Source organism: Amnibacterium setariae, assembly GCF_003581425.1.
Classification (GTDB): Bacteria; Actinomycetota; Actinomycetes; order Actinomycetales; family Microbacteriaceae; genus Amnibacterium; species Amnibacterium setariae.
The window spans coordinates 166,046-222,845 of record NZ_QXTG01000001.1 but is presented as its reverse complement, the minus strand read 5'-3'; the positions used below and the strand labels follow the sequence as shown (position 1 = coordinate 222,845).

Genomic DNA, 56,800 nt, shown 5'->3' with positions numbered 1-56,800 from the left:
GTTCTCCGGCGTGACCGGCGCCGTGAAGCTCGCGTCCGGCGCCGAGAGCAACGCGATCGGCACCGACGGCACCCTCCGGGTGCGGGTCACGAACGACCTGCCCGAGCCGGTCGTGCTGACCGTCAGGGCGTCCGCGAGCAACGGCCGCCTGCAGTTCCAGGACGGCTCCTCGACCGTGACCGTGCCGGCCCGCGCGGGCAACGTCGCCAAGATCGCGTACAAGTCGATCACCAACGGCTCCACCGTGGTGACCCTCCGGCTGCAGACCGCCGACGGCGTGCTGCTCGCGCAGGACCAGCGCGACGTCGCCGTCCAGGCCGGGTTCGACGCCGTCGTCGCGGGGATCCTGCTCGGCGCCCTCGCCCTGCTGCTCGCGATCGGCGTCTACCGGAACATCACGCGCCGGCGCTCGCCGCGCTCGGCGGCGACCGCATGAGCAGCGGCGTCGGCAGGGCGAGCGCGCTCCTCGCGTCCGGGACGATCGTGTCCCGGGTCCTCGGCTTCACCCGCACCATCGTGCTGACCGGCGTGCTGAGCGGCCAGACCACCATCGTCGGGAACGCGCTGACGAACGCGACGCAGATGCCGACGAGCCTCTACGCGCTGATCGGAGGCGGTCTCGTGAGCGCGGTGCTCGTGCCGCAGACCATCCGCGCGAGTCGGGGCGCGGACGGCGGCGTCGCCTACGTCAACAAGCTGCTGACCATCGCCATCGTCGCGATCGGACTGCTGACCGTCGTGCTGACGATCGCCGCGCCGCTGCTGATGCACCTCACCATCAGCGACCGCCGCACCTACGAGGTCGCAGTGCCGTTCGCGTTCTGGTCGATGCCGCAGATCTTCTTCCTCGGCATGTACGCCGTCCTCGGCGAGGTCCTGAACGCGCGTCGCCGCTTCGGCGCCTACACCTGGGCTCCGGTCGCGAACAACGTGATCGCGGTGGCGGTGCTGGCGATCTTCCTCGTGCTGTTCGGCAGCGTGTCCAAGTTCCGCAGCACCCCGCTCGATCCGGCGCAGACGGCGGTGCTCGCCGGCGGCACCACCGCGGGCATCGCGGTGCAGGCGCTGGTCCTGGCGCTGGTGTGGAAGCGCGCCGGCCTGTCGTTCCGGCCGGACTTCCACTGGCGGGGCGTCGGTCTGCGGGCGACGGGGCAGGCCGCGGGGTGGACCTTCGGGATGCTCGTCCTGACGCAGGCCGCCGGGTTCCTGCAGGGCTACGTCGCGACCGGCGCCTCGGGGCCGACCACGCCGTCGACGTTCGCACTCGCGAACTCCTGGCTGCTGTTCATGCTGCCGCACTCGATCATCACCGTGTCCTTGGCGACCGTCTTCTATCCCCGGATGAGCGAGCACGCCGCAGAGGGGGACCTGCCTGCGCTGCGGGACGACCTGAGCACGGTGCTGCGCACGGTGCTGCTGGTGATCGGCCTCGCCACCGCCGTCCTGCTCGCGGCGGCGGCGCCGGTGACCGCGATCTTCAGCGGGACGAAGGACCTCAGCACGGCGGCGGAGGCGCACGCCGTGGCTCCTGTGCTCGTCGCGTACGTGCTGGGCCTGATCCCCTTCACCGTCCTGTACGTCGTGCAGCGCTGCTTCTACGCGCTGGCGGACACGCGCACCCCGTTCCGGTTCACGCTCGTCCAGCTGGTCGTGGTCGTGCCGGGCATCCTCGCCTGCACGCTGCTGCCGCACGCGTGGACCGCGGTCGGCATCGCTGCGGTGATCTCGATCGGCGGCACCGTGCAGCTCGTGGTCGCGCTCGCGCTGCTGCGCCGCCGCCTCGGGCCCCTCGGAGACCGCCACCTCGCCGCAGGGCTGCGGCGCATCGCGCTGGCCGGAGTGCCCGCGCTCGCCGCCGGGGTGCTCGTGCTCTGGGCGACCGGCGGCCTGGCGGACGGTTGGTCCGTCTCGTCGACGATCGGCGGCGCGGTCGGCGCCCTGCTCATCGCCGTCGTCTGCGCCGCGGTCTACGCGATCGTCCTGGCCCTCCTGCGGGCCCCCGAGATCCGCATGGCGACGGACCTCGTGCGGTCGCGGCTGCGCCGCTGACCCGATCCTCCCCCGACCGGGGGCGCGACCCCGACGGGCGGAATAGCGCTCCGCCGGTTACCGTTTCACCCCCCGCAGGTCGAGACAGGGAGTGGACATGCGTCAGGTGATCATCATCGGGTCGGGCCCCGCGGGGTACACCGCGGCGATCTACGCCTCCCGCGCCCAGCTGGAGCCGCTGCTCATCGCCAGCTCGGTCGAGGCGGGCGGCGAGCTCATGAACACCACCGACGTCGAGAACTACCCCGGCTTCCCCGAGGGGATCATGGGCCCGGACCTCATGGAGAACATGCGGCTCCAGGCCGAGAAGTTCGGCACCGAGATCGTGCTCGAGGACGTCACCGCGGTGGAGCTCGACGGCGACGTCAAGCGCGTCCACGTCGGCGAGGGCAAGTACCACAAGGTCTACGAGGCCCTGACGGTCGTCGTCGCCAGCGGCTCCGCGTACCGCAAGCTCGGCGTGACCGGCGAGGACCGCCTGTCCGGCCACGGCGTCTCGTGGTGCGCGACCTGCGACGGCTTCTTCTTCCGCGGCAAGGAGATCGCGGTCGTCGGCGGCGGCGACTCGGCGATGGAGGAGGCGACCTTCCTCACGAAGTTCGCCGACAAGGTCCACCTGATCCACCGCGGCGACTCGCTGCGCGCGTCGAAGATCATGCAGGACCGCGCGTTCGAGGACCCGAAGATCGAGTTCCAGTGGAACTCGACGATCGAGGAGATCCAGGGCGGCGACCTCGTGGACGGCGTGACGCTCAAGTCGACGAACGGCGGCGAGGACCGGCACCTGCCCCTCGACGGCGTCTTCATCGCGATCGGCAACGACCCGCGCACGGACCTCGTCAAGGACCAGCTCGAGCTGACCCCCGAGGGCACCATCAAGGTCGAGGGCCGCTCGTCGCGCACCTCGATCCCCGGCGTCTTCGCCGCGGGCGACGTGATCGACCCGACGTACCGGCAGGCGATCACCGCCGCCGCGTCCGGCACGGTCGCGGCCCTCGACGCGGAGCACTACCTGGCCTCCCTCCCCGCGGACCTGCTGAGCCGCGCGAAGGGCGACACCCGGCCGGGCGAGGCGCCGGCTTCCGGCGCGACGTTCACGCCGGACGGCACCCTGGTCGGCCAGGCGTAGAGTGCCCACTCGTTCCTCTTCATCACTAGGAGTGATTGCGCGATGCGCGAAGTGACGGATGCGACGTTCGAGCAGGACGTCCTCAAGTCCGACAAGCCGGTCCTCGTCGACTTCTGGGCCGCGTGGTGCGGTCCGTGCCGCCGGGTCGGTCCGGTGCTCGCCGAGATCGCCGAGGAGCACGCCGACAAGATCGAGATCGTCAAGCTCAACGTCGACGAGAACCCCGAGACGGCGATGAAGTACCAGATCACCTCGATCCCGGCGATGAAGCTCTACTCGAACGGCGAGGTCGTGAAGACGGTCATCGGCGCCAAGCCGAAGCCCGCCATCGAAGCCGACCTCGCCGCCGTCCTGGCCTGACAGCCCCCGATCCGATCGGCCTTCTCGTCGCCCCGCGACGGGCGGGATCCACGGGCGGGGGCCAGCACCCCGGCAGGACGAATCGACTCCAGCAGGACGAGACCAGTCTTGGATCCCTCCTGCCTCCGGTGCATTCGTCCTGCTGGGGCCTCGCGCGCACCGCGTGCGAGGAAGCACTGAGAAGGCACTGACGTGAGCGACCTCCGCCCGACCGGCACCGGAACCGACCTCGACCCGTGGCTCGCCACGTACGCCGAGCGGGCTTCCGGCCTGGCCGCCAGCGAGGTCAGGGCGCTGTTCGCCGTGGCCTCGCGCCCCGAGGTCGTCTCCCTCGCGGGCGGCATGCCCTACGTCCGCGCGATCCCGCGCGAGCTCGTCGCGGGCGCGATCGACCGGATGCTGCTCGCGGACGCGCCCGCCGCGCTCCAGTACGGCTCCGGCCAGGGCCTCCCCCGGCTGCGCGAGCACATCGTCGAGGTGATGGCGGAGGAGGGCATCGCCGCCTCCCCCGACGACGTCGTGACGACGACCGGGTCGCAGCAGGCGATCGACCTCGTCACGAAGCTCTTCATCGACCCGGGCGACGTGATCCTCGCCGAGGGGCCGAGCTACGTGGGCGCCCTCGGCGTCTTCAAGTCGTACCAGGCGCGGGTGGTCCACCTGCCCATGGACGCCGACGGCCTGGTGCCGGAGGTGCTCGAGGCGGCGATCCTCGAGCAGCGCGCCGCGGGACGCACGGTCAAGTTCCTCTACACGATCCCGAACTTCCACAACCCCGCCGGCATCACGCTCTCCGCCGAGCGCCGGCCCCGGGTCGTCGAGATCTGCCGTCGCCTCGGCGTGCTGATCGTCGAGGACAACCCGTACGGGCTGCTCTGGTTCGACGCGCCGCCGCCCCCGCCGCTGCAGACCCTCGATCCGGAGGGCGTCGTCTACCTCGGGTCGTTCTCGAAGACGTTCGCGCCCGGCTTCCGCGTGGGCTGGGCCGTCGCGCCGCACGCGATCCGGGAGAAGCTCGTGCTCGCCGCCGAGTCGGCGATCCTCTCGCCGTCGAGCTTCAACCACCTCCTGATCGCCGAGTACCTGGAGACGGTGGACTGGCGCGCCCAGATCGCCCGGTTCCGCGACGTGTACCGCGAGCGCCGCGACGCCATGCTCGCCGCGCTGCAGACGTACCTGCCGAACCTCACCTGGAACGAGCCGAACGGCGGCTTCTACATCTGGGTGGGCCTGCCGGGCGAGCTGCACTCGAAGCAGATGCTGCCCCGCGCCGTGCGCGAGCTCGTCGCCTACACGCCCGGCACCGGCTTCTACGCCGACGGCTCCGGCGGCCGTGAGATGCGGCTCTCGTTCTGCTACCCGACGCCGGAGGACATCGCGATCGGCATCCAGCGGCTCGCGACCGTGGTGAACGGGGAGCTGGAGCTCGTCCGCGCCTTCGCCGGCACCGGCTCGCTCGCGCCGCGACGGGACGACCGGGCCGTCGGCGCCCCGCCGCCCGACCTGCGCTGAGACCCCGAGGAGAACTCATGGCCGGAACGACCTCCGTGGTGGTGCTCTCGGGCGGCATCTCGCACGAGCGCGACGTGTCCCTGCGGTCCGGGCGGCGCGTGGTCGACGCGCTGTCCCGGCTCGGCTGGCGGGTGAGCACGGCGGAGCCGGACGCGAAGCTGCTGCCGCTCCTCCTCGAGCGCCGCCCGGACGTCGTCTGGCCGGCGCTGCACGGCGCGAGCGGGGAGGACGGCTCCCTGCGGGCGCTGCTCGACGTGTCCGGCCTCCCCTACATCGGCAGCCGCGGCCCCGCGGCCCGGCTGGCCTGGGACAAGCCGACCGCCAAGCGGCTCGTGGAGGTCGCCGGCGGTGCGACGCCCGCCTCGGTCACCCTGACGCGGGAGGTGTTCCGGGAGATCGGCGCCCGCAGCGCGATCGACACGATCCTCGGGTCGATGACCGACGGGCTGGTCGTGAAGCCGGCCCGCGGCGGCTCCGCGCAGGGCGTCACCGTCGTCGACACGGCCGAGCAGCTGCCGCGCGCCCTGATGGACGCGTTCACGTACGCGGACGAGGCGCTCATCGAGCAGCGGGTCGTCGGCACCGAGATCGCCGTCGGCGTGCTGGACGGCGACGACGGCCCGGCCGCGCTGCCGGCCGTCGAGATCGTGCCCCGCAGCGGGTTCTACGGGTTCGAGGAGCGCTACACCGCGGGGGAGACGCGCTTCTACACGCCCGCGCGGCTCGATCCGGCCGTGGCGGCCGCGGCGGGGGAGCTCGCCGTGCTCGCGCACCGCGCGATGGGCCTGCGGCACCTCTCGCGGGCGGACCTCATCGTCGACGCGTCGGGACGGCCGTGGTTCCTGGAGTCGAACGTGATGCCCGGGCTGACCGAGACGAGCCTCCTGCCGCAGGCGATCCTGTCGACCGGTCGGGACCTCTCCTCCGCCTACGCGGCGATCACGGAGCGCGCCCTCGCCGAGGCCTGATCCGCGCGATCGTGTTCACGGGTCAGGGGTCCGGTCACCGGATCCCCTGCTCCGTGAACCCCTGGTGCGTGAAGACGCCGTCGACGAGGCGGGGGACGGCGGTGCTCGCGTCCTCCTCCGCGGCGATCGCGACGTCCTCCGCGAAGCCCGCCTCCGACAGCTCGAGCGCGCTCGCCAGCCCGGCGAGGGGGAGGGCACGGCGGGCGGCGCTCCGGTAGGCGTCCGCCGCCGCGAGCGCCTCGGGCGAGGCGAGCCGGTCGCGTCCGAGCGCGGCCAGCACCGCCCCGGCGCCCCACACGTCCTCCCACGCGGGACGCGACGATCCGTCGCTCCAGCGCTCCCCCGCAGCGACGACCGCGACCGACGCGGCCGCGTCGCGCGCGAGATGCTGCGCGCAGGCCGCGGCGACGGCGGACGCGTTGCGGAGGGACCCCGCGACGACCTCGCCCCGCTCCGCGAGCGCCGCGCTGAGCGTCGCCCCGTTCGGCGACGGCAGCACGAGCCGCTCCACGCCTCGCGCCCGCCGGATCGACGCCGGCGACAGGCTCGTGCCGGATCCGGTCCGCGGCCCCGCGAGCACCGCCCCGTGCTCCTCCGCGAGCCGCGCCGCGCGCTCGTCGCGCAGCGGCGCGGGGATCACGGCGATCCCCCGGTCGGCGGCGACGCTGACGCAGGTCGTGAAGGACAGCACGTCGACCACGACCACCAGCACGGCGTCGCCCGTGGCGATCGCGCGCCCGCCCTCGAGCCCCTGCTCGAAGCGGATGCGGCTCCCGGCCTGCGAGGTGCTCACGCTTCTGGACGCCTTCGCGGCGGCGCGGCGTCCAGAAGCGTGAGCAACGTGGCCTACTTGCGGCGGAGGGCCGCCGTGCGCTGGGCGAGCATGCGCTCGCGCGCCTCGCCCTCCTCCCACTTCTCCTCGCCGATCTCCTCGAGGATGCGGTTGAGGTCCGCGACCGACCCGAAGTCGATGACGATCCGGCCGCTCTTCGCGTTGAGGTCGACGCGGACGCGGGTGTCGAAGCGCGAGCCGAGCTTGTCGGCGATGTGGTCGAGCCCCTCGTTGCGGCGGCCGGTCGCCTTCTTCGGCTTCGCGGGGCCCGCCAGGCGGATCGCCGCGGCCTCCGCCTGCCGCACGTTGAGGTCCTCGACGACGATCTTGTCGACGAGCCGGTCCATCAGCTCCGGGTCCACGACGGACAGCACCGCGCGGGCGTGGCCAGGCGTGATGACGCCCGACGCGACCTTGCGCTGGATGTGCTCGGGGAGGCGGAGGAGCCGGATCGTGTTCGTGATCGTCGTCCGGTTGCGCCCGATGCGCATCCCGAGCTCCTCGTGCGTGATGCCGAAGTCGTCGATCAGCTGCTGGTAGGCGCTCGCCTCCTCCAGCGGCGTCAGCTGCAGGCGGTGGAGGTTCTCGAGGAGCGCCTCCTGCAGCATCTGCTCGTCGGCGGTGTCCTTGACGACCGCCGGGATGAAGCGCAGGCCGGCCGCCTTGGAGGCGCGGAGGCGGCGCTCGCCCATGACGAGCTCGAACTTCGCGTCCTCGCCCTCGGGCAGCGGCCGCACCACGATCGGCTGCAGGACGCCGTTCTCCTGCACCGAGTGCACGAGCTCGGCCATGCCCTGCTCGTCGAACTCGCGCCGGGGCTGCTGCGGGTTCGGCCGGATCTCGTCGGGGACGAGCGCGACCAGGCGCAGGCCCGGGACCGGCTGCAGGTCGTCGGCGGGCGCCTCGGGCGCGCGGCCGAAGTAGACGTCGGAGGGCCGGGTCTGGTCCAGGGGCCGGTCGTCGTCCGGCATCAGCAGCGCGCCGATGCCGCGACCGAGCCGCTGGGACCGCGCCGGGGCGGCCTGGCCGGAGGGCCGCGCCGCGCTCACGCCGCGACCGCCCGTCGGGCGATCTCGCCGGCGGCCTCGAGGTACGAGATCGCGCCGGGGGAGTTGGGGTCGTAGGTGATCACGCTCTGCCCGTGGCTCGGGGCCTCCGAGATGCGGACCGCCCGCGGGATGACGCTGCCGAGCACCTGCTCGGGGAAGTGCTTCCGCACGTCGTCGGCCACGTCGTTCGCGAGGCGCGTGCGGCCGTCGAACATCGTGAGCAGGATCGTCGAGACCGAGAGGGTCGGGTTGAGGTGCTTCTCGATCAGGTCGACGTTGCGCAGCAGCTGCGACAGGCCCTCGAGCGCGTAGTACTCGCACTGGATCGGGATGAGCACCTCGGTCGCCGCGACGAACGCGTTGATCGTCAGCAGGCCGATCGACGGCGGGCAGTCGATGAAGACGTAGTCGAAGCGCTCCTCCGCGCTCTGCAGGTAGGCGCTGAGGGCGGTGCGGAGGCGCTGCTCGCGGGCGACGAGCGAGACGAGCTCGATCTCCGCGCCGGCGAGGTGGATCGTGGCGGGGGCGCACCAGAGCGTGTCGAACTCCGGGCTCTTCTGCACGACGTCCGACAGCGGGGCGTCGCCGACGATGACGTCGTAGACGCTGATGGTGTCGTGCCGGTGCTCGACCCCGAGCGCCGTGGAGGCGTTGCCCTGCGGGTCGAGGTCGATGGCGAGCACGCGCATGCCCGACTTCGCGAGCGCGGCGGCGAGGTTGACGGTCGTCGTCGTCTTGCCGACGCCGCCCTTCTGGTTCGCCACGGTGAAGATGCGCGTCTCGCGGGGCCTCGGCAGCGCGTTGCCCTTCAGGCGCGCGCGCCGCGCGGTGAGGTCCGCGAGCTCGCGGGCGAGGGGCGTCGACTCGTCGAAGCCCGACCCTCGCGAGTCGAGCGCTGAGCTGGGTGTCACTTCGATCCTCAGGTCAAGTGGGTGTACCCCGAACAGGGGTCAAACCGGCAGAGTAGCCACCAGGACCCGGGTTTCGAGGGACGCCATGCCGCGTCCTGCGATCTCGACGTGCACGTCCTCGAGCCCCAGGCGGCGGATCGCCTTCTCCGCCTTCGCGATCTCCGCCTCCACGGAGGCGCCCTTCAGCAGCGCGAGCCGGCCGCCCGGCCTCGCGAGCGGCGCCGTGATCGGCAGCAGCCCGCTCAGCGCGCCGACCGCACGGGCGGTGACGACGTCGAACCGGCCGCGCGGCGCGTCCTCGGCCCGGGACCGCTCGACCACGACGTTCTTCAGCCCGAGGCGCGCCGTCTCCTCCTCGAGCCAGGCGACGCGGCGCTCCATCGGCTCGATCAGGGTCACGCGCAGATCGGGGCGCGCGGCGGCGATCACCAGCCCCGGCAGGCCGGCGCCGCTGCCGACGTCGGCGACGGTCGCACCCTGCGGCAGGAAGGGGGACAGCAGACCGCTGTTCACGACGTGCCGCGACCAGAGCCGCGACGGCTCGAGCGGGCCGATCAGCCCGAGGACGATGCCGTGCTCGGCGAGGTCGGCGACGTAGCGGCGGACCACGGGCAGCCGGTCGCCGAAGACCTGCGCGGCCTCCGGCGGCTCCGGCTCGAGCGCCTCGGAGCGGGGCTCCTCGCTCACGCCGGTGTCAGCACGATGTGCCGGTCGGAGCCCTCCCCCTCGGAGTGCGACTGGAGCCCGCGCTCCGCGGCGAGGTCGTGCACCAGCTTCCGCTCGTACGACGACATCGGCTCGAACGGCACGGCGTCGGCGCCGTCGGCGATGCGCGCGGCCGCCGACTCGACGAGCCCGGCGAGCTCGCGGGAGCGCTGGTCGCGGCTGCCGCCGATGTCGAGCGTGAGGCGGGCGAAGCCGCCGGTGCGGGTCTGCACCGCGAGCCGGGTGAGCTCCTGGAGCGCGCCGACGGTCTCGGGCGCGGACAGCAGCCGCAGGTCGCCGCCCGTCACCTTGATCGTCGTGCGGCCGTGCTCGTCCTCGATCTCGATGTCCCCGTCGAGGTCGGAGATGTCGAGCAGCTCCTCGACGTAGTCCGCGGCGATGTCGCCGATGTCCTCGCTGCCCGCCTCGGCGTCGAGCGCGGCCTGCAGGCCGGTCACGTCGTCCTCGACCGGGGTGTTCGCGTCCGCGCCGTGCTGAGGCTCTCGAAGTGTCATGCCCGTCGTTCTCCCGTCCGCTTGGCCCGCGCGCGGCCCACCGGCTGCGTGCGCTGCGTGTTCGCCCGCGGCTGCGGGGCCTCGACCTCGGGCGCTTCCAGCGGCTCGCCGGTGCGCTCGCGCTTGCGCTCCGCCTTCTTCGCGAGACGCGCCTCGCGGGCCTTGGCGGCCTCGCTGCCCGGCGTCGGCGAGTTGCGGATCACGATGAACTGCTGGCCCATCGTCCACAGGTTGGAGAAGACCCAGTAGAACATCACGCCCAGCGGGAACGCGATGCCGGAGAAGATGAAGACCAGCGGAAGGATGTACAGCAGCATCTTCTGCTGGCGGTACATGGGGCTCGCGGCCGTCTCGGGCGAGACGTTCTTCGACATGATCTGCAGCTGCGTGATGAACTGCGTGACCGTCATCAGCGCGACCATGAAGATGCCGACGATCACGACGAGCAGGTCGCCCGAGGTGCCGCCCTTGCCCAGGGCGTTGATGCCGGAGCCGATGGTCTCGTGCAGCGGGGCGCCGAACAGGCTCGAGGCGCCGAAGGAGTTCGCGAGGTCCGGGGTGAGCAGGCCGACGCCGCCGCGGTCCGGGTCGCGCTGCGCGGTCTCCAGCACCTGGAACAGGCTGAAGAAGATCGGCATCTGCGCGACGAGCGGCAGGCAGGAGGAGAACGGGCTCGTCCCGTGGTGGCGGTAGAGCTCCATCGTCTCCCGGCTCATCGCCTCGCGGGAGAACTGGTCGCGCTTGCCCTTGTACTTCTCCTGGATCTTCTTCAGCTGCGGCGCCAGCTCCAGCATCTTGCGCTGGCTCTTGATCTGCCGGACGAAGAGGGGGATCAGGGCCGAGCGGACCACGATCACGAGGCCGAGGATCGACAGGATCCAGGTCAGGCCGTCGCCGGGCTGCAGGCCGATCGAGGACCAGAAGGCGTGGAAGCCGACCAGGATCGCCTCGATCACCCATTTGAACGGCCACAGGACGAGGCCGAAGATGTCTGGGATGCCCATGGGGTTCAGCCTCCCGGCTGCTCTGCCGGCCGAACGAAGCCGTGCGTGGTGATGCGGTACGAGGGACGGAGCCGGGCGGGCGGGTCGTCGACCCCGCCGCGCGACCACGGGTTGCAGCGGAGGACGCGCCACACCGCCAGAGACGTTCCGACGACGGCTCCCGACTGCTGCACGGCCTCGAGGGCGTAGCGGGAGCAGGAGGGATGGTACCTGCAGACGTCGCCGTAGAGGGGCGAGACCACGGCGCGGTACAGACGCAGCACCGCGATCAGGGCGTTGCGCGGCAGGAGCAGCAGGGTCGTCATGCGCGCTCCTGCAGCACGCCGACCAGCCGGCGCAGCTCGCCGTCGATCTGGTCGAAGTCGGCCGACGCCGCGGACGGCAGGGCGCGGACGACGACGTCGAGCCCGCGCACGTCCTGCGCGAGCGACCAGCCGACGGCCTTCATGCGGCGCCGGACCTTGTTGCGCACGACGGCCTTGCCGACGTTGCGCGCGACGATGACCCCCATCCGCATCGGCGAGTCGGGGGAGGAGCGCCGCCCGTAGGCGAGCACCAGCGCACCGCGGGCCTTCCGGCCGGAGCGGACCAGGCGGCGGTAGTCCGTCGCCGAGACGATCCGGTTCGCCTTCGCGAGCACGGGGGGAGGGTCGGGCCCCTACGCCGAGAGCTCGGTGCGGCCCTTGGCGCGGCGCGCGGAGAGGATGGCGCGGCCGGCGCGGGTGCGCATGCGCAGGCGGAAGCCGTGCACCTTGGCCCGGCGGCGGTTGTTCGGCTGGAACGTGCGCTTCGTCACTCTGGTCACCTCGTGTGATCGGCTGCGCCGCAGCGCCCGGGGGCCCGGGCGGGGCGCGAAGTCGTGGGGCGCGAAGAACGCGCCGCGGAACCGGAACACACTACATCACGGCTCCCCCACCCCTCGGACGAGGGACGAATTCCACAGGTGTGATTCGTCGTTGTCCCCAGGTCTGGGCTCGTGCTTCCGGGCTCCTCCGCGGCGTTTCTCCACACACAGGAAGCGCGCCTGTGGAGACTTGCCTGCGGAAACAGGCGGGCGTTACGGTGGGCCCTCGTCGCTCCCGGCACCCGACTGGAGCGCAGGTCTCCGCCAGGCGCCGCCCCCGTGCGCCGCCTTCGTCGCGCACGCACCCCGGGAGATCGAGGAGGGATGGGTCGATGACGGACGTGGCCGTGGACGCGTGGACCAGGATCCGCGCCACCCTCGCCACCGATCCCCGCGTCGGCCCGCAGCTGCAGGGCTTCGTCAGCCTCGTCGAGCCCAAGGGCGTCATGGCCGGCGTGCTCTACCTCGAGGTGCCCAACGACTTCTCGCGCTCGATGCTCGAGCAGCGCGGGCGCGTCCCGCTCACGGAGGCGATCTCCGCGCTCGACGGCGAGTTCGAGATCCACACCTTCGCCGTCACGGTGAACCCCGACATCGTCCCGGACTACTCCTCGGCCCCGGCGCCCGCACCGGTGCCGGCCGCGGCCCCCGCCTCCTCCGCCTCGCCCGCCGCCCGCACCGCGTCGGTGGCCGTGGAGGCGGCGCCCGAGACGCCGGTCGTCCCGGCGGGCACGGAGTCGCGCCTCAACGAGCGGTACACGTTCGAGACGTTCGTCATCGGCTCGTCGAACCGCTTCGCGCACGCCGCGGCCTTCGCGGTCGCGGAGTCGCCCGCGAAGGCCTACAACCCGCTCTTCATCTACGGCGGCTCCGGCCTCGGCAAGACCCACCTCCTGCACTCCATCGGGCACTACTCGATGGGCCTCTACCCCGGGATCCGGGTGCGGTACGTGTCGAGCGAGGAGTTCACGAACGACTTCATCAACTCGATCGCGACGAACCGGACGCAGCAGTTCCAGGCGCGCTACCGGGACGTCGACGTCCTGCTGATCGACGACATCCAGTTCCTGTCGGGCAAGGACTCCACGCAGGAGGCCTTCTTCCACACCTTCAACACCCTGCACGACCACAACAAGCAGGTGGTCATCACCTCCGACCTCGCGCCGCGGCAGCTGACGGGGTTCGAGGACCGGATGCGGTCCCGCTTCGAGCAGGGCCTGATCACGGACGTGCAGATCCCGGACCTCGAGACCCGCATCGCGATCCTCCGCAAGCGGGCGCAGAACGAGCAGATCCAGGTCCCCGACGACATCCTCGAGTTCATGGCCTCGAAGGTCTCGAGCAACATCCGGGAGCTCGAGGGCACGCTGATCCGGGTCACCGCCTACGCGAGCCTGACCCGGGCCCCGGTCGACCTGCAGCTGGTGCAGACGGTGCTGAAGGACCTCATCACCCTCGACGAGGACAACGTCATCGCGCCGGGCGACATCATCGAGGCGGTCGCGGCGTACTTCAAGCTCTCGACCGACGACCTCTTCGGGTCGAGCCGGTCGCAGCAGATCGCCTCCGCCCGCCAGATCGCGATGTACCTGTGCCGCGAGCTGACGAGCCTGTCGCTGCCGAAGATCGGCCAGCTGTTCGGCGGTCGCGACCACACCACCGTGATGTACGCGAACAAGAAGATCAGCGAGCTCATGAAGGAGCGCCGCTCGATCTACAACCAGGTCACCGAGCTGACGAGCCGCATCAAGCAGGAGCAGCGCTACCGCCGCTGAGCCCGCCCGCGCCCTCTCGTGCGGTACCCCTGGCGTCGCAGCGACCGCGTGACGGCGTCAGCGGGGATGCGGGGCGCGGAGCCGGCGGCACCCCGCGTGCGAGGGACGCGCGGGTCGGGTCGCAGAGCGGTACCCGGGGGCTCGGACAGCGGTCGGGGCGGGCGCATCGGGCTGCGATCAGGGAGTTCTCCTCGCCCGGAGCCGGAATCCACCCCCATGTGAGGGAGGTGTGGATAACTCCGGTCGGCACCCCCGTGCGGGGCCCCCTCCCCCTGGGGCGATGTGGAACCGGTCCGGGGACGTCAACATGGCAGGGCGCACGACTCCGCCGTCCGTCCGCACGGTTCCAACATCTGACAGCCCTGTAGTTCCCGCTCGGCAGGCGGCTCCGCACGAGTTATCCACAGTGTGCACACCTGTTAAGAGTGTGGTTGTCCTTCTCCTTCTCTTCCTCCCTCCACTCGATTCCGCGCTGTGGACTGCGACCCCCGTCCGGGCGTCAGGGGCATGAAGGCGGGCCGAGGCCACCCGCTACGATGCTCACCGACCTACGGCAGGACACCCCCGGCGCGATCCCGGGCCCAACGGAACAGGGAGTGCGACGGTGCGATTCCACGCGAACCGGGACGTCTTCAGCGACGCCGTGTCGTTCGCCGTCCGCCTGCTTCCGCAGCGCACCACGCTGCCGATCCTCTCGGGCGTGCTGATCGAGACGACGGACGACGGCCTCTCCCTCTCCTCCTTCGACTACGAGGTGAGCGCCCGCGTGCGCATCGACGCGCAGGTGGACGAGCCGGGCCGCGTGCTCGTCTCCGGCCGCCTCCTCGCGGACATCGCGAACCGTCTCCCCGGCGTCCCGGTCGAGGTCTCGACGCAGGAGAACCGGGTGCTCGTCAGCGCCGGCAGCGCCAGGTTCACGCTGCTCTCCATGCCCGTCGCGGAGTACCCGTCGCTGCCCCCGGTCGGCGAGTCCACCGGCGTCGTGCCCGCGGGGACCTTCTCCGGCTCGATCGCGCAGGTCGTCGTCGCCGCCTCGCGCGACGACGTCACCCCCGTGATCACCGGCGTGCAGCTCGAGGCGACGGCGGGATCGATCTCCCTGACGGCGACCGACCGCTACCGCGTCGCCGTGCGCGAGCTCCCCTGGACGAGCGACGCGAAGGAGCCGGTCAGCGCGCTCGTGCCGGCCCGCACGCTCCAGGAGGTCGGCCGCACCTTCGCCGGCAGCGGCGACGTCAGCATCGGCATCACCCGCGGCGGCGACCGCGAGCTCATCGCGTTCGCCTCCGACCGCCGCACGGTCACCTCGCTGCTGATCAAGGGCAACTTCCCGCCGGTCAAGCGGCTGTTCCCCGACACCACCGAGCACTACGCGGTCATCGGCACGGCGGAGCTCGTCGAGGCGACGCGGCGCGTGCAGCTCGTCCTGGAGCGCGAGGCCGCGCTCCGGTACTCCTTCTCCTCCGAGGGCCTCGTGCTCGAGGCGGCCGGCTCCGAGCAGGCGCAGGCGTCCGAGCAGCTGGACGCGGTCCTCGTCGGCGACGACATCGTCGTCTCGCTGAAGCCCCAGTTCCTGCTCGACGGGCTCTCGGGCGTCCACACGGACTTCGTGCGAATCTCGTTCACGAAGACGGAGAACCCGAACAAGCCTGGTCCGGTGCTCATCACCGGCCAGAAGTCGCGGGAGGACGCGGGCAGCGAGGAATTCCGCTACCTGCTCCAGCCGAACCTGCTGCTGCGCTGAACCCGGCGCCGCGGCCCAACCGAGCATGAGGGACAGCGGAATGAAGATCGGACTCGTCGGCCTGGGCAAGATGGGCAACAACATGCGCGCCCGTCTGAAGAAGAGCGGCATCGACGTCGTCGGCTACGACACCAACCCGGACGTCAGCGACGTGCCGGACTACGCGGCGCTCGCCGCCGCGCTGCCGACGCCGCGCACCGTCTGGGTCATGGTGCCCGCGGGCAGGATCACCCAGTCGGTCATCGACGAGCTGGAGCAGGTGCTCGAGCCGGGCGACCTGATCATCGACGGCGGCAACTCCCGCTTCACCGAGGACGAGAAGCACGCGAAGCAGCTCGACCCGAAGGGCATCTCCTTCATGGACGTCGGCGTCTCCGGCGGCGTGTGGGGCCTCGAGAACGGCTACGGCCTGATGGTCGGCGGCAGCGACGAGCAGGTCGAGCGGGTCATGCCGGTCTTCGACGCGCTGCGCCCGGAGGGCCCCCGCGACGAGGGCTTCGTGCACGCGGGCCCGGTCGGCGCCGGCCACTACACGAAGATGGTCCACAACGGCATCGAGTACGCGATCATGCAGGCGTACGCGGAGGGCTACGAGCTGCTCCACGCCTCGGACCGCGGCATCGACGTCACCGGCACCTTCAAGGCCTGGCAGCGCGGCACGGTCGTCCGCTCCTGGCTGCTCGAGCTGATGGTCCGCGCCCTCGAGCAGGACCCCGACTTCGCCGAGATCGACGGCTACGTCGACGACTCCGGCGAGGGCCGCTGGACGCTCGAGGAGGCGATCGACCACGCCGTGCCGATGCCCGCCATCAGCGCCTCGATCTTCGCCCGCTTCGTGTCGCGGCAGGAGCAGTCCCCCGCCATGCAGGCGGTCGCCGCGCTGCGCAACCAGTTCGGCGGCCACGCGGTCAAGGCCGCGGAGGTCGAGACCGCGCAGCAGATGCACCCGACCAAGCGCTAGACCCCTTCTCGTCCGGGGCTGCCGGGATCCCGGCCCGCCGGCCCCCTGCAGCCCCGGACGGAGCGACCCCTGATGCGCATCGCGAACCTGCGGCTGACCGACTGGCGCAACTACGCCGCCGCGGACGTCTCGTTCGCACCGGGAGCGAACGTGCTCGCCGGCAGCAACGGGCAGGGGAAGACGAACCTCGTCGAGGCGATCGGCTTCCTCACGACCCTGGGCTCGCACCGGGTCGCGGGCGACGCGGCCCTCGTGCGCGCGGGCGCCGACGCCGCGGTGATCCGGGCGACCGTCGTCGCGGGGGAGCGCGAGGTCCTCGCCGAGGTCCTCGTCAACCGCGTGGGCGCCAACCGCGCGCAGCTCAACCGGTCTGCGGTGCGTCCGCGCGAGATCACGCGGAACGTCTCGAGCGTCCTGTTCGCGCCGGAGGACCTCGCCATCGTGCGCGGCGAGCCCTCCGCCCGCCGCCGCTTCGTCGACGAGCTGCTCGTGCAGCGCGCCCCGCGGCTCGCGGGCACCGTCTCCGACTACGAGAAGGCGCTCCGGCAGCGCAACGGCCTGCTCCGCGGGAGCCGCGGGCTCGTCGACGTCGAGTCGCTCGCGGTCTGGGACGAGCGCCTCGTCGCGACGGGCTCCGAGCTGCTCGACGCCCGCACCGCCCTGCTCGCCGACCTTGAGCCCCTGATCGCCGAGCAGTACGCGGTCGTCGCGGGCGCCGACCAGCGGGTCGCCGTGGCGGCGCAGCGCACGATCGACGACGAGTCGGACGAGGGCACGACCGTCGAGCGGTTCACCGCCGCCCTCGCCCGGGTCCGGCGCCGCGAGATCGAGCGCGGCATCACCCTGGTCGGCCCGCACCGGGACGACGTGCTGCTCACGATCAACGGGCTGCCCGCCCGGGGATACGCGAGCCACGGGGAGTCGTGGTCGCTCGCGCTCGCGCTGCGCCTCGGCTCCGTGGAGCTGCTGCGGCACGCCCTCGAGACCGGCGACCCGATCGTGATCCTCGACGACGTGTTCGCGGAGCTCGACGAGCGGCGGCGCGTCCGCCTCGCGGACCGGGTCGCCCGCTACGAGCAGGTCATCGTCACCGCCGCGGTGGAGGCGGACATCCCGCCCGCGCTCGCCGGCCGCGTCACGCGCATCCGCGCCGGCAGCGTGGTCGACGAGCCCGAGCCCGAGCCCGCGGCCGACGGGCCCGCGGGGGCGGCCGAGCGGGCAGGATCGACCGCGTGACCGACGACGCCCGCACGGAGGCGCAGCGGGTGTGGACCCGGCTCCGCTCGGTCTTCGGCGGGTCCCGTCCGCGCCGCCGGGTCGTCGCCGATCGGCCGGGCACGACGCCCTTCGCCGCCGGCCGCGACCCGCTCTCGGTCGGGACCGTGCTCGACCGCGTGACCGACTCGCTCGGGTGGCGCACCCCGCTCGCCCGCACGGACCTCGCCGCGGCCTGGCGGTCGATCGCCGGCGCGGAGACCGCGAAGCACGCGGAGGTCGAGGGCTACGCCGACGGCGTGCTGCTCGTGCGCTGCGACTCGACCGCGTGGGCGACGCAGCTGTCGCTCATGCGCTCCCAGATCGCCGAGCGGATCGCGAAGGACTTCCCGGACGCGGGGGTCGATTCGATCCGCTTCCTGGGGCCCAACACGCCGAGCTGGAACCACGGCCCGCGGAGCGTGCAGGGCCGCGGTCCCCGCGACACCTACGGCTGACCCCTCCGGAGCGCGATTCTCGCTCTCGGCGGAACCGGTCCGCAGATCGATCTGACGGGCGAATCGGCCGCGTGTCGCCGAGGAGGCCGAGTGATCTGATCCCCGTCCCGATTCTGAGGCCGCAGAAGGCCGAATCCGGCCCCGGGTCCCCTCGCCGCGCGGTAGACTCGGGAGGTACCGAGGACTGGAGTGCGGATCAGTGACGAGCGACGTTGACGGGCCCATCGGCGAGGACGACACGAACGACGCGACGGGCCCGGTCGACGACCTCGGGCCGGAGAGCACCGACGGGGAGTCGCTGACGGAGCCCGCGGAGGACGACGCCGAGGCGACGAGGCCGAAGCCGAACGGCGAGGACTACGGCGCCGGGTCCATCCAGGTGCTCGAGGGCCTCGAGGCCGTGCGCAAGCGCCCGGGCATGTACATCGGCTCGACCGGTCCGCGCGGCCTGCACCACCTGGTCTACGAGATCGTCGACAACGCGGTCGACGAGGCGCTCGCGGGCTACTGCGACACGATCGACGTGCGCATCCTCGCGGACGGCGGCATCCGCGTCGCGGACAACGGGCGCGGCATCCCGGTCGACGTCCACCCCGTCGAGGGCCGGTCGACGGTCGAGGTCGTCCTGACCGTGCTGCATGCGGGCGGCAAGTTCGGCGGAGGCGGGTACGCGGTCTCGGGCGGCCTGCACGGCGTCGGCAGCTCGGTCGTGAACGCGCTGTCCCACAAGCTCGACGTCGAGGTCCGGCGCCAGGGCCACGTCTGGCGCCAGTCCTACACGGACGGCGTCCCGGACGCGCCGCTGGCGCAGGGCGAGGCCGCCGACTCGACCGGGACGACGGTGTCGTTCTGGCCGAACGCGGACATCTTCGAGACGACCGAGTTCGACTACGAGACGCTGCGCACCCGGTTCCAGCAGACCGCGTTCCTCAACAAGGGCCTCACGATCGCGCTGACCGACGAGCGCACGTCCGAGCCGGTGGAGGGGGAGACGGAGGCGCCCGAGGTGCGCACGAACGTCTTCCGCTACGACCGCGGGCTCGTGGACTACGTCGAGTACCTCAACCTCGCCAGCGCGAAGAAGTCCGAGCCGGTGCACGAGTCGGTGATCGCCTTCGAGTCCGAGGACAAGGAGAAGGTGATCTCGCTCGAGATCGCCATGCAGTGGACGGGCTCCTACTCCGAGAGCGTCCACACGTTCGCGAACACGATCAACACGCACGAGGGCGGCACCCACGAGGAGGGCTTCCGCGCCGCGCTGACCGGCCTCATCAACCGCTACGGGCGGGAGAAGGGCTTCATCAAGGAGAAGGACGAGAACCTGACGGGCGACGACGTCCGCGAGGGCCTCACCGCCGTCATCTCGATCAAGCTCGGCGAGCCGCAGTTCGAGGGCCAGACGAAGACCAAGCTCGGGAACACCGAGGCGAAGCCGTTCGTGCAGCGCGTCGTGACGCAGGAGCTCACGCACTGGTTCGAGTCGAACCCGAACCAGGCGCGCGACATCGTGCGGAAGGGCATCCAGGCGGCCACCGCCCGGCTCGCCGCCCGGAAGGCGCGGGACGCGACCCGGAAGACCGCGCTCGACCGCGCCTCCATGCCGGGCAAGCTCAAGGACTGCCAGACGCGCGACGCGTCGAAGGCCGAGATCTTCCTCGTCGAGGGCGACTCCGCCGGCGGCTCGGCCGTGCGCGGGCGCAACCCGGAGACGCAGGCGATCTTGCCGCTGCGCGGCAAGATCCTGAACGTCGAGAAGGCGCGGCTCGACAAGGCGCTCGGCAACGCCGAGGTCCAGGCGATGATCACGGCCTTCGGGTCGGGCATCGGCGAGGACTTCAACCCCGAGAAGGTCCGCTACCACAAGATCGTCCTGATGGCCGACGCGGACGTCGACGGCCAGCACATCACGACGCTGCTGCTCACGCTCGTGTTCCGGTTCATGCGGCCGCTCATCGAGCTCGGCTACGTCTACCTCGCGCAGCCGCCGCTGTACCGGCTCAAGTGGAGCAACGCGAAGCACGACTACGTGTTCAGCGACCGGGAGCGCGACGCGCTGCTCGCCGACGGCCTCGCCTCCGGCAAGCGCATCCCGAAGGAGAACGGCGTCCAGCGGTACAAGGGGCTCGGCGAGATGGACTTCTCGGAGCTGTGGGAGACCACGATGGACCCCGAGACCCGCACGCTGCGGCAGGTGACCCTCGAGGACGCCGCGGCGGCGGACGAGATCTTCGCCACCCTCATGGGCGAGGACGTCGAGTCGCGCCGCAACTTCATCCTGCAGAACGCGAAGGACGTCCGCTTCCTGGACATCTAGCCGTTCCCTCACCCCGCTGGTTGAGCCGGGCGCCCCCGCGCCCGTGTCGAAACCACTCCGTCGGACTGGTTTCGAGACGGCCCTGGACGGCCTCCTCAACCAGCGGATGATCGATAGGACCCTCAATGGTTGACAACATCGAGCAGGTCGACCTGCAGCTCGAGATGCAGCGGTCGTACCTCGACTACGCGATGAGCGTGATCGTGGCGCGCGCCCTGCCCGAGGTGCGGGACGGCCTGAAGCCGGTGCACCGCCGCGTGATCTACGCCATGTACGACGGCGGCTACCGGCCGGACCGGGCCTTCTCGAAGTGCGCCCGCGTCGTCGGCGACGTCATGGCGCAGTTCCACCCGCACGGCGACAGCGCGATCTACGACACGCTCGTGCGGCTCGTGCAGGACTGGAGCCTCCGCTACCCCCTCGCGCTCGGGCAGGGGAACTTCGGCTCCCCCGGCAACGACCCGGCGGCCGCTCCGCGGTACACCGAGACCAAGATGGCGCCGCTCGCCATGGAGATGGTCCGGGACATCGACGAGGACACCGTCGACTTCCAGGACAACTACGACGGCCGCACGCAGGAGCCCGTCGTCCTGCCCGCCCGGTTCCCGAACCTGCTCGTCAACGGGTCGGCCGGCATCGCCGTCGGCATGGCGACGAACATCCCGCCGCACAACCTCCGCGAGGTCGCGGCCGGCGCGCTGTGGGCGCTCGAGCACCCCGACGCGACCCGCGAGGAGCTGCTCGCGGGCCTGATGGAGCACATCAAGGGCCCGGACTTCCCCACCGCCGCGACGATCCTCGGCACCCGCGGCATCAACGACATGTACCGCACCGGCCGCGGCTCGATCACGATGCGCGGCGTGGTGAGCGTCGAGGAGCTGCAGGGCCGCACCTGCCTCGTCATCACCGAGCTGCCGTACCAGGTCAACCCCGACAACCTCGCCGACAAGATCGCGACGATGGTCAAGGAGGGACGGATGGCCGGCATCGCCGACATCCAGGACCACTCCTCCGGCCGCACCGGTCAGCGCCTCGTGATCGTGCTGAAGCGCGACGCGGTGCCGAAGGTCGTGCTGAACAACCTGTACAAGCACACCGAGCTGCAGCAGAACTTCGGCGCGAACATGCTCGCGCTCGTCGACGGCGTGCCCCGCACCCTCGCGCTCGACGGCTTCATCTCCGCCTGGATCGACCACCAGCTCGAGGTCATCCAGCGCCGCACCGCCTACCGGCTGCGGAAGGCCGAGGCCGACGCCCACATCCTGCGCGGCTACCTCAAGGCCCTCGACATGCTCGACGAGGTCATCGCGCTGATCCGCCGCTCCCCGACCCCGGAGGACGCGCGGAACGGCCTCATCGACCTGCTCGACGTGGACGAGGTGCAGGCGAACGCGATCCTCAGCCTGCAGCTCCGCCGCCTCGCCGCCCTCGAGCGCCAGCGGATCATCGACCAGGCCGCCGAGCTCGAGCGACTGATCGCCGACTACAAGGACATCCTCGCCAAGGTCCCGCGCCAGCGCGCGATCGTCGCCGAGGAGCTCACCGAGATCGTCGACCGCTTCGGCGACGACCGCCGCACGCAGATCCTCGCCGGCTACGACGGGGAGATGAGCATCGAGGACCTCATCCCGGAGGAGGAGGTCGTCGTCACCGTCACGCGCGGCGGCTACATCAAGCGGACCCGCAGCGACCAGTACCGGTCGCAGCGCCGCGGCGGCCGGGGCGTGCGCGGCGCCCAGCTGCGCGCGGACGACATCGTCGACCACCTGTTCGTCACCTCCACCCACCACTGGCTGCTCGTGTTCACGAACGCCGGCCGCGTGTACCGGGTGAAGACGTACGAGGTGCAGGAGAGCGCCCGTGACGCGAAGGGCCAGCACATCGCGAACCTGCTCGCGATGCAGCCCGACGAGAAGGTCGCGCAGATCCTCGACATCCGCGACTACACGGTCGCCCCGTACCTCGTGCTCGCCACCCGCGGCGGCCTCGTGAAGAAGACGGCGCTCGCCGAGTACGACACGAACCGGTCCGGCGGCATCATCGCGATCAACCTCCGCGAGGACGACGAGCTCATCCAGGCGCTGCTCGTCGACGAGTCGGACGACCTGCTGCTCGTGTCCCGCAAGGGCATGTCGCTGCGGTTCACCGCGTCGGACGACTCGCTGCGGCCGATGGGCCGCAGCACGTCGGGCGTCATCGGCATGCACTTCCGCGGCGAGGACCAGCTGCTCGCCGCCCGCGTGGTCTCCGACGAGGGCTTCGTCTTCGTCGTCACGGAGGGCGGCTTCGCCAAGCGGACGGCGGTCGACCAGTACCGCGTGCAGCAGCGCGGCGGCCTCGGCATCAAGGTGGCGAAGCTGCAGGAGGCGCGGGGCGATCTCGCGGGCGCGCTCATCGTCGGTGAGCGCGACGAGGTGCTCGTGGTGCTCGAGAGTGGCAAGGTGGTGCGCTCGAACGTGTCCGAGGTTCCTGCGAAGGGGCGCGACACGATGGGTGTGGTCTTCGCTCGCTTCGCCGAGGATGACAGAATCATCGCCATCGCCCGCAACAGCGAAACGACCGTGGAGGCGCAAGCAGATGAGCTCGGTGAAGAGCCCCAGCCGCCCGTCGGAGACGGGCACGAAGGATAGCGTGGCGGACAAGCTGTCGGAGCGGGCCCCCAAGGCGGCGCCGACGAAGCAGGTCCGGCTGAAGCTGGTCTACATCGACTTCTGGTCGGCGGTGAAGTTCTCGTTCCTCATCGCGGCCGCGGTGGGCGTGATCATCCTCGTGGCGGTCCTGCTGATCTGGACCGTGCTGACGTCGACCGGCGTCTTCAACCAGATCTCGACGCTGATGCGGGACGTCTCCGGCGACCCGAACAGCAACGTCAGCAACGTCGTCTCCTTCGCGCAGGTGATGGGCTTCACGCTCGTCATCGCGGCGCTGAACGTCGTCGTCGGCACCGTGCTCGGCGCGATCGCGTGCGTGCTCTACAACCTGTCGGTGCGCATCACCGGCGGGATCCTCGTCGGATTCAAGAACGGCTGAGGGCTGGTACGCTCTTCTGCGGCCCGATCGGGCCCGCCGGCCCGTCGAGGGCCACCCACTCGGGGCTATAGCTCAGGCGGTTAGAGCGCTTCGCTGATAACGAAGAGGTCCCAGGTTCAAGTCCTGGTAGCCCCACGAACGCAGGCCCCCGGTCCACACGGACCGGGGGCCTGTTCCGTGGGAGCGGGTCACCTAGACTCGGCTCACCCTCCGGGGGCATAGCTCAGTTGGTAGAGCACCTGCTTTGCAAGCAGGGGGTCAGGGGTTCGAGTCCCCTTGTCTCCACCGTTCCCGCTCCGCCGATCCGGCGGACGTCGTTGTGCCGCAATGGTTCGTGCTGCGGTGCCGAGGCCGGCCGAGCTCCGACACGCCGAGCCGCGCGCTGCGTCCCGGAATGGGGTGTCGTGCACGCGATGCGCCGATCGCCTCCTCCGGGGGACGGCCCCCTCACGTTCCTCCGTGCACGCGGGTCCGCTGCCGCGTGCAATCGCGGTCCCAGGACGTCCACGACGCGCTGAACCGTCGGCGCGCACGCGGTTCCGTGCACCGACCCTGGGGAAGCGCCCCTCGGACGGCCCCATAGCCTCGCCCCGTCACCGCTTCATGGGGGAACGAGGAGGACACGGTGCACAGGACTCTGCGACGGTTCAGCCGGCTGTCGACGCTCGCGGCTGCGGGCATCGCGGTCGTGGGCAGCGGCGCGTTCGTGATGTCGGCCTCGTACTCGAGCTTCAGCGCGCAGACGAGCAACTCGTCGAACAACTGGACCTCCGGCTCCGTGAAGCTCGCTGACGACGACTCCGGCACGGCGCTCTTCACCGCCGCGGCGAACGCCAACGTGAAGCCCGGGCAGACGGCGTCCAACTGCATCACGGTGACGTCCTCCGGGTCCCTCCCGTCGGCGGTGAAGGTCTGGGGCGCGGTCACCAGCACCGGGCTCGCGCCGTACGTCAACCTGCAGATCGAGACCGGCACGGGCGGCGGGTTCGGCACCTGCACCGGGTTCACCCCGGCGTCCGGGACGTCGAACGTCTTCAACGGCACCTTGAACAACCTCGGGGCGACGAGCTACGCCAACGGGTACAGCGCCAACTGGACGACCACGGGGGCCGCATCCGAGTCGAAGGTGTTCCGGGTCACCTGGACGCTGGACCAGAACACGCCGGACGCCGCGCAGGGCAAGAACGCCACCGTCGCGCTGACATGGGAAGCGCAGAACAACTAGTCCGAGGGCGACGTCCGTCCGCGGGCCGCCCCGCTCCGGCTCCGTCCGCGGCGGGGTGGGTCCTGGTCGTCATCGCGGGGCTGTGCCGCAGCCTCCTGCTGACCGGCGTCGCACTCGCGTCGTGGACCGTGGTGCCCGGCCTCGTCGGGCTCCACGCCACGACCGTGATGAGCGGTTCGATGGAGCCGCGGTTCCAGGTCGGCGACGCGGTCGTCGCGAAGCCGGTGCAGCGCGCGGACCTCGCCATCGGTCAGGTGCTGCTCTTCGACGACCCGGACGAGCGCGGGGCCCTCCGGATGCACCGGCTGGTCGCAGCCCGGGGGCAGGTGCTGACGACGAAGGGCGACGCCAACGACGTCCGCGACTCGAGCACGGTGCCCTTCTCCGCCGTGCAGGGCGTCGGCTTCCTCCGGGTCCCCTACGCGGGGCTGCCCGCCTACTGGATCCGGACCGGACAGCTGCAGCCCCTGCTCCTGACCGGCACGGCCGCGGTGCTGCTCGCCGTCGGCACGCTGCTCGACCGGCGCTTCCTGACCGGACGGCACGTCGCTCCCGACTCGGAGGCCCGGCGTCGGCGCCAGGCGCGGCACCGCCTCGCGGCGTCGTCGACCCTGGTGCTGGTCCTGCTCGCGACGGCCGGCCGGGCCGTGGCGCCCGCGCAGGCCTCGTTCGCGAACGCCACCTCGAACGGTCCGAGCGTCGTGACGGGCTGCTGGGACTGGCCGCTGCGCGGGACCCTGCCGTCGTCCGCACTGGCCTACTTCAACTTCATGGAGAGCAGCGGGTCGACGACGGTGAACCGCGTCGGCGGCACCTCCGTCTCCACCTACGGCACGGTGGTGCGCGGTGCGGGCACGTGCACGACCGACGCGTCGCCGTTCCTCACCCTCGGCACGGCGGGGGCGAGCGGGCTCGTCTCGCCGACCTCCTCGACGATGCCGTCCGGCGGCGTCACCATCGCCTCGTGGTTCCGGACCTCGACCGCCTCGGGCGTCATCGCCGACCTCGGGAACAGCGGGCAGGGGTCGACCGGCAGCTCGCTGAGCAGCGTCGTGGTGTACCTGGACTCGAACGGGTCCGTCGTCATCGGTGTCCCGACGGCGGTCGTCGCGGGCGGCGTGGTGACCGTGATGACCTGCCGGAGCCCGAGCGGGTACGCCAACGGGACCTGGCACCTGCTGATCGCGACCTTCAGCGCGTCCACCGGGTGCACCGTGGCCGTCGACGGGACGACCCCCGTCGGTTCGGCGGCGACGAACTCGTCGCTCGTCAACCTGTCGCTGCTCAGCGGCACCACCACGTGGTGGCGCCTCGGCTACGACACGATCGCGTCGGCCTACCCGAACCGGGGCAGCAGGGCGTGGTTCACGGGCGACCTCGACGAGACGCAGGTGTACTCGGCCGTGCTCACGACGACCGAGCAGCAGGCGATCGTCGACCGCCGGCACTGAGGTCAGGCGCGCGCCAGCTCCGTGCGGACCGCGTCGCCCGTGCGGCCGAGCGCGGAGCGACCCGCGTCCATCAGCGCGAGCACGTCGGACTGCCGGCGGTCGGCCGCGTCGTTCCAGCGCACCAGGTCGTAGGCGCGCGCGGCCGTGACGCCCGGCGGGGTGCTCCAGTCGCCGATGGGACCGCCGCCGTGGAGCACGTTCCACAGCGTGCCGATGGCCCGCTGCCCGACCGGCCCCGTGATGCTGCCCGGCAGGGCCTCGATGGCGACCGCGGCGACGAGGCAGGCCTTTTCGCTGCGCTCGCCGTCGTGGGCCCGGAGGGTGCCGACGTGCAGCCGGACGCCCTGCTCGTCGATGGTCGTGAACCAGGCGTCCTGCACCCAGCCGGCGGCGAGCCGGTCGTGCGCGCGGACGAGCAGCTCCTCGACGGCGTCGATCCGAGCGAGGCGAGCGCCGAGCCGGTCGATCCGCTGCAGCCGCCGACGGTCCCGCCATCGGGTCCGCAGCCCGACCGGTGCGGTGATCGTCTGCTGGAGGAGCGAATCGGTCATGGGGCGACCCCCTGTCGTCGGCGAGCGATAGGGGAATTCTGTCCTCGGACCTGGAATGCGCCTGAGACGGCGGCGCCGCGGCCGAGATCCGCAGGGACCCGGCCGCGGCGCGCGGTGGGGGAAGGCGTCAGATGACGCCGTCGGTGAGGCCGTTCGGCGTGCCGAAGCGGTGCGCCGTGATGCTGACCGACTGCTCGTGCAGGAACGGCAGCAGCTCGATCCGGCCCGCCGCGGTGACCTCGCCGGACCAGATCGCCAGGTCGGGGTCGCCCCCGGCGGCGTCCAGCAGGGCGGAGGCGGAGCCCCCGATCAGCCGCACGCGGCCCGAGAGCACGGGCGCGGCCTCGATGCGGTGCGTGACGCCCAGGTCGCTCAGCGCGCCGGCGAGCGGGGCGGGCAGCGGCTCCTCCGCGACGACCTCGAACGGCCCGCCGGCCCGGGTCGCCGCGGCGAGGACGCGGAGCACGTCGCCCGCCTCCGCGTCGGCGGCGATCCGCACCGTGACGGGCACGGTGCGGTACCGGAGGAGGTTCCGCTCGACGCCGAGGCCGGCGAGCTCGCGGGTGACGCCGAACTCCTCCTGCCACGCGGCCTGGTCGCTCGCTGCGCCCGTGGAGACGAAGGCGCGGGCCTCGTCGCCGAGTGCCACCGCCGCGCGCGCGATGCGGGCGACGGTCGGCTCCAGGCGGGCGCTCGGCGTGTCCGCGGTCGCGCTGCGGTGCCACGTGCCGAGCCCGACGAGGTAGTTGGGGCCGCCGGCCTTGGTGCCCGCGCCGACCGAGGACCGCTTCCAGCCGCCGAAGGGCTGGCGTCCCACGATCGCCCCGGTCGTCCCGCGGTTCACGTAGACGTTCCCGGCCTCGACGCGGTCGATCCAGCGGCCGATCTCCTCGGGCTCGAGGGACTGCAGCCCGGCGGTGAGCCCGTAGGCGACCTCGTTCTGCATCGCGATCGCCTCGTCGAGGTCGTTCGCCGTCATGATGCCGAGGACCGGGCCGAAGTACTCGGTGCGGTGGAAGTCGGAGCCGCGGCGCACGCCGGTCCGGATGCCGGGCGTCCAGAGCCGCCCCTCGCGGTCGAGGCGCTTCGGCTCGAGCAGCCAGCGCTCGCCGGGGCCGAGGGTCGTGAGCCCCTCGAGCAGCTTGCCGCTCGCGGGCTCGATCACCGGGCCCATGCGGGTCGTCGCGACCCAGGGCGCGCCGACCTCGAGCGAGGAGACCGCGTCGACGAGCTGGCCGAGGAACCGCTTCGACCGCGCGACCGGGCCGACCAGGATCGCGAGGCTCGCCGCGCTGCACTTCTGGCCCGCGTGGCCGAAGGCGCTCGCCACGAGCTCCTTCACGGCGAGGTCCAGGTCCGCGGAGGGGGTGACGACCATCGCGTTCTTGCCGCTGGTCTCCGCGAGCACGGGGAGGTCGTGCCGGAAGTCGCGGAAGAGCCGCGCGGTCTCCCACGCGCCGGTCAGCACGACGCGGTCGATGCGCGGGTCCGCCACGAGCCGGCGCCCGAGGGTCTCCTCGTCGACCTGGAGGAGGGTCAGCACGTCCTGCGGGACCCCGGCGGACCAGAGCACCTCGGCGAGCACCGCACCGCACCGGCTCGCCGGGCCAGCGGGCTTCAGCACCACGCCGCTGCCCGCGGCGAGGGCGGCGAGCACGCCGCCGGCCGGGATGGCGACGGGGAAGTTCCAGGGCGGGGTGACCAGCGTGAGTGCGGCGGGCTCGAAGCGCGCGCCGTCGACGTGGTCGAGCTCGCGGGCCCGCTCGGCGTAGTAGCGGGCGAAGTCGATCGCCTCGCTCACCTCGGGGTCCGCCTGGTCGAACGTCTTGGCGGCCTCGCTCGCCATGACCTCGATGAGCCTGCCGCGTGCGGCCTCGAGGGCGTCGCCCGCGCGCTGCAGCACCGCGGCCCGCTCGGCGGCGGGGCGCGCGCCCCAGGCACGGCCGGCCTCGGCGGTCTCGCCGAGCAGGCGGTCGAGCACCTGCTCGTCGACGACGGTGTGCTGCTCGAGGGTCGCGACGCCCTCGTCGGACCGTGCGGCTCGCTCCAGCACCTCCGCCGCCCAGGCGCGGTGCTCGGGCACGGCCGGGTCCGTGTCGACGGCGTTGCGGAACGGCGCGTCCGGCGGGGTCGCGGCCACTACGCGGGGCACGCGGTGCGACGGGGGCACGGCGGCGTCGAGGGCCGCCATCGACGCCGCGAAACGGTCGCGCTCGCGGGTGAAGAGGCGCTCGCTGCTCGCGAGGTCGAACACGCTCGACATGAAGTTGTCCTCGCTCGCGCCCTCCTCGAGGCGGCGGACGAGGTAGGCGATCGCCACGTCGAACTCGCGCGGGTGGACGACCGGCGTGTAGACGAGCAGGCCGCCCACGTCCTGCCGGACCGCCTCGGCCTGGCCCGTGGCCATGCCGAGCAGCATCTCGAACTCGACGGCGTCGCGGACGCTCCGTTCGCCGGCGAGCAGCCAGGCGTGGGCGACGTCGAACAGGTTGTGGCCGGCGACGCCGAGCTGCACGGCGTCGGTGTGCTCGGGCGTCAGCGCCCAGTCGAGGACGCGCTTGTAGTTGGTGTCGCTCTCGACCTTCTCGTGCCAGGTGGCGAGCGGCCAGTCGTGGATCGCGGCCTCGACCCGCTCCATCGGGAGGTTCGCGCCCTTGACGAGCCGGACCTTGATCGGCGCACCGCCCCGGGCCCGCCGTGCGGCGCTCCACTCCTGCAGCCGCATCATCGCCGAGAGGGCGTCCGGCAGGTACGCCTGGAGCACGATCCCCGCGCGGTAGTCCGTGAACCGCGGGGCGTCGAGGATCCGCTGGAAGACCGCGATCGTGAGGTCGAGGTCCTTGTACTCCTCCATGTCGAGGTTGATGAAGGTGCCGGTCCGGCGCGCGGCCTCGTAGAGCGGGGTGAGGCGGGCGACGACGTCGTCGACCGCGGCGTCGAAGGCCCAGACCGCGTGGGGCGCGACCGCGGCGGACACCTTGATCGACACGTAGTCGACGTCGGGGCGCTCGATGAGCGCGAGCGTCCCGGCCAGGCGCCGGTCCGCCTCCTTCTGCCCGAGCACGGCCTCGCCGAGGAGGTTGAGGTTGAGCCGCACCCCGCGGGAGCGGATGCGCGCGATCGCCCGGCCGAGTCGTGCGGGCGTGGCGTCGATGACGAGGTGGTCGACCATGCGGCGCAGCGCGATCCGCGCCGCGGGCACGACGATCCAGGGCAGCAGCGGCGCGGTGAGGCCGCCGAGGCGGACCGCGAGACGCAGGGGGAGGGGGAGGAAGCGGGGCACGTCGGGCGCGAGCTGCGCGAGCCGGTGCGCGGCGGCGCGGAGGTCCTCCGGGCGCACGACGCCGTCGACGAACCCGACAGTGAAGGCCAGGCCCTTGGGATCGCGCAGCACGCCGGCGAGGCGCGCGGCCGCCGGGTCGGTGGGCGCGTCCGCCGCCTGCGCGAGCCAGCGGCGCACGAGCGCCTCCACCTCGCCGATCGACGACGCCGGGCTCGACGCCGGGCCGGTCTCCATGACGGTTCCGCTCATCCGTGCAGTATCGGACGACGACGCATCGGGATCGGTGACGATTCGTCACGAGTATCGTTCAGCTCGACCGAAGGGTGCTCCGCGATGTACGACGTCCGCCGACTCCGCCTGCTCAAGGAGCTGGCGGACCGCGGCACGCTGGCGGAGGTCGCGGCCGCCCTGCACTTCAGCCCCTCCTCCGTGTCGCAGCAGCTCGCGCTGCTCGAGCAGGAGGTGGGCGTGCCGCTGCTCGTGCCGTCCGGCCGTCGCGTGGCGCTGACGCCGGAGGCGCAGGCGCTCGCCGACCGCGCGGGCGAGGTGCTCGCGCTGCTCGAGCGCGCCGAGTCCGAGATCGCGGCGCGGACGACGGCGGTGGCGGGCACCGTGCGGCTCGCCATCTTCCAGTCCGCGGCGATCGCGCTGCTGCCCGCGACCCTGACGACGATGGCGCGGGAGCACCCCGGCGTCCGCGTGGAGGTGGTCCAGCACGAGCCGGAGGCCGCGCTGCAGCGGACCGCGACGCGGGACTTCGACCTGGTGGTGGCGGAGGAGTATCCGGGCCACGCGACCGCTCGGCACGACGGGCTCGACCGGCGGCCGCTCGTGCAGGACCCGCTCCGGCTGCTCGTGCCGGTCGCGTCGCGGGTCGAGTCCCTCGCGGACGCCGCCGATGCGGCCTGGGTGCTGGAGCCCCGGGGCGCGGCCTCGCGCCACTGGGCGGAGCAGCAGTGCCGGCTCGCGGGGTTCGAGCCCGACGTGCGCTACGAGTCCGCGGACCTCGAGGTGCACATGCGGCTCGTCGAGTCGGGGCACGCGGTCGCGATGCTGCCCGACCTCGTCTGGAGCGGCCGGACCGCGCCCGGCCGCCCGGTCCTGCCGCCGGGCTCGCCCGAGCGGCGGATCTTCACGGCCGCCAGGACGTCCGGCGCGGACCGTCCCGCCGTCGTCGCGCTGCGCCGGGCGCTCGAGGAGGCCGCGGCCTGAGACGACGGAGGGGACCCGCCGTCCGGCGGGTCCCCTCCGTGTCGAGCGGGACGGGTCAGTTCGTGCCGCTCGTGGTCTCCGGGTCCTCGTCCGCGACCCACAGGTCGTCGTCCGCCCGCAGGGTCTGCCAGACCGCGTAGGCGATGCCCGCGACGATCCCCACGCCGAGCAGGATGCCGAGCGTGCCGCCGAAGCCGACGCCGCCCTTCTCGCCCTTGGCGGCCTTCGCGCCGTGCTTCGCGGCTGCGCCGCCCGCCTTCGCCGCGGCGCGCAGCTTGGCGCCGCCCTTGGCACCCGCCTTGTGACCGGCCTTGGTCGCGACGTCGAGCCCCTTCGTCAGTTTGTCGCCCTGCTTGACGACGCCGTCGGACAGGCCGAGGCGGCTGCCCGCCTCCTCCGCCAGCGCGACCGCCGCGGCCGCGGCGCTCGTCACGGCGGGCGCGAGCACGCCGGTGAAGCCGTCCTTCGCCGTGGAGGCGGCGTAGGTGCCTGCGGCCTTGCCCGCCTTCGTCACCGCGGGGGCGACCTTCTCGACGACGGCCGTGCGCGCGCCGGGCACGAAGCCGTCGAGGTTGTCCTTGGCGAACCGCTGCACGTGCGGCAGGGCGTCCCGACCGACGGAGTTCGCCCGCGTCAACAGCGCCTGCTGGTCGCTCCAGAGACGCTGCGCGTCCTTCTTCAACCGCTTCACCTGCTTCTTCTGCGAGACCATCGTTGCGCTCCTCGGCGTCGTCGGTGGCACGCCGACGATCACGTCGACGCGGTGCGAGCCATCCTCGCATCGAGTGCGCTGCATGCGACCTGAAAGTCGGCGAAGGGTCGGCCGATCCTCTGCGCGGCCTCGGATCCGCCTGAGGAGCGCGCGCACCGGAGCAGCGCATCGGCGCGTCGATGCCAGACTGGCGGCATGCCCGACGTCACCGCGACCGCCGTCCTCCACACCACGCAGGGGGACATCACCGTCGACCTGTTCGGCCTGCACGCGCCCAAGACCGTGCGGAACTTCATCGGTCTCGCGACCGGCGAGCAGACGTGGCGCAACCCGCAGACGGGCCAGGAGGAGACCGGTCCCCTCTACAAGGACCTCGTCTTCCACCGGATCATCCCGAACTTCATGATCCAGGGCGGCGACCCGATCGGGAACGGCACCGGCGGTCCCGGATACGAGTTCGACGACGAGATCGCGCCGGACCTCGACTTCACGAAGCCCTACGTGCTCGCCATGGCCAACGCCGGCAAGCGGGGCGGCCGCGGCACCAACGGCTCGCAGTTCTTCATCACCACCGCGCCGACGCCGTGGCTGCAGGGCGCGCACACGATCTTCGGCGTGGTCGCGGACCAGGCCTCGCGCGACGTCGTCGACAAGCTCGGCTCGGTGCCGACGGACCGCGCTGACCGGCCGCTCGAGCAGCAGGTGCTGTCGAGCGTCGACGTCCAGCAGCGCACCTGATCCGATGAGCGACGTCCGCGCCGATCTCCGCCGGTACTGGCGGCGGTCCGCGCGGTACCGCCCGCGCACCGCCACCGGCTGGATCGCGGCGGTCACGGTCGCCGCGTACGTCGTGCAGCTGCTGTCGGGCGGCGTGCTCGAGCTGCTGCTCGCCTACGCGCCGGCCTACTCGCTGCCGTCGACCGGCATCGCGTTCGAGCCGTGGCGGATGCTGACGTCGGCGCTGATCCACCAGCCGATCTCGATCCCCGGGTCGCTGATCGGCATCACCCACATCGCGTTCAACATGATCGCGCTGGTGTCGTTCGGCCGTCCGCTCGAGGGCGTCATCGGCGCCCGACGGCTGATCACCATCTACGTCCTCGGCGCGCTCGGCGGCTCGGTCGGCGTGCTCTCCGCCTCCCTCGTCGGGCTCATGCGGCCCGACACGCTCGTCTACGGCGCGTCGGGCGCGGTCTTCGCGGTGCTCGGCGCGGTCGCCGCGGTGCAGCGCCGGCTCGGCGTCGACGTCCGCACCCTGCTCCTGCTGATCGCCATCAACCTCGCCCTGGGCTTCGTGGTGCCGGGCATCGCCTGGCAGGCGCACGTCGGCGGGCTGGTGGTCGGCGCCGTGACCGGCTGGCTGTTCGTCTCGAACCGCGGGCCGCGCCGCGACCGCCGCGCGTGGGCCGGCGCGGGCGTCATCACCGCGGTGCTGCTCGTGCTCGCCCTGGCACCGGCCGCCCTGGTCTGATCCCCCGCCCTGGTCTGATCCCCCGCCCTGGTCTGATCCCCCAGCACTCCACGGCTCCTCCACGGGCCGTCCACGGAGTTATCCACAGGCTTGTGCACCGTGTGGAGAATCACAGGGCTGTGCTTCCGCAAGCCCGCGATCGGGTCGCCTCCGGACGGGGGTCAGCGCCACCCGAGGGTCATGAGGAACCCGACGAAGGCGATGCCGAAGCCGATCAGGATGTTCCAGCTGGACTGCTCCGCGGGGAACGGGATCGGCAGCGTGCCGCCCGAGATGTAGAACACGACGATCCACAGCAGGCCGAGCAGCATGAAGCCGAACATCAGGGGCTTGAACCAGACCGGGTTCGCGCCGTCCCCGGCGGCCCGTCGGTCCTCGCGGCGGACGGGCGAGCTCTTCAGGCGGGCCATGGCCGACATGGTACCGGGCGGACCCGCGCCGGACGGGGGTTGCGGCTGCGTAGGATTCCGGGGATGACCAGGGTGCTCGTCGTCGACAACTACGACAGCTTCGTGTACACGCTGAACGGCTACCTCCGGCAGCTCGGCGCGGAGACGGACGTCGTGCGCAACGACACCGTGCCGGTCGACGAGCTCGCCGACCGGATCCGCGAGTACGACGGCGTGCTCGTGTCACCGGGCCCCGGCAAGCCGTCCGACGCGGGGGTCTCGATCCCGATCGTGCGCACGGCCGTCGCGGCGGGGGTGCCGCTGCTCGGGGTGTGCCTCGGGCACCAGGCGATCGCGGAGGCGTTCGGCGGCGTCGTGACGAACGCCGAGGAGCTGATGCACGGCAAGACCTCGCGCGTGGTGCACGACGACAGCGCGCTGTTCGAGGGCGTGCCCGACACCTTCACCGCGACCCGCTACCACTCGCTCGCCGTCGTCGACGGCACCGTCCCCGTGGAGCTCGCGGTGACCGCGCGCACCGAGGGCGGCGTGATCATGGGCCTGCAGCACCGGGAGGCCCCGGTCTACGGCGTGCAGTTCCATCCCGAGTCGGTGATGACCGAGGGCGGGCACCGCATGCTCGCGAACTGGCTGCGCGTCGTCGGGGACGAGGACGCGGTCGCGCGCGCGGAGGGGCTCGGCCCGCGGATGGCCGGCTGACCGGGCCGGCCGCGCTGCGGCGGCTGGACCGACGGGGGCTCAGCCGACCGGGGCCGTGGGGGTCGGCGTCGCGCTCGGGTCCTGACCCGGCGTGGAGTTCCCGGAGCACTGCTGCAGCACGACCTGCGACCCCTGGTCGACGAGCCCGGCCTGCGTGCCCTGGTAGACCACCGTGTCGCCCGCCGCGCCGCAGTTCTCGGCCTGCTGCACGTCGGCGCTGAGCCCGAGACCGCTGAGCACTGCCTGCGCGTCGGTGATCGTGCGACCCGTCAGGTCGGGCAGCTGCACCTTGCCGTTGGAGACGACCAGGTCGACGGAGGTGCCCTCGTCCACCTTCGCGCCGGCCTGCTCCGAGGCGGAGATGACGGTGCCGTCCGGCACGTCCTTCGACTCGTCGGAGGTGACGTCGCCGACCTTCAGCCCCGCCTGGGCGACGGCCTGCTTCGCCGCGTCCTGCGTGAGCCCGGCGAGCGTCGGCACGGTCGCCTGCGGCGTCCCCGTGGAGACCCAGAGGCTGACCGACTGACCCTTCGTCAGGACGGTACCCGCGGCCGGTGTGGCGCGGATGACGACGCCCTTCGGCACGGAGCTGCTCGGCTCCTGGTGCAGCAGCGGCCGCAGGTCGAGGCCGCGGATGGTGTGCTCGGCGCTCGTCTGCGTCGAGCCCGCGAGGTCGGCGGGCACGGTGCGGTTGTCCGCGCCGAAGCCGCCGGTCGCGAGGGACACGACCCACAGCGCGACGGCGACCACGATGGCGGCGACGACCAGGACGCCCGCCCAGATCCAGGCGACCGGCGGCTTGCTCGAGGTGCTGGCGGGACCGGGGTCGTCGAAGGCCAGGCGGCGGACCGTCGAGTCGACGGTCTCCTCCGCGCCGCCGAAGAGCTCCTGGTGGATCTCCGCGGTGGGGAGGCGCGCCGTGGGCGTGCGCCCCGCGAGCACCGCGTCGACGTCCTCGCGGAACTCCTCCGCGGACTGGTACCGGCGGCTCTTGTCCTTCTCGAGGGCGCGGAGGACGACGGCGTCCATCTGCTCGGTGAGCGCCGGGTTGATGCGGCTGGGCACCTCCGGGCGCTCGGAGACGTGCTGGTACGCCACGGCGATGGGGCTGTCCCCGCGGAACGGCGCGCGGCCGGTCAGCATCTCGAACAGCACGACGCCGGTCGAGTACAGGTCGCTGCGGAAGTCGACCGTCTCGCCCTTCGCCTGCTCGGGCGAGAAGTACTGCGCGGTGCCGAGGATGACGCTCGTCTGGGCGACGGTCGCGGACGAGTCGCTGATCGCCCGGGCGATGCCGAAGTCCATGACCTTGATCTGGCCGGACCGCGTGACCATGACGTTGCCGGGCTTGATGTCGCGGTGCACGACGCCGGCCCGGTGCGAGTACTCGAGGGCCGTGAGGATGCCGCCGATGATGTGGCCGGCCTCCTGCGCTGTCATCGGGCCGTCCTTGATGAGGTCCTTCAGCAGCTTGCCGTCGACGAACTCCATCACGATGAACGGCAGCTGGGCCTCGCCGCCGCCGGACTCGATCACCGTCTCCTCGCCCGCGTCGAAGACGCGGACGATCGTCGGGTGGGTCATCCGGGAGGCGGCCTGCGCCTCCTGCCGGAACCGCATGCGGAAGGTCGGGTCGTTCGCGAGGGACGACTTCAGCAGCTTGATCGCGACCTTGCGCCCGAGGCGGGTGTCGGTGCCGACGTGCACCTCCGCCATCCCGCCGCGGCCGATGTGCTGCTCGACGCGGTACCGGCCGGCGAGCAGGCGCTCGCCGCCGGTCAGGGCCAGGATCGGCCCCGTGACGGCGGCGGCCGGCGCGGTCTCGTCCACGTTCACTGCCCGGCGGGCGCGGTGTCGGTCGGGACCGGGGTCGAGGCCGGCGGGGCGGAGGAGGCCGGGGCCGGCGGCGCCGTCACGGTCACCTTGAGCGGCGGGGAGTCCGGCGTCTCGTTCGCGCCGCAGTTCGCGGAGTAGCGGACCGTGATGGTGCCGTTCTTCGCGCCCGGTGCGAGCGTCGCCGCCGTGATGGTGGTGCTGCGCTCCGAGCCGAGCGGGATCTCGTCCGTGCTGGCGACCGCGCCCGAGGGCTTCACGGTGTAGCCCGAGAGGGAGCCGCCGGTGCCGGCCGCGCAGGAGTACGCCGACCAGGAGACGGTGAACTGCTGGCCGCTCGCGACGGTCCGGCTCGAGGTGCTGGGCGCCGACGTCGGGGCCGAGGGGGCGCTCGACTGCCCGAAGTACGTCACGGTGACGGTGCCGCCTGCCGGGACGCTCAGCGGCGTGACCTTCGTCACCCGGCCGGAGGTGGAGGAGTCCGTGGGCTCCTGCTCGTCGCCCACCACCTCGAGGCCCTTCGCCTCGAGCTGGCTCTTCACCGTCGCGTACTGCTTGCCGACGTAGTCGTCCGAGTTCAGCGTCACGGGCTGCGCCGCGGCGGAGCTCGAGGGTGCCGCGGAGGAGGCCGGCCGGCCGCTGGTCGGGTCGCCCGACGCCCCCGTGCTCTGGCTCCCCTTGAGCACGTTGTTCACGAGGAACACGACGAGCAGGATCGCGAGCAGCACGATGAGGATGACCAGCGGGATCGTCCAGGGGCTGCGCTTCCGCGGCCCGTCGTCCTGCGGGCCGTCGCCTCCCCCGTAGGGCCCCGTGACGGTCGGCGGGCCGACCGGTGCGGTGCGCGGGTAGGCCGTGGTCGCCGAGGTCGGGGCGCCGCTCGGGACGCCCATGAGCATCGTGTCGAAGCCGGGCGCCTGCGAGGGCAGCACGGTCGTGGCGGAGTCCGTCTGCATCGCCATCGTCGGAGCGGCGACGCCGGCGGGCAGCACGGCCGGCACCGCGGAGGCGGCGGCCAGCACGTCGCCCCGGCGGAGCGCCTGCGCGGCCCGCGCGAGCAGCGCCGCGGTGGTCGGGCGGTCGGAGGGCGCCTTGGCGATGCAGGCGAAGACGAGGCGGCGGATCGGCTCCGGCACCGAGTGCGGCAGGTCCGGCGCCGTGTCGTTGATCTGCGCCATCGCGATCGCGACCTGCGACTCGCCCGTGAAGGGGCGGTGCCCCGCCAGCGCCTCGTACGCGACGATGCCGAGCGAGTAGATGTCCGTGGCCGGCGACGCGGGCTGCCCGCTCGCCTGCTCCGGCGAGAGGTACTGCACCGTGCCCATGACCTGGCCGGTCGCGGTCAGCGGCACCTGGTCCGTGATGCGGGCGATGCCGAAGTCGGTGATCTTCACCCGGCCGTCGGGGGTGACGAGCAGGTTGCCGGGCTTGATGTCGCGGTGCACCAGGCCGGCCGCGTGGGCCGCGTGCAGCGCCAGCGCGGTCTGCGCGACGACGTCGAGCACGCGGTCGGGCGACAGCGTGTGCTGGCGCTCGAGGATCGAGGACAGGGGCTCGCCGGGGACGAGCTCCATCACGAGGAAGGCGGAGCCGTCCTCCTCGCCGTAGTCGTAGACGTTCGCGATGCCCTCGTGGTTGACGAGCGCGGCGTGCCGCGCCTCGGCGCGGAAGCGCTCGAGGAACCCGGGGTCGCCGAGGTACTCGTCCTTGAGGATCTTGATCGCGACGGGGCGGCCGATGACGAGGTCGGTGGCTTCCCACACCTCGCCCATCCCGCCGATGGCGATGCGCGAGGAGAGCTCGTAGCGGCCCCCGAAAGTGAGCCCGGACACCGGTCTCATCCGTTCAGCACCGCCTCCATGACCTGCTTGGCGATCGGGGCAGCGACACGGTTGCCGTACCCCGACTGACCCAGCCCCCCACCGTTCTCGACCACCACGGCCACGGCGACCTTCGGGTCGTCCGCCGGGGCGAACCCCGTGAACCACAGCGTGTACGGCGCATCCGCCGCGTTCTGCGCGGTCCCCGTCTTGCCCGCCACCGTGACCCCGTCGATTCTTGCATTGGTCGCCGCCCCGCTGGCCACCGACGACACCATCATCGCCTTGACCTTCGAGGCCGTGTCGGCGCTCACGGGGTTCGCGAAGACCTCCGGGCTGAAGCCCTGCACGGTCTCCAGCGAGGGGGACACGATCTTCTCCACGAGGTTCGGCTTCATCTCCACCCCACTGTTCCCGATGGCCGCCGCGACCATCGCCATCTGCATCGGCGTGGCCTTGTCGTCGTACTGCCCGAACGCCGTCTGGGCCGTCTGGGCGTCGTCGAGCGGGGCCGGCGGGTAGACGCTCGGCGTCACCCTGAGCGGGATCGACAGCGGCTTGTCGAACCCGAACTTCTCGGCCTGGGTGCGCAGCGCGTCGTCGCCGAGCTTGATGCCGAGCTGGGCGAACGGGATGTTGCAGGAGAGGCTGAGCGCCAGCGCGATCGACGCCTTGCTCTGCGCGCCGCAGTTCTCGCCGTCCGCGTTCTGGATGACCGTGCTCGTGCCCGGCAGCCGGTAGGAGTTCGGGCTCGGGAAGCTCGACGAGGGCTTGAACCTCCCGCTCTCGAGCGCGGCCGACGCGCTGATGATCTTGAACGTCGAGCCGGGCGGGTTCGTGTCGCCGCCGATGGCCCGGTTCACGAGCGGGTTCACGGTCTTCTCCGACAGGGCGTCGTAGGCGGACACGCCCTTGGCGTGGTCCGCGATCGCGTTCGGGTCGAACGACGGCTTCGACACCATCGCGAGCACCCGGCCGGTCTTCGGGTCGAGCGCGACCACCGCGCCGCGCAGGTCGCCGAGCGCGTCGTAGGCGGCCCGCTGCACCTTCGGCTGGATCGTGAGCTGGACGTTCGCGCCCTTCGGGTCCTGCCCGGTCACGATGTTCTGCAGGCGGTCGAGCACCTGGTCCGACGAGGTGCCGGCGAGCTGCGCGTTCAGCGCGCCCTCGATGCCGGTCGGCGCGCCGATCGGGTTGTAGTAGCCGGTGACGGCCGCGTACAGCTTCCCGTCCGTGTACTTCCGGTCGAACTGGTACGTGTCGTCGGACTTCGGCGACGTGACGATCGCCTTGCCGTCCGCGGTGAGGATCCGGCCGCGCTGGATCGCGTACTGGTCGGCCCGCGCCCGCTGGTTGCGGGCGTTCGACTCGAGCTGGTCGGTCTGGAAGACCTGGATGATCGACGACGCGACGAACAGCGCCGTGAACATCACCAGGACGAGCGCGGAGATGCGCTTCAGCTCGCGGTTCATGCGTCAGATCACCGTCCTCGGGCCGCTGCGGATCGTGTCGGAGATGCGCAGCAGCAGGGCCGCGATCATCCAGTTCGCGACGAGCGACGAGCCGCCCGCGGCGAGGAACGGGGTCGTGAGGCCCGTGTTGGGGATCACCCGCATGACGCCGCCGATGACGATGAAGCACTGCAGCGCGACGACGAAGGCGAGGCCGACCGCGAGGAGCTTGCCGAAGTCGTCCGGCCCGGAGTAGCCGATCCGGAACCCGCGGGACACGAAGAGCAGGTAGAGGCAGAGGATCGCGAAGACGCCGACGAGGCCGAGCTCCTCCCCGAGGCTGGCGACGATGAAGTCGCTGCTGGCGGCCGGCGTGATGTCGGGGCGGCCCTGCCCGAGACCCGTGCCGAACAGCCCGCCGTGCGCGAGGCCGAAGATCCCGTTGACGACCTGGAAGCTGCCGCCCTGCGCGTCGTAGAGCTTCGGGTCGAAGGCGTCGAGCCAGTTGGTGATCCGGCCCTGCACGTAGCTGAGGATGCGGCTCGCGGCATATGCGCCGACGGCGGCCAGCAGGAGGCCGAGCACGATCCAGCTCGTGCGCCCCGTGGCCACGTAGAGCATCGCGACGAACATGCCGAACAGCAGGAGGCCGGTGCCGAGGTCGTGCTCGCCGACGATCACGCCGAGGGCGAGGATCCAGACGACGAGGATCGGTCCGAGGTCGCGCGCCCGCGGCAGCTGCACGAAGAGGATGCGGCGGCCGACCATCGCCAGGCTGTCCCGCCGGGCGACGAGGAACCCGGCGAAGAAGATCGCGAGGGTGATCTTCGCGATCTCGCCGGGCTGGAAGTTCAGGGGACCGACGTGCACCCAGACGTAGGCCGCGGCGCCCGGGAGGCGGAGGCCCGGCACGAGCGGCAGGAGCAGCAGCACGATCGACGCGAGCATCGCGATGTACGTGTAGCGCTGCAGCATCCGGTGGTTCCGCACCAGGAACAGCACGAGGATCGCGGCGCCGATGCCGAGCGCCGTCCAGAGGATCTGGTGCGTGCCGTCGTCCAGGTGCGCCTTCAGCCCGTTCGGGCTGATGTCGATCCGGTAGATCTCCGCGATGCCGAGCCCGTTGATCGCCGTGGCGATCGGCAGGATGAAGGGGTCCGCGTCGCGCGCGACGAAGCGCAGCACGATGTGCAGCGCGACCACGAGCACGCCGACCCCGCCCGCGAGCTTGACGACGTCCGGGTCGATCCGGCCGAGCGCCCCGAGCTGCACGAGCACGATCGCGCCCGCGGCGACCGCGAGGGCGAGCAGCAGCAGCCCGAGCTCCACGTTGCGCAGCCGCATCGAGGACCGGGCGACCGGGACCTGGTCCGCCTCCGGCCGCGAGAGCGTCGTCGTCGCGTCAACCACTGCTGTCCTGCTGCGCGTTGCGCACGACGTCCTCGGCCGCGTCGAGGGAGGAGGCGGAGATGGTCTCGTCGATCGACGAGACGCTGAGGGGGCTGAGCTGCGCGCGCGTCAGGTCGGTCTCGCGGACGACGTGGCTGAGCCGGATCGGACCGACCGTGCCCTGCACGCCCTGGTAGATCGCGACGCGGTCGCCGTCGAACCCGACGTAGTAGCGAGTCTGCGTGTAGCGGTAGCCGAGGAAGGCCGCGCCGGCGATCGCGCCGAGCAGCAGCGCGGTGGCGGCCAGCCAGGTCAGGCGGCGGCGCCAGAGCCGGCGCCGGTCCTCCCGGATCAGCGCGTCGAGGTAGTCCTCCGACTCCGGCTGGAAGCTCGCCTCCGGCGCGGAGTTGCGGATCGGGTGCAGCAGCAGCGCGGGCAGCCGGTTGTGCTGGCGGCTCGACGCCGCGAGCTCCGGGTCGAGCCCGCTCGCGGCGGAGCCGACGAGCTGCGGCGCCGCGGGCCCCGTGCCCGGCCGGTCGATGTCGAGGACGATCGCGGTGACGTTGTCGGGCGCGCCGTGCTCGAGCGCCTCCTCGATCAGCGCGTTCGCGGCGTCGGCGGCGGACGGGGCCGTCGCCATCGCGGCGAGCATGCGCTCGTGCGAGACGTAGCTGGAGAGGCCGTCGGAGCAGAGCATCCAGCGGTCGCCGGGCGCCGTGCCGAGCACCGCGGTGTCGATCTCCGGCGACTGGTCGATGTCGCCGAGGACGCGCATCAGCACGCTCCGGCGGGGGTGCACCGCCGCCTCCTCCGGGGTGATGCGCCCGGTCTCGACGAGGCGCTGCACGAACGTGTGGTCGTTCGTGATCTGCGACAGCTCGCCGTCGCGCAGCAGGTAGATGCGGGAGTCGCCGATGTGCGCCGTCGCGATGACGTCGCCGACCCGGATGAGCGCGCTCACCGTCGTGCCCATGCCGGTGAGCTCGGGGCGGTCCTCGACCGTCGCGCTGATCTCCTGGTTCGCGGCGATCATCGCGGACTGCAGGGCGAACTCCGCCTCCTGCGCCGACGCGAAGTCGAGCTGGTCCGTCTCCGCGATCCGGCGCACGGCGATGGAGGAGGCGATGTCGCCGCCCGCGTGGCCGCCCATGCCGTCGGCGACGACGAAGAGCGCCGAGCCGGCGTAGCCCGAGTCCTGGTTGTTGGTCCGGACCCGGCCCACGTGGCTGACGGCCGCGCCCGCCGTGATGGTGCTCACGCGGTCAGCCACGGAGCTCGAACGTGGTCGCGCCCACCTTCACGGGCACCCCGACGGGCACCTGGGTGGGGGAGTCGATGCGGGCGCCGTCGACGAAGGTGCCGTTGGTGGAGTCGAGGTCCTGGACCACCCAGTCCGAGCCCCACAGCAGCAGGCGGGCGTGGTGGGTGGAGGTGTAGTCGTCGCGGATCTGCAGGCCGGCGTCGCTCGCTCGGCCGATCGTGAGCGGCTCCGTGCCGAGCGGGATCTCGAGGCCCGCCTTGCCGCCGGAGGTGATGACGAGGGTCGTGGCGGGGCCGTGCGGCAACGAGGACGAGCCCGCCCCCGGGGTCGGCGGCGACGGCAGCGACTGGACGGCGGGCGGCGTGCTCGCCGGGGCCGGCGCGGCGGCGGGCGCGGCCTCCTGCGGCACACGGCGCACCCGGCCGCCGAAGAGGTCGCTCCGCAGCGAGTAGACGACGGCGAAGACGAACACCCACAGCAGCGCCAGGAACGCCACGCGGAGCACCAGCAGGGTGAGCTCGCTCATGTCACCGCCCCTGCGCCTTCGCGACGACGCGGAACAGCATCCGCGTGCGGCCCGCCTGCAGCACCGACTCGTTCGGCAGCACCGCGCGCGTCAGCCGCGCGCCGTTCAGGGTGGAGCCGTTCGTGGACCCGAGGTCCCGCGCCTCCGCGCGCCGGCCGTCCCACACGATCTCGAGGTGCCTGCGGCTGATGCCGGTGTCGTCGATCGTGATGTCCGCCTCGGAGCCGCGGCCGATCACGGTGCGCTCGCCGAGCGGGTGGCGCTGCCCCTCGATCTCGAGGACGGGCTGCCAGACGACCTCGACCCGCTCCGAGGAGGAGCGGACGTCGAGCAGGCCGACGGTGAGCGACGGGTCGGGCTCGAGCGCGATGACGAGGGGCGAGGCGGTCTGGTAGCGCTGCTGCGCCGCGTAGTCGGACAGCAGGTCCGTCAGCTCGTCGATCAGCGGGTCGCCGAGCGCGGACATGGCGGCGTGGTCCTCGCCGCTCATGCGCACGACGTAGCGGTTCGGCACGAGCACGCGGTCCCGGGCGACCGGGGAGGCGTGCACGTCCATCTCCTTCTTGAGGGCGGCCGTGATCTCCACCGGGGCGAGGCCGGATCGGAAGGTGCGGGCGAACGCTCCGTTCACGGCTCGCTCCAAGCCGCGCTCGAAGCTGTCGAGAATGCCCACCCGTGGAACCGATCCCTCTCCGTGGCTGCGCACGGACGACCCGCCCGCGAATGGCCCAGGGTAACGCGGGGCGCCAAGACGGGGGTCAGCGCAGCGCGCGCGCCGGGGGATCGGCGATGCGTGCAGCGGGAGGACGGGTCCGCCGCCGTGCTAGCCTTTCCGGGCCTTCGGCGCCCACCGGCGCCGCGCACGCGCGAGTGGCGGAATAGGCAGACGCGCACGGTTCAGGTCCGTGTGCCCGGAAGGGCGTGGGGGTTCAACTCCCCCCTCGCGCACAGACGGAGGCCCCGGCGAGAGCCGGGGCCTTCTTCGTTCCCGGCGCGGTCCGCGGCGCGCGGCGGCTGCGGTCCGCGGGGGGGATCCGAATCCGCGAGGGTCAGGGGCGGTTGACCCAGTCCGCGACCGCGCCGCTGCCGTCCTGCAGCTCCCACGGCACCGGGTCGGCGAGCTGCACCGGCTCGACCGGCGGCTGCTCGAAGGGGCCGGGTCGACGGGTGGAGCCGTAGACGTCGATCTGCGCCGCGTTGCGCAGGCTCGACGACACCGCGCTGCCCGGTCGGATGCCGACCAGGACTCGGAGGCGCGCGTTGAAGCTCACGGATCGATGATGCCGGACCGCGGCGGTGCGCCGCGAGCCGCTCGTGCGAGGGCCCGCGGCTGATGCGACGCCGCGCGTGGTCGCACGAGCCGCCGCGCGTCGCACGAGCGGGACGTCGACCGAGCGGCCGGTCAGTCCTTCTTCAGGGCGTCCGGCTTGTGCACGGCCTCGCCGCCGGACTTCTCGCTCTTGACGAGGTACTGCGGGTCGTCCTTCGACGCGCGCACCGTGCGGCCGCCGGCCTCGGTGTCGCTCGTGATCTTCTTCTCGATCTCGCCCTCCGCCTCACCGCCGTGCGACTTCCAGCTGACGTGATCGCCCTTCTTCAGGTCATCGGCCATGCGCGCACCCTACGGACGCCCCCTGGGGGGCGCCTGGTCAGTCGTGGCGGTGCGGGGGCTGGAACTCCTTCAGCCGATCGCGGACGCGATCCATCCAGCGCTCCGCGCGCTCCCGCTGCTCGGCCCTCCGGTCGACGGCCTGCTTCCCCGGGCCCGGCACCGGGGGCACCGGGGCCTTCGACGTGGCCGAGGGCGTGGGCCCGGGGGTCGGCGTCGTCCGGACCGCGTCGACGGTGGCCTTCGGCGTCGGAGCGTGCGACGCGGGAGCGCTGACCGCCGGCGGGTCCGCCGCGGCGCTCGGCTGCGCGCCGCCGGTGAGCGCGGCGAACCAGCCGCCGGCCGCGACCACCGCGAGTACGAAGCAGGCCGCGACGAGCAGGTGCCGGCGGGCGGGCCGGACGCGGGCCGTCCGGCGGGCGGGCGTCGGCGCGTCGGCGGGGGCGAGCACCGCCGTCGCCGGGTCGGCCATGACGAGGGTCAGGGGTGCCGTCGCGAGGTCCGCCCCGGCGCCGGACAGCGCGTCGTCGGGCAGACGGCGCACCAGCTCGGCCAGCCGGCCGACGCTCGGGCGGGCCGCCGGGTCGATCGCGGTCATGGCGCCGAGCACCGCGCGCCACGACGGGTCGATCGCGGCGGGCAGGTCCGGCGTGCGGACCAGCCGGGCGGCGGCGGACTCCGCGGGACCGCCGGGGAAGGCGATGCGGCCGCTCAGCGCCTCGATGGCGAGCAGGCCGAGCGCGTAGACGTCGGTGGGCGGCCCGAGCTCGACCCCGCGCACCTGCTCGGGGCTGAGGTAGGCGGCGGTGCCGACGATCTGCCCGGTCGACGTGAGGTGGTCCGTCCGCGCGTGGTGCGCGATGCCGAGGTCGACCAGCTTCACGTCCCACCGCCGCGCACGCGGGTCCGCGGTGAGCAGCACGTTCGCGGGCTTCAGGTCGCGGTGGACGACGTTCGCGGCGTGCAGGGCGCCGAGCGCGTCGAGGACGCCCGCGAGCACCCGGCGGACGCCGACCCCGTCCATCGGGCCGTGGTCGCGCAGCACGGTGCGCAGGTCGGGGCCGTGCACGAGCTCCATCGCGAACCAGACGGTGTCGACGCGGCGCAGCACGTCCTCGCCCGCGTCGAGCACGGCGACGAGGTTCGGGTGGTCGAGGTGCGCGAGGTACTGCGCCTCGCGGCGGAGGCGCTCCCGCTCCACCCCGGACGACTTGACGAGCTTGATCGCGACCTCGCGCTCGAACCGCTCGTCCCAGGCGCGGTGGACGGCGCCCATGCCGCCGGAACCGATCTCCGGGCCGAGCCGGTACCGGCCGCCGAGCACGGGGAGGGACTGCACCCGAGGACGCTAGACGCCCCTCCCCCGCATCCGGGGGAGGGGCGTCGCGGGTCGTGTCGATTCCCGAGGACTGCGGAGTCGCCGGCTCACGGTCTCGGGTCCCTCGCCCGGGAACACCGGCCGTGGGTCCTATCGCTGCGCTCGCATCTCGGCCACCGGACCACGGGCGGTCAGCGAGAACGCGTTCAGCGTTCTCGTACCGCACCGCACCGCCTTCGATCCGCTCGCGGATCGAAGGCCATGAGATCAGTGGTGGGACTCGCGCCAGACGCGCTCGAACGGCAGGCGCCAGGCGTAGGGCGCGATCAGCTGGTGGATCGCGTTCGGGCCCCAGCTGCCGACCGCGTACGGGCGCACCGGCGGAGCGTCGTCCAGCAGGGGCTGGCTGACCTCCCAGAGGCGCTCGATGCCCGCGGCGGAGGTGAACAGCGTGTGGTCGCCGCGCATCGCGTCGAGGATGAGGCGCTCGTACGCCTCGAGCACGTCGCCGGCGTTCGCCGTGTCCTGCATCGCGAACTGCATCGACATCTTGTCGAGCCGCATGCCCGGGCCCGGCTTCTTGCCGTAGAAGGACAGCGACATCTTCGAGGCGTCGGCGAGGTCGAACGTCAGGTGGTCCGGGCCCTTCGCGCCGATGCCCGACCCGGCCGGGAACATCGACTGCGGCGGCTCCTTGAACGCGATCGAGACGATGCGCTGGCCCTCGGCGAGCTTCTTGCCGGTGCGGAGGTAGAACGGCACGCCCGCCCAGCGCCAGTTGTCGATCTCGCACTTCAGCGCCACGAACGTCTCGGTGTCGCTCTCGGGGGAGACGCCCGGGATGTCCTTGTAGCCGACGTACTGGCCGCGGACGACGCTCGCCGGGTCGATCGGCTTCATCGAGTTGAAGACCTTGTTCTTCTCCTCGCTGATCGCCTTCGGCTCGAGGGCCGTCGGCGCCTCCATCGCGACGAACGCGAGGATCTGGAACAGGTGCGTCACGACCATGTCCCGGTAGGCGCCGGTCGCCTCGTAGAAGGAGGCGCGCTGCTCGAGGCCGAGCGTCTCGGGGACGTCGATCTGGATCTGCTGGATGAAGTTGCGGTTCCAGATGGGCTCGAAGAGGCCGTTGCCGAACCGGATCGCGAGGATGTTCTGCGCCGGCTCCTTGCCGAGGAAGTGGTCGATCCGGAAGATCTGCCCCTCGTCGAAGGTCTCGTGCAGGCGGCGGTTCAGCTCGATCGCGCTCGCGAGGTCGGTGCCGAACGGCTTCTCCATGATGATCCGGGAGCCCTCGACCAGCCCGGCGTCGCGGATCGTCTCGACCGCGGCGAGGGCGGCCTTCGGCGGCACCGAAAGGTAGTGGATGCGGCGGGCGGAGGGCCCGAGCCGGCCGGCGGCCGCGGCGACGGCCTGCGCCAGCGCCTTCGGGCCCGCCTTGCTCGGCACGTAGTGCAGCTTCTCCGCGAAGTGCCGCCACTCGTCGTCGGTGAGCCGGCGCCGGTCGAACTCGTCGAGCGCGGCCTTCGCCTGCTCGCGGTACGTGTCGTCGTCGAGGTCCTCGAGCGAGGTGCCGACGATCTCGATGTCCGGGGCGAGGGAGGAGAGCACGAGGTTGGCCATGCCCGGCAGGAGCTTCCGCTTCGCCAGGTCGCCGGCCGCCCCGAAGAGGACGACGACGTGGGGCGCCGTCGACTGGGCGGCCTTCTGGTACTGCCGCTCCGCCTGCGTGAGGGTCATGCGTCGATTCTCCCGCACGCCGACCGTGCTCCCGGCGGATTCGCCGGGAGCGTGCATCAGATGCTCCGGATCGGCCCCGCCTCGACCAGGGCCGGCAGCTCCTCGGGGGCGGCGGCGACGCCGATCGCGCCCGCGGCCTCCTCCGGTGCGCCGTAGCCCCAGCCCGCCACGATCGTCGGGATGCCGTGGGCCGCCGCGCCCTCGACGTCGTGGATGCGGTCGCCGATCATGACCGGCCGCGCGAGGTCGACGCCGCGCTCCCGGAGCAGCGCGAGCGCCCGCGTGATCACGTCCGCCTTGTCGCTGCGCGACTCGTCGTCGGAGGCGCCGGCGATCACGGTGAACAGGTCGGCGAAGCCGAAGTGCTCGAGGATGCGGAGCGCCGTCGACTCGGGCTTCGAGGTCGCGACGGCGAGCGGCGCGATCCCGCGCAGGCGCTCGAGCGCGGCGCGGATCCCCGGGTACGGCTCCGCCTCGAAGGCGCCGGTCGCCCGGTAGAGCGTGCGGTAGCGGGCGAGCACGCGCTGCGCGTCGTCCCCCTCGAGCCCCGCCACGTCGCGGAGCCCGTCGAGGATCGGCGGCCCGACGAACTCCAGCAGGCGGGCGGGCGGCGGCACGGGCAGCCCGAGCTCGACGAGGGCGTCCGCGAGGGTCCGGGTGATGCCGGGCGCCGAGTCCATGATCGTGCCGTCGAGGTCGACGAGGATCACGGTGAAGGGCTGGGTCATGGTGTCGCCGATCGTCGGGGGCGGTGGTCTCGAGGCTCGCTGCGCTCGCACCTCGACCAGCGGGCGGGGTCGCCGGCGCGGCGATGGGCTCAGAAGAGGCGGGCCGGGCCGCCCTCGACGCCGCGCATGGCGTCGTAGTCGAGGGTGACGCAGCGGATGCCGCGGTCCTCCGCGAGGGTGCGGGCCTGCGGCTTGATCTCCTGCGCCGCGAAGACGCCGGTGACCGGCGCGAGGTGCGGATCCCGGTTCATCAGCTCGAGGTAGCGGGTCAGCTGCTCGACGCCGTCGATCTCGCCGCGCCGCTTGATCTCGACGGCGACGGAGGTGCCGGCGGGGTCCTTCGCCAGGATGTCGACCGGCCCGATCGCCGTCATGTGCTCGCGCCGGACCAGGGTGTGGCCGTCGCCGAGCAGCTCGATCTGCTCGGCGAGCAGCCGCTGGAGGTCCGCCTCCACGCCGTCCTTCACGAGCCCGGGGTCGACGCCGAGGTCCACCGTCTCGTCGATCACGAGGTCGTGGATGCGGATGATCAGCACGTCGCCCGTCTTGCCGTGCGTCACGCGCCACACCTGCTGCACGCCCGCCGTCGTGAGCTCCTCGTCCGGCTCCTCCACGACGAGGGAGCACGGCGGGCTCATCCAGTTCAGGGGCTTGTACGAGCCGCCGTCCGCGTGCACGAGCACGCTGCCGTCGGCCTTCAGCATGAGCACCCGCCGTGCCGGGTCGAGGTGGGCGGACAGCCGCCCCGCGTAATCGACCGAGCACTCCGCAACCACCAGACGCACGGGGTGGAAGCCTACGGACCGCGCGGCGCGGATCGGTCGCCCGCGACCGGCTCGTCGGCGCCGAGCGGCGGCGCGGCCGTGCCGGCGGGCGCGTCCGGACGGGGCCGTCGGCGACGGCTGACGAGGAACGAGCCGGTCAGCACGAGTACGAACCCGACCAGCGTCCAGACCGTGACCCGCTCGTGGAGCACGAGCGCGCCGGCCGCGATCGCGACCGCCGGGTTGATGTAGGTGATGGTCGTCACCCGCACCGGGCCGACTTCCGCGATCAGCGCGAACATCGCCAGGAACCCGCCCGCGCTGCAGACGACGGCGAGCACGACGATCGACCCGATCACCGCCCCCGACGGCACGGCCCGCGGCCAGGAGCCGAGCAGCGGCACCAGGCCGACGTAGACGATCGCCGTGATCGCGAGGGAGATCGCGACGACCCCGGTGCCGGGCAGGTCGGACATCCGCCGGTCGAGGATGATCGGCCCGATCGCGTAGCCGATCACGACGACGACCATCTCCGCGACGCCGACCAGGTCGGAGCCGCCGACGTCCAGCCCGACGAGCGCCCCGACGCCGAGCATCCCGGCGCCCACGCCGAGCCAGTTCAGCCCCGTCATCCGCTCGGGCCGCCCGGTCAGCGCCGCGATCCCGACGCCGACGAGCGGCACCGCGGCGAGCAGCAGCCCGGCCGTGGAGCTCGGCAGCCGCGTCTCCGCGGAGCTGAGGAAGTACCAGGGCACGATGATCTCGGCCGCGGTGTAGGCGAGCAGGGGCCGCCAGCGGCGCAGCACCGGGAGCACCTGGCGCCGGGCGACCACGAGCGGCAGCAGCACGAGCGCGCCGAGCGCGCTGCGCCCGAGCACGACGACGGCCGGGTCCACCTCCCCGACCGCGATCTTGATCAGCAGGTACGGGATGCCCCACGCGACCCCGAGCGCGGCGAAGAGGAGCAGGCCGCGTCGCGTCACACCGCGGATCATCCCAGGCGGGTCGGACGCCGCGAGGAGGGGCGGTCCGCCGGGCGGCGCGGACCGTTCCTGAGGAGGGTCGGCGAACCGCGCGAGCCGTCCCGCCGACGGGGGGCGCGCGCTCCTAGACTCCCCCCGTGGCCGAACCCGAAGGCGCGGTGGTTCCCGCGCGCATCCAGGACGACCTCTACCGCGCCGTCAACGGCGCGTGGCTGGGGTCGGCGGAGATCCCCGCCGACCGCGCCCGCTCGGGCGCCTTCCTCGACCTGGTCGATGACGCCGAGGTCGCCGTGCGCGCGATCGTCGAGCGCGCGCAGGAGGCGGAGCCGGGCACCGAGGCGCGCAGGATCGGCGACCTCTACACCTCCTTCATGGACGAGGAGCGGGTCGAGGCGCTCGGCGCCGCGCCGCTCGCGGAGCCGCTCGGCCTCGTCGCGGCCGCCGACTCGGTCGCGACCGTGCTCGCCGTGCTCGGCACGCTCGAGCGCCGCGGCGGCGGCAGCCTCTTCCGGCTCTTCGTCGACAACGACCCGGGCGACCCGGGCCGGTACCTCGTCTTCGTCGAGCAGGGCGGTCTCGGCCTGCCCGACGAGCGCTACTACCGCGAGGACGACTTCGCGTCGCACCGCGAGGCGTACCGCGCCTTCCTCGTCCGCATGTTCTCGCTCGCCGGCCTCGACGGGGCCGATCAGCGCGCGGACCGCGTGCTCGCGCTCGAGACCGAGATCGCCGGCACCCACTGGGACGCGGTGGCCACCCGCGACGTGCAGGCGACCTACAACCCGACCTCCTGGACGGACCTGGTCGCGTCGGCCGGCGACGGCGGCGCGCTGCTCGAGGCCTGGGCCGCGGGGCTCGGCGCCCCCGTCGGCGCCCTCGAGACGATCGTCGTGCGGGAGCCGAGCTTCGTGACCGGCGTGCTCGGCCTGCTGACCGCCGACCGGCTCGACGCCTGGCGCGACTGGCTCGCGATCCGGGTGGTCCGGCCGCTCGCGCCGTACCTCTCCTCCGACTTCGTCTCGGCGCACTTCGCCTTCACCGGCACCGCCCTGACCGGCGCGCAGGAGCTGAAGGCGCGGTGGAAGCGCGGCGTCGGGCTGGCCGAGGGCGCGATGGGCGAGGCGGTCGGCCGCCTCTACGTCGAGGAGCACTTCCCGCCGATCGCGAAGGTGCGGATGGACGTGCTCGTCGCGAACCTCGTCGCCGCCTACCGCGACTCCATCTCCTCCCTCGAGTGGATGAGCGACGAGACCCGTGCCCGCGCGCTCGAGAAGCTCGGGAAGTTCACCCCGAAGATCGGCTACCCGGCCCTCTGGCGCGACTACTCGAGGCTCGAGGTGTCGGCCGACGACCTGGTCGGCAACGTGCAGGCCTCGAGCGCGTTCGAGTTCGACCGCGAGCTCGGCAAGATCGGGAAGCCGGTCGACCGCGACGAGTGGTTCATGACGCCGCAGACCGTGAACGCCTACTACAACCCGGGCATGAACGAGATCGTCTTCCCGGCCGCGATCCTCCAGCCGCCGTTCTTCGACCCGGACCGCGACGACGCCCTGAACTACGGCGGGATCGGCGCCGTCATCGGGCACGAGATCGGTCACGGCTTCGACGACCAGGGCTCGCAGTTCGACGGCGACGGCCGCCTCGAGAACTGGTGGACGGAGGCGGACCGCGCCGCGTTCGAGGAGCGCACGAAGGCGCTGATCGCCCAGTACGACGCGCTCGTGCCGGAGGGGCTGACCGACCACGTCAACGGCGCCCTCACCATCGGCGAGAACATCGGCGACCTCGGCGGCCTCTCCATCGCGTGGAAGGCCTACGTGCTCTCCCTCGAGGGCCACGAGCCGCCGGTGATCGGCGGGGAGACCGGCGCGCAGCGCTTCTTCCGGTCCTGGGCCGCCGTGTGGCGCGAGAAGCGCCGGCCCGAGGAGGCCAAGCGCCTGCTCACCATCGACCCGCACTCCCCGCCGGAGTTCCGCTGCAACCAGATCGTCCGCAACATGGACGAGTTCGCGGCGGCGTTCGACCTCACCGAGACGGATGCCCTGTGGCTGGATCCGACGAAGCGGGTCACGATCTGGTGACCGCCGCCCCGGTCGAGACCCGACGGTCCCGATCGCGGAGCGGCGACGAGCACGCCCGGCACCGGGGCGACGCGGTGCGTGCCGACTTCACCGACGGCTTCACCGCGCTCGCGCACCTGGCGCTCGACGGCGCCCAGGTGTCCGCGCGGGTCATCGACCTGCTGTCCGGCAAGGCCCTGTTCTCGGTCGACGACCACGTCGTGCTGCCCACGGCGAGCGTCGGCAAGGTGCTGCTGCTGCTCGAGATCGCCGCGCGCCTCGAGGAGCAGGTGAACACCCGCTTCGACCTGCTCGACCGGGCGCCGGAGGACCTCGTCTCGGACGCGGGCGTGTGGCAGTACCTCCACGCGCCGAGCCTGCCGCTGACCGATCTCGCGGCCCTCGTCGCGGCCACCAGCGACAACCTCGCGACGAACGTGCTGCTGCGCGCCGTCGGTCTCGACGCGGTGCGGGCGCGCGCGGAGTCCCTCGGCCTGAAGCGCACCGCGCTCCTCGACCGGGTTCGCGACCGCCGCGGTCCGGACGACGCGCCCCAGCTGTCGGTCGGCTCCGCCGCCGAGCTCACGACGCTGTTCGCCCGCATCGCCCGCGGGGAGGCCGTCAGCCGCGCCGTCTCCTCCCGCGTCTCGGACTGGCTGGCGCTGAACGCCGACCTGTCGATGGTCGCCTCCGCCTTCGCGCTCGACCCGCTGTCGCACGTGCGCAGCGACCACGGCCTGAGCCTGCTGAACAAGACGGGCTCCGCGCCCGGCGTCCGCAGCGAGGCGGGCGTACTGCGCGGCCCGCGCTCCTCCGTGGCCTACACGGTCACCATCGAGTTCGTCGACGACGTGCACACCCGGCGCCTCGCGGTGCTGCAGGCGATGCGCACGATCGGGATCGGGATCCTCGAGTACGTCTGCTGATTTCCGTTCTGAAGGAGTTCTTGCGAGGAGCGAGCAAGAACTCCTTCAAAACGGAGATCCGCGAGGGGTCAGGCGATGCGCTTGCGGGGCGGACGGACCTGGACGGTCTCGATCCAGCTGCCGCGGCCCGCGAACGGCGCCTTGATGCGGCCGCCGGCGAGCACGCGCTCGAGGTCCTGCTCGAGGCCCGGGACCTCGGAGGGCTCCGGCAGCTCGTCGAGGATCCGGAGGAACTCGACGACCTGCTGACCGGGGCGCGTGGCGTCGCGCCCGCCGAGACGGGTGCTCCAGCCGCGCTTCCACACCTCGCGCTGCACCCGGTTGGCGTCGTCGAAGGGGATGCTGCGGGGGATCACGACGCGGTACGCCATGTCGGGAAGGATACGCAGGAGTTACGCGCAGGTTACGGCTTCTCGAGCGTGTCTGGGGAGATCCATGAGAAGGCCGGATCGGCCTGAGCGCCGCGCTCAGCCCGCGAGCGTCGTCTCGTCCTCGTCGGCGGCCGTCGCAGCCGGGGAGAGCCCGAAGATCACCTCGACCGCCTCGGTGAACCGATCGCCCTCGCCCGCCGCCGCGAGCTCCCGGGCGCGGACGGACGGCGTGTGGACCAGGACGCCCGCGAGGTGGCGCATCGCGCGCTCGACGGCCTCGGTCGACTCGCCGCGGCGGCGGAGCCGCTCGAGCTCGCGGTCGACGAGGTCGAAGACGTGCGCCCGGTACGCGACGACGGCGGGCGTCACCGCCGTGGCGCGCTGGTCGGCGCCGTACTCCTCCACGGCCTCGGCGATCAGGGCGCGGGCGTCGTCCGTCGCCTGCAGCTCGGGCAGCGGCGCGTGCTTGCCGATCGTCTCGAGGTCGAGCAGCTCGACGTCCTGCAGCTGCGCGACGTCCGGCTCGACGTTGCGGGGCATGCCGAGGTCGACGATCAGCTGGCGCGACGGCTCCGCGACGACCGAGCGGGCCCGGCGCAGCCGCGCCGCGTCGAGGATCGGCGCGGTGGCGATGCTGCAGGAGATGACGAGGTCGGCGACGGCGAGGCGTCGTGGCAGGTCCTCGCGCGACACGGCGACGACGCCCTCCCGCTTCGCGAAGAGCAGGGCCCGGCCGCTCGGCGAGTAGACCGCGATCTCGCGCACGCCGCGGTCGCGCAGCGCGGCGAGCGTCGCGCGGGCGTAGGTGCCGGTGCCGATCAGCAGCACGCGGGTGGTCGGCCACTCGGTGAAGCGGCTGCCGGCCAGGTCGAGCGCCAGCCGCACGATGTTGCGGCCCGCCGTGCCCACCCGGGTGTGCTGCTGGACGGAGCTGGAGGTGCGGGAGGCGCGCTGGAACAGCCGCTCGAGGTCCGGCGTCGTCGTGCCGAGGCCGCGCGCGGTCTCGAGGGCGCGGGAGACCTGACCGGCGATCTCGGCCTCGCCGACGACGAGCGACTCGAGGCCGCTCGACACCGCGAAGAGGTGCCGCGCCACGTCCTCCGACTCGCGCCGCACGGCGACCTCGGCCAACCGGTCGCGTTCGACGCCCGCGGTGCGGGTCGCGAAGTCGATCAGCGCCTCCGCGCTCGCGGTGCCGTCGTCGTCGGTGTCGAGGTACGCCTCGAACCGGTTGCAGGTCGCGAGCAGGACGCCGCCGCGCACGTCGGGCCGCTCCGCCGTGAACCGGGCGAGCGAGTCGGCCGAGACCGTCGCGAGCCGCTCCAGCACCTCGAACCCCGCGCTGCGGTAGTCGGCGGTGAGGGCGGTCAGCACGACGGAGGATTCTACCAGCCGTCGAATCCAGGGCCGCTCCGGGGAGGCGGCGGTCAGGCGGCGTGCAGCCGGCGCGGGCGCACCCCGGGCGGACTGGCAGGATTCCGGTCCGTGCCCGCCGAACCCGTCATCGTCCAGGCCCTGCGGGGCAGCCGACCCGAGCGGCTCCCCGTCTGGTTCATGCGCCAGGCCGGCCGGTCGCTGCCGGAGTACCGCGCGACCCGGGCCGGCACCGCGATGCTCGACGCCTGCCTCACCCCGGAGCTCGCCGCGGAGATCACCCTCCAGCCCGTCCGGCGGCACGGCGTCGACGCGGCCGTCTTCTTCAGCGACATCGTCGTGCCGCTGAAGCTCGCCGGCGTCGACGTCGAGATCGTGCCGGGCCGTGGCCCCGTGTTCGGCCGCCCCGTGCGGGACGCCGCCGACCTCGCGGACCTCGTCGCCCACGACCTGCCCGACGACGCCTTCGCCCCGATCGAGGAGGCCGTCGCCCGCACGGTCGCCGAGCTCGGCCCCGACGTCCCGCTGCTCGGCTTCGCCGGCGCGCCGTTCACGCTGGCCGCGTACGTCGTGGAGGGCGGCCCGTCGAAGGACCACCTCCGCGCCCGCACCCTGATGCACGCCGACCCCGAGGCGTGGCGGACGCTGACCGAGCACCTCGCCCGCGTCTCCGGCGCCTTCCTCCGCGCCCAGGTCCGGGCGGGCGCCAGCGCCGTGCAGCTGTTCGACTCCTGGGTCGGCTCGCTCTCGGAGGCGGACTACCGCACCCACGTCCTGCCGGCCTCGGCCGCGACGCTCGCCGAGGTGCCGGAGGTGCCGCGCATCCACTTCGGCACCGGGACGCCGCACCTGCTCCCGGCGCTGCGCGACGCGGGTGCGGACGCGATCGGCGTCGACCACCGCATCCCGCTCGACGCCGCCTCCGCCCTGCTCGGCGGCGACGTGCCCGTGCAGGGGAACATCGACCCCGCGCTGCTCGGGGCGCCGTGGCCGGTGCTCGAGGCGCACCTGGAGGCGGTGGCGGCGGCCGGCCGCGCCGCGCCCGCGCACGTGCTGAACCTCGGGCACGGCGTGCCGCCCGAGACCGATCCCGGCGTGCTCACCCGCATCGTCGAGTGGGCGCACGGCCGCTGATGCGCGCCGTCGTGGTCGGCGGCGGGGTCGCCGGCCTGGTCGCGGCCCGGCGCCTCGCGATCGAGGGCTCCGCGGTCGTGCTGCTCGAGGCGTCCGACCGCCTGGGCGGCCGCGTGGCCGCGACCCGCGTCGGCGGCGTGACCGTGGACGCGGGGGCGGAGAGCTTCGCCGTGCGCGGCGGGGCCGTCCGGGCGCTGATCGACGAGCTCGGCCTGGGCGGTGCCGTGCAGGAGCCGTCCGGCTCGGCGTGGGTCGCCCTGCCGGACCGGACTGTGCCCCTGCCCGTCGGCGGCCTGCTCGGCATCCCCTCCTCCCCGCTCGCGACGGACGTCGTCCGCGTGCTCGACGCCCGCGGCGCGCTGCGCGCCTACGCGGACCGGGTGCGGCCGGTGCTGAAGCGCGGCCGGTACGACCGCCTCGGCCCGCTGGTCCGGGAGCGGATGGGGGCTCGGGTGCTCGACCGCCTCGTCGCGTCCGTCGTGGTCAACGTCTACGGCGCCGACCCGGACGAGGTGCCCGTCGACGCGATCGCGCCGGGGCTGAACGGCGCGATCACCACGGCCGGGTCGCTCTCCGGGGCGGTGCTGCAGCTGCGGGCCGCGGCGCCGCCGGGCGCCGCCGCGCAGGGGCTCGCCGGCGGGGTGCACCGACTGGTCGAGGCGCTCGAGGCCGACCTCCGCGGGCGCGGCGTCGAGGTGCGCACCGGGACGCCCGTCCTCGGCGTCCACCCCGCGCCGTTCGGCGGGCTGCTCACGGTGTCGACCGCGCGGGAGGACCTGCAGGCCGACCGCGTCGTGCTGGCGGCCGAAGGGGCCGCGGCGCTGGACCTCCTGTCCGACGCCGCGCCCGGGCTCGGCCGGATGCCGCGGCCGGCGCCGGCCGTCAGCCGCGCCGTGCTGCTCCTCGTGGAGGACCGGCGGCTCGACGACGCGCCCCGGGGCACGGGCGTGCTCCGGGCGCCGATCACGACCGGCGTCCGGGCGAGCGCCGTCACGCACCTGACGGCGAAGTGGCCCGAGCTCGGCGCGCGCGCCGGCCGGGGGCGGCACCTCCTGCGGCTGTCCTACCGGGGCGGCGACGCGGTG

General features: G+C 72.8%; 53 protein-coding genes and 3 tRNA genes (2 of these 56 cut by a window edge). 27 read left to right on the top strand and 29 right to left on the bottom strand.

Translation table 11 applies throughout. The features are described from left to right. The 6 genes from D1781_RS01130 to D1781_RS01105 form a co-directional block, all read left to right on the top strand. Window positions 1-436 carry the final stretch of a DUF6049 family protein gene (locus tag D1781_RS01130; protein WP_267899773.1) on the top strand. It extends 1,676 nt beyond the left edge of the window, so the window shows 436 of its 2,112 coding nt (coding positions 1,677-2,112); its start codon lies beyond the left edge, outside the window; it ends in the stop codon at window positions 434-436. After that, the gene (murJ, locus tag D1781_RS01125) at window positions 433-2,049 is read left to right on the top strand and encodes a murein biosynthesis integral membrane protein MurJ (protein ID WP_119480456.1); all 1,617 of its coding nucleotides are present in this window, start codon (window positions 433-435) and stop codon (window positions 2,047-2,049) included. Before D1781_RS01130 ends, murJ begins: the two co-directional genes overlap by 4 nt. 97 nt (window positions 2,050-2,146) lie before the next feature. Continuing rightward, window positions 2,147-3,178 carry a thioredoxin-disulfide reductase gene (trxB, locus tag D1781_RS01120; protein ID WP_119481658.1) on the top strand — a complete coding sequence of 344 codons (1,032 nt, stop codon included), beginning with the start codon at window positions 2,147-2,149 and terminating at the stop codon, window positions 3,176-3,178. Window positions 3,179-3,220: 42 nt separating this feature from the next. Then, window positions 3,221-3,538 carry a thioredoxin gene (gene trxA / locus D1781_RS01115; protein ID WP_119480455.1) on the top strand — a complete coding sequence of 106 codons (318 nt, stop codon included), beginning with the start codon at window positions 3,221-3,223 and terminating at the stop codon, window positions 3,536-3,538. Between the two features lie 192 nt (window positions 3,539-3,730). Further along, window positions 3,731-5,050: an aminotransferase-like domain-containing protein gene (locus D1781_RS01110; RefSeq protein WP_119480454.1), complete on the top strand. Its 1,320-nt coding sequence runs from the start codon at window positions 3,731-3,733 to the stop codon at window positions 5,048-5,050. A 17-nt stretch (window positions 5,051-5,067) separates the two neighbouring features. Then, a complete protein-coding gene (locus D1781_RS01105; RefSeq protein ID WP_119480453.1) occupies window positions 5,068-6,018 on the top strand; it encodes a D-alanine--D-alanine ligase family protein in 951 nt (316 codons plus the stop codon). Window positions 6,019-6,052: 34 nt separating this feature from the next. Here D1781_RS01105 and D1781_RS01100 read toward each other — a convergent pair whose 3' ends face one another. From D1781_RS01100 to rpmH, 9 genes are all read right to left on the bottom strand, one after another. Then, window positions 6,053-6,811: a 2-phosphosulfolactate phosphatase gene (locus D1781_RS01100; RefSeq protein WP_119480452.1), complete on the bottom strand. Its 759-nt coding sequence runs from the start codon at window positions 6,809-6,811 to the stop codon at window positions 6,053-6,055. Window positions 6,812-6,864: 53 nt separating this feature from the next. After that, entirely contained in the window at window positions 6,865-7,821 is a 957-nt protein-coding gene (locus D1781_RS01095; RefSeq protein WP_119481657.1) for a ParB/RepB/Spo0J family partition protein, read from the bottom strand. Window positions 7,822-7,895: 74 nt separating this feature from the next. Further along, complete coding sequence (locus tag D1781_RS01090; protein WP_119480451.1) at window positions 7,896-8,810, bottom strand: ParA family protein; 915 nt, start codon at window positions 8,808-8,810, stop codon at window positions 7,896-7,898. 39 nt (window positions 8,811-8,849) lie between these two features. After that, a complete protein-coding gene (rsmG, locus tag D1781_RS01085; RefSeq protein ID WP_119480450.1) occupies window positions 8,850-9,497 on the bottom strand; it encodes a 16S rRNA (guanine(527)-N(7))-methyltransferase RsmG in 648 nt (215 codons plus the stop codon). Further along, window positions 9,494-10,030, bottom strand: a complete 537-nt coding sequence (locus D1781_RS01080; protein ID WP_119480449.1) for a Jag family protein — start codon at window positions 10,028-10,030, stop codon at window positions 9,494-9,496. The genes rsmG and D1781_RS01080 overlap by 4 nt, the downstream gene beginning before the upstream one ends. Then, on the bottom strand, window positions 10,027-11,034 hold the full coding sequence (gene yidC / locus D1781_RS01075) for a membrane protein insertase YidC (protein ID WP_119480448.1): 1,008 nt from the start codon (window positions 11,032-11,034) through the stop codon (window positions 10,027-10,029). Before yidC ends, D1781_RS01080 begins: the two co-directional genes overlap by 4 nt. A gap of 5 nt (window positions 11,035-11,039) precedes the next feature. Next, a complete protein-coding gene (gene yidD / locus D1781_RS01070; RefSeq protein WP_119480447.1) occupies window positions 11,040-11,339 on the bottom strand; it encodes a membrane protein insertion efficiency factor YidD in 300 nt (99 codons plus the stop codon). Next, a complete protein-coding gene (gene rnpA, locus D1781_RS01065; protein ID WP_119480446.1) occupies window positions 11,336-11,674 on the bottom strand; it encodes a ribonuclease P protein component in 339 nt (112 codons plus the stop codon). Before rnpA ends, yidD begins: the two co-directional genes overlap by 4 nt. 18 nt (window positions 11,675-11,692) lie before the next feature. Continuing rightward, window positions 11,693-11,830: a 50S ribosomal protein L34 gene (rpmH, locus tag D1781_RS01060; protein ID WP_119480445.1), complete on the bottom strand. Its 138-nt coding sequence runs from the start codon at window positions 11,828-11,830 to the stop codon at window positions 11,693-11,695. Between the two features lie 380 nt (window positions 11,831-12,210). On the opposite strand from rpmH, the gene dnaA reads away from it, so the two are divergent. The 12 genes from dnaA to D1781_RS01000 all read left to right on the top strand — a co-directional run bounded on the left by dnaA (window position 12,211) and on the right by D1781_RS01000 (window position 26,090). Next, on the top strand, window positions 12,211-13,653 hold the full coding sequence (gene dnaA, locus D1781_RS01055) for a chromosomal replication initiator protein DnaA (protein ID WP_119480444.1): 1,443 nt from the start codon (window positions 12,211-12,213) through the stop codon (window positions 13,651-13,653). Between the two features lie 604 nt (window positions 13,654-14,257). Further along, a complete protein-coding gene (gene dnaN / locus D1781_RS01050) occupies window positions 14,258-15,397 on the top strand; it encodes a DNA polymerase III subunit beta (RefSeq protein ID WP_119480443.1) in 1,140 nt (379 codons plus the stop codon). A 40-nt stretch (window positions 15,398-15,437) separates the two neighbouring features. Continuing rightward, entirely contained in the window at window positions 15,438-16,358 is a 921-nt protein-coding gene (gene gnd / locus D1781_RS01045) for a phosphogluconate dehydrogenase (NAD(+)-dependent, decarboxylating) (RefSeq protein WP_119480442.1), read from the top strand. 72 nt (window positions 16,359-16,430) lie between these two features. Beyond that, entirely contained in the window at window positions 16,431-17,594 is a 1,164-nt protein-coding gene (recF, locus tag D1781_RS01040) for a DNA replication/repair protein RecF (protein WP_119480441.1), read from the top strand. Next, entirely contained in the window at window positions 17,591-18,070 is a 480-nt protein-coding gene (locus D1781_RS01035) for a DUF721 domain-containing protein (RefSeq protein ID WP_233550899.1), read from the top strand. Before recF ends, D1781_RS01035 begins: the two co-directional genes overlap by 4 nt. Window positions 18,071-18,368: 298 nt before the next feature. Further along, window positions 18,369-20,384 carry a DNA topoisomerase (ATP-hydrolyzing) subunit B gene (gyrB, locus tag D1781_RS01030; protein ID WP_119481655.1) on the top strand — a complete coding sequence of 672 codons (2,016 nt, stop codon included), beginning with the start codon at window positions 18,369-18,371 and terminating at the stop codon, window positions 20,382-20,384. Window positions 20,385-20,509: 125 nt separating this feature from the next. Further along, window positions 20,510-23,014, top strand: a complete 2,505-nt coding sequence (gyrA, locus tag D1781_RS01025; RefSeq protein ID WP_119480440.1) for a DNA gyrase subunit A — start codon at window positions 20,510-20,512, stop codon at window positions 23,012-23,014. Window position 23,015: 1 nt separating this feature from the next. Further along, on the top strand, window positions 23,016-23,414 hold the full coding sequence (locus D1781_RS01020; RefSeq protein WP_325048766.1) for a DUF3566 domain-containing protein: 399 nt from the start codon (window positions 23,016-23,018) through the stop codon (window positions 23,412-23,414). Between the two features lie 61 nt (window positions 23,415-23,475). Then, a tRNA-Ile gene (locus tag D1781_RS01015) sits at window positions 23,476-23,549 on the top strand. Between the two features lie 77 nt (window positions 23,550-23,626). Continuing rightward, window positions 23,627-23,699, top strand: a tRNA-Ala gene (locus tag D1781_RS01010). A 340-nt stretch (window positions 23,700-24,039) separates the two neighbouring features. Next, on the top strand, window positions 24,040-24,639 hold the full coding sequence (locus D1781_RS01005) for a hypothetical protein (protein ID WP_119480438.1): 600 nt from the start codon (window positions 24,040-24,042) through the stop codon (window positions 24,637-24,639). Further along, window positions 24,618-26,090, top strand: a complete 1,473-nt coding sequence (locus D1781_RS01000; protein ID WP_119480437.1) for a signal peptidase I — start codon at window positions 24,618-24,620, stop codon at window positions 26,088-26,090. Before D1781_RS01005 ends, D1781_RS01000 begins: the two co-directional genes overlap by 22 nt. Window positions 26,091-26,092: 2 nt before the next feature. Here the strand turns inward: D1781_RS01000 and D1781_RS00995 are convergent, their stop codons facing one another. Together D1781_RS00995 and D1781_RS00990 are read right to left on the bottom strand one after the other, a co-directional pair. Then, on the bottom strand, window positions 26,093-26,641 hold the full coding sequence (locus D1781_RS00995; protein ID WP_119480436.1) for a DUF6197 family protein: 549 nt from the start codon (window positions 26,639-26,641) through the stop codon (window positions 26,093-26,095). Window positions 26,642-26,768: 127 nt separating this feature from the next. Next, window positions 26,769-30,173 (bottom strand): proline dehydrogenase family protein, encoded by a 3,405-nt coding sequence (locus D1781_RS00990; protein WP_119480435.1) that lies wholly within the window; start codon window positions 30,171-30,173, stop codon window positions 26,769-26,771. Window positions 30,174-30,257: 84 nt separating this feature from the next. Here D1781_RS00990 and D1781_RS00985 point away from each other — a divergent pair, with 84 nt between their 5' ends. Beyond that, a complete protein-coding gene (locus D1781_RS00985) occupies window positions 30,258-31,136 on the top strand; it encodes a LysR family transcriptional regulator (RefSeq protein WP_119480434.1) in 879 nt (292 codons plus the stop codon). A gap of 55 nt (window positions 31,137-31,191) precedes the next feature. Here the strand turns inward: D1781_RS00985 and D1781_RS00980 are convergent, their stop codons facing one another. Beyond that, entirely contained in the window at window positions 31,192-31,848 is a 657-nt protein-coding gene (locus D1781_RS00980; protein WP_119480433.1) for a hypothetical protein, read from the bottom strand. Window positions 31,849-32,043: 195 nt separating this feature from the next. Between D1781_RS00980 and D1781_RS00975 the strand changes: the two genes are divergently transcribed. Together D1781_RS00975 and D1781_RS00970 are read left to right on the top strand one after the other, a co-directional pair. Then, window positions 32,044-32,586 carry a peptidylprolyl isomerase gene (locus D1781_RS00975; RefSeq protein ID WP_119480432.1) on the top strand — a complete coding sequence of 181 codons (543 nt, stop codon included), beginning with the start codon at window positions 32,044-32,046 and terminating at the stop codon, window positions 32,584-32,586. A 4-nt stretch (window positions 32,587-32,590) separates the two neighbouring features. Continuing rightward, window positions 32,591-33,319: a rhomboid family intramembrane serine protease gene (locus tag D1781_RS00970; protein WP_119480431.1), complete on the top strand. Its 729-nt coding sequence runs from the start codon at window positions 32,591-32,593 to the stop codon at window positions 33,317-33,319. A gap of 161 nt (window positions 33,320-33,480) precedes the next feature. On the opposite strand, the gene D1781_RS00965 is transcribed toward D1781_RS00970, so the two are convergent. Then, a complete protein-coding gene (locus D1781_RS00965; RefSeq protein ID WP_119480430.1) occupies window positions 33,481-33,729 on the bottom strand; it encodes a cell division protein CrgA in 249 nt (82 codons plus the stop codon). 63 nt (window positions 33,730-33,792) lie between these two features. On the opposite strand from D1781_RS00965, the gene D1781_RS00960 reads away from it, so the two are divergent. Further along, window positions 33,793-34,428 carry an aminodeoxychorismate/anthranilate synthase component II gene (locus D1781_RS00960; protein ID WP_119480429.1) on the top strand — a complete coding sequence of 212 codons (636 nt, stop codon included), beginning with the start codon at window positions 33,793-33,795 and terminating at the stop codon, window positions 34,426-34,428. Between the two features lie 39 nt (window positions 34,429-34,467). Here D1781_RS00960 and pknB read toward each other — a convergent pair whose 3' ends face one another. From pknB to D1781_RS00925, 7 genes are read right to left on the bottom strand one after another with little or no spacing between them, the layout of a single operon-like run. Beyond that, entirely contained in the window at window positions 34,468-36,258 is a 1,791-nt protein-coding gene (pknB, locus tag D1781_RS00955; RefSeq protein WP_233550892.1) for a Stk1 family PASTA domain-containing Ser/Thr kinase, read from the bottom strand. A 2-nt stretch (window positions 36,259-36,260) separates the two neighbouring features. After that, complete coding sequence (locus D1781_RS00950; protein ID WP_119480428.1) at window positions 36,261-38,102, bottom strand: serine/threonine protein kinase; 1,842 nt, start codon at window positions 38,100-38,102, stop codon at window positions 36,261-36,263. Next, window positions 38,099-39,553: a peptidoglycan D,D-transpeptidase FtsI family protein gene (locus D1781_RS00945; protein ID WP_119480427.1), complete on the bottom strand. Its 1,455-nt coding sequence runs from the start codon at window positions 39,551-39,553 to the stop codon at window positions 38,099-38,101. The genes D1781_RS00950 and D1781_RS00945 overlap by 4 nt, the downstream gene beginning before the upstream one ends. A gap of 3 nt (window positions 39,554-39,556) precedes the next feature. Further along, on the bottom strand, window positions 39,557-40,876 hold the full coding sequence (locus tag D1781_RS00940) for an FtsW/RodA/SpoVE family cell cycle protein (protein WP_119481653.1): 1,320 nt from the start codon (window positions 40,874-40,876) through the stop codon (window positions 39,557-39,559). A 58-nt stretch (window positions 40,877-40,934) separates the two neighbouring features. Next, window positions 40,935-42,179: a Stp1/IreP family PP2C-type Ser/Thr phosphatase gene (locus tag D1781_RS00935; protein ID WP_119481652.1), complete on the bottom strand. Its 1,245-nt coding sequence runs from the start codon at window positions 42,177-42,179 to the stop codon at window positions 40,935-40,937. Window positions 42,180-42,183: 4 nt separating this feature from the next. Next, window positions 42,184-42,708 carry an FHA domain-containing protein FhaB/FipA gene (locus D1781_RS00930; RefSeq protein ID WP_119480426.1) on the bottom strand — a complete coding sequence of 175 codons (525 nt, stop codon included), beginning with the start codon at window positions 42,706-42,708 and terminating at the stop codon, window positions 42,184-42,186. A 1-nt stretch (window position 42,709) separates the two neighbouring features. Next, window positions 42,710-43,381, bottom strand: a complete 672-nt coding sequence (locus tag D1781_RS00925; protein WP_119480425.1) for an FhaA domain-containing protein — start codon at window positions 43,379-43,381, stop codon at window positions 42,710-42,712. A 191-nt stretch (window positions 43,382-43,572) separates the two neighbouring features. Between D1781_RS00925 and D1781_RS00920 the strand changes: the two genes are divergently transcribed. Continuing rightward, window positions 43,573-43,656 (top strand) — tRNA-Leu (locus D1781_RS00920). Between the two features lie 101 nt (window positions 43,657-43,757). Here the strand turns inward: D1781_RS00920 and D1781_RS00915 are convergent. From D1781_RS00915 to D1781_RS00885, 7 genes are all read right to left on the bottom strand, one after another. Then, window positions 43,758-43,979: a hypothetical protein gene (locus tag D1781_RS00915; protein ID WP_119480424.1), complete on the bottom strand. Its 222-nt coding sequence runs from the start codon at window positions 43,977-43,979 to the stop codon at window positions 43,758-43,760. A gap of 131 nt (window positions 43,980-44,110) precedes the next feature. After that, window positions 44,111-44,320, bottom strand: coding sequence for a hypervirulence associated TUDOR domain-containing protein (locus D1781_RS00910; RefSeq protein ID WP_119480423.1), 210 nt, complete (start codon window positions 44,318-44,320; stop codon window positions 44,111-44,113). A gap of 37 nt (window positions 44,321-44,357) precedes the next feature. Further along, a complete protein-coding gene (locus D1781_RS00905) occupies window positions 44,358-45,656 on the bottom strand; it encodes a serine/threonine-protein kinase (RefSeq protein WP_119480422.1) in 1,299 nt (432 codons plus the stop codon). Between the two features lie 246 nt (window positions 45,657-45,902). Beyond that, window positions 45,903-47,375, bottom strand: coding sequence for a glucose-6-phosphate dehydrogenase (gene zwf / locus D1781_RS00900; RefSeq protein WP_119480421.1), 1,473 nt, complete (start codon window positions 47,373-47,375; stop codon window positions 45,903-45,905). A 56-nt stretch (window positions 47,376-47,431) separates the two neighbouring features. Beyond that, window positions 47,432-48,103 carry an HAD hydrolase-like protein gene (locus D1781_RS00895; RefSeq protein WP_119480420.1) on the bottom strand — a complete coding sequence of 224 codons (672 nt, stop codon included), beginning with the start codon at window positions 48,101-48,103 and terminating at the stop codon, window positions 47,432-47,434. Between the two features lie 89 nt (window positions 48,104-48,192). Then, on the bottom strand, window positions 48,193-48,888 hold the full coding sequence (gene nucS, locus D1781_RS00890) for an endonuclease NucS (RefSeq protein WP_119480419.1): 696 nt from the start codon (window positions 48,886-48,888) through the stop codon (window positions 48,193-48,195). 11 nt (window positions 48,889-48,899) lie between these two features. Further along, entirely contained in the window at window positions 48,900-49,850 is a 951-nt protein-coding gene (locus D1781_RS00885; RefSeq protein WP_199706330.1) for a DMT family transporter, read from the bottom strand. Window positions 49,851-49,987: 137 nt separating this feature from the next. On the opposite strand from D1781_RS00885, the gene D1781_RS00880 reads away from it, so the two are divergent. Both D1781_RS00880 and D1781_RS00875 read left to right on the top strand, forming a co-directional pair. After that, a complete protein-coding gene (locus D1781_RS00880) occupies window positions 49,988-51,931 on the top strand; it encodes a M13 family metallopeptidase (RefSeq protein WP_119480417.1) in 1,944 nt (647 codons plus the stop codon). Beyond that, on the top strand, window positions 51,928-52,836 hold the full coding sequence (locus D1781_RS00875; protein ID WP_119480416.1) for a serine hydrolase: 909 nt from the start codon (window positions 51,928-51,930) through the stop codon (window positions 52,834-52,836). Before D1781_RS00880 ends, D1781_RS00875 begins: the two co-directional genes overlap by 4 nt. Before the next feature lie 68 nt (window positions 52,837-52,904). Here the strand turns inward: D1781_RS00875 and D1781_RS00870 are convergent, their stop codons facing one another. Beyond that, window positions 52,905-53,207: a hypothetical protein gene (locus tag D1781_RS00870; RefSeq protein WP_119480415.1), complete on the bottom strand. Its 303-nt coding sequence runs from the start codon at window positions 53,205-53,207 to the stop codon at window positions 52,905-52,907. Window positions 53,208-53,303: 96 nt separating this feature from the next. Then, window positions 53,304-54,581 carry a glutamyl-tRNA reductase gene (locus tag D1781_RS00865; protein ID WP_158589952.1) on the bottom strand — a complete coding sequence of 426 codons (1,278 nt, stop codon included), beginning with the start codon at window positions 54,579-54,581 and terminating at the stop codon, window positions 53,304-53,306. Between the two features lie 111 nt (window positions 54,582-54,692). On the opposite strand from D1781_RS00865, the gene hemE reads away from it, so the two are divergent. Both hemE and D1781_RS00855 read left to right on the top strand, forming a co-directional pair. Further along, complete coding sequence (gene hemE / locus D1781_RS00860) at window positions 54,693-55,715, top strand: uroporphyrinogen decarboxylase (RefSeq protein WP_233550887.1); 1,023 nt, start codon at window positions 54,693-54,695, stop codon at window positions 55,713-55,715. Continuing rightward, window positions 55,697-56,800 carry the 5' portion of a protoporphyrinogen/coproporphyrinogen oxidase gene (locus D1781_RS00855; protein WP_325048765.1) on the top strand. 252 nt of this gene lie beyond the right edge of the window, so only the first 1,104 of its 1,356 coding nucleotides appear in the window; it begins with the start codon at window positions 55,697-55,699; the stop codon falls past the right edge of the window. Before hemE ends, D1781_RS00855 begins: the two co-directional genes overlap by 19 nt.

What these genes read in the sequence shown, in the direction of transcription:
- murJ (WP_119480456.1), top strand. Translation starts at nt 433, where the DNA reads ATGAGCAGCGGCGTCGGCAGGGCGAGCGCGCTCCTCGCGTCCGGGACG.
- trxB (WP_119481658.1), top strand. Translation starts at nt 2,147, where the DNA reads ATGCGTCAGGTGATCATCATCGGGTCGGGCCCCGCGGGGTACACCGCG.
- trxA (WP_119480455.1), top strand. Translation starts at nt 3,221, where the DNA reads ATGCGCGAAGTGACGGATGCGACGTTCGAGCAGGACGTCCTCAAGTCC.
- D1781_RS01105 (WP_119480453.1), top strand. Translation starts at nt 5,068, where the DNA reads ATGGCCGGAACGACCTCCGTGGTGGTGCTCTCGGGCGGCATCTCGCAC.
- D1781_RS01095 (WP_119481657.1), bottom strand. Translation starts at nt 7,821, where the DNA reads ATGCCGGACGACGACCGGCCCCTGGACCAGACCCGGCCCTCCGACGTC.
- D1781_RS01080 (WP_119480449.1), bottom strand. Translation starts at nt 10,030, where the DNA reads ATGACACTTCGAGAGCCTCAGCACGGCGCGGACGCGAACACCCCGGTC.
- yidC (WP_119480448.1), bottom strand. Translation starts at nt 11,034, where the DNA reads ATGGGCATCCCAGACATCTTCGGCCTCGTCCTGTGGCCGTTCAAATGG.
- yidD (WP_119480447.1), bottom strand. Translation starts at nt 11,339, where the DNA reads ATGACGACCCTGCTGCTCCTGCCGCGCAACGCCCTGATCGCGGTGCTG.
- dnaA (WP_119480444.1), top strand. Translation starts at nt 12,211, where the DNA reads ATGACGGACGTGGCCGTGGACGCGTGGACCAGGATCCGCGCCACCCTC.
- gnd (WP_119480442.1), top strand. Translation starts at nt 15,438, where the DNA reads ATGAAGATCGGACTCGTCGGCCTGGGCAAGATGGGCAACAACATGCGC.
- recF (WP_119480441.1), top strand. Translation starts at nt 16,431, where the DNA reads ATGCGCATCGCGAACCTGCGGCTGACCGACTGGCGCAACTACGCCGCC.
- gyrA (WP_119480440.1), top strand. Translation starts at nt 20,510, where the DNA reads ATGGTTGACAACATCGAGCAGGTCGACCTGCAGCTCGAGATGCAGCGG.
- D1781_RS01000 (WP_119480437.1), top strand. Translation starts at nt 24,618, where the DNA reads ATGGGAAGCGCAGAACAACTAGTCCGAGGGCGACGTCCGTCCGCGGGC.
- D1781_RS00995 (WP_119480436.1), bottom strand. Translation starts at nt 26,641, where the DNA reads ATGACCGATTCGCTCCTCCAGCAGACGATCACCGCACCGGTCGGGCTG.
- D1781_RS00990 (WP_119480435.1), bottom strand. Translation starts at nt 30,173, where the DNA reads ATGAGCGGAACCGTCATGGAGACCGGCCCGGCGTCGAGCCCGGCGTCG.
- D1781_RS00985 (WP_119480434.1), top strand. Translation starts at nt 30,258, where the DNA reads ATGTACGACGTCCGCCGACTCCGCCTGCTCAAGGAGCTGGCGGACCGC.
- D1781_RS00980 (WP_119480433.1), bottom strand. Translation starts at nt 31,848, where the DNA reads ATGGTCTCGCAGAAGAAGCAGGTGAAGCGGTTGAAGAAGGACGCGCAG.
- D1781_RS00975 (WP_119480432.1), top strand. Translation starts at nt 32,044, where the DNA reads ATGCCCGACGTCACCGCGACCGCCGTCCTCCACACCACGCAGGGGGAC.
- D1781_RS00970 (WP_119480431.1), top strand. Translation starts at nt 32,591, where the DNA reads ATGAGCGACGTCCGCGCCGATCTCCGCCGGTACTGGCGGCGGTCCGCG.
- D1781_RS00965 (WP_119480430.1), bottom strand. Translation starts at nt 33,729, where the DNA reads ATGGCCCGCCTGAAGAGCTCGCCCGTCCGCCGCGAGGACCGACGGGCC.
- D1781_RS00960 (WP_119480429.1), top strand. Translation starts at nt 33,793, where the DNA reads ATGACCAGGGTGCTCGTCGTCGACAACTACGACAGCTTCGTGTACACG.
- D1781_RS00950 (WP_119480428.1), bottom strand. Translation starts at nt 38,102, where the DNA reads ATGAGACCGGTGTCCGGGCTCACTTTCGGGGGCCGCTACGAGCTCTCC.
- D1781_RS00945 (WP_119480427.1), bottom strand. Translation starts at nt 39,553, where the DNA reads ATGAACCGCGAGCTGAAGCGCATCTCCGCGCTCGTCCTGGTGATGTTC.
- D1781_RS00940 (WP_119481653.1), bottom strand. Translation starts at nt 40,876, where the DNA reads ATGCGGCTGCGCAACGTGGAGCTCGGGCTGCTGCTGCTCGCCCTCGCG.
- D1781_RS00930 (WP_119480426.1), bottom strand. Translation starts at nt 42,708, where the DNA reads ATGAGCGAGCTCACCCTGCTGGTGCTCCGCGTGGCGTTCCTGGCGCTG.
- D1781_RS00910 (WP_119480423.1), bottom strand. Translation starts at nt 44,320, where the DNA reads ATGGCCGATGACCTGAAGAAGGGCGATCACGTCAGCTGGAAGTCGCAC.
- zwf (WP_119480421.1), bottom strand. Translation starts at nt 47,375, where the DNA reads ATGACCCTCACGCAGGCGGAGCGGCAGTACCAGAAGGCCGCCCAGTCG.
- D1781_RS00895 (WP_119480420.1), bottom strand. Translation starts at nt 48,103, where the DNA reads ATGACCCAGCCCTTCACCGTGATCCTCGTCGACCTCGACGGCACGATC.
- D1781_RS00870 (WP_119480415.1), bottom strand. Translation starts at nt 53,207, where the DNA reads ATGGCGTACCGCGTCGTGATCCCCCGCAGCATCCCCTTCGACGACGCC.